The following is a 54,034-nucleotide window of genomic DNA, read 5'->3' on the forward strand; positions in this document are numbered from 1 at the left end:
CGATGTACTCCCCGCAGGAGTGTTCAAACTACTTTCAGGCTGCCGGCTATGCCTCAGGTTAAAGTAGAAATGCTCTAAGACAGCGAAATGGCGCGCCCCGGAAAACCGCGGCGCGCCATTGACTTATCCGATCCGGGCGGCGCTTCTGTCTGGATGGAACGCAAATCACATATTGACACATTCGGCGCTGTGGCGCTGGTGCTCTTCGCCCTGAACCTCGGCTTTAACCAAGTCGTCATCAAGGTCAGCACCGGCGGTTTCAACCCGGTCTTTCTGGCCGGTCTGCGCTCTCTCGGGGCGGTGTTTTTGCTGCTGATCTGGATGCGGCTTCGGGGCGTCAGCCTGTCGACCCCGCGCGCCGCCCTATGGGGCGGTCTGGCGGCGGGGCTCTTCTTTACGCTAGAGTTTGTCTGCCTGTTCCTCGCGCTCGATCTCACCACGGTCAGCCGCGCGTCCATCCTGCTTTATTCCATGCCGGTCTGGCTTGGAATCGCCGCGCATCTGTGGCTGCCGGGAGAGCGGCTGAGCGGGGCGCGGCTCGTTGGCATGGGGCTGGCCATGGGCGGGGTGGTTCTGGCGCTGAGCGATGGCGGGACCGAGGGCGCGCATTGGCTGGGCGATCTTCTGGCGCTTTTCGCAGCACTCTGCTGGGCGGGCATCGCGCTTTGCGTTCGTGTTACGCCGCTGGCCCAAGTACCGCCCGCGCAGCAACTGATGATGCAGCTGGTGATCTCCGCCCCGATCCTTCTGCTGCTCGCGCCGCTCTTTGGCCCGCTGCTGCGCGAGGTGGCTCCGGTGCATCTGGCGGGGCTTGCCTATCAGATCATCGCGGTGGCAAGCTTCGGTTTTCTGGCGTGGTTCTGGCTGCTGACGATCTATCCCGCAGCCTCCGTCGCCTCGTTTAGCTTCCTGTCGCCGGTTTTTGCCGTGCTTCTGGGCTGGCTGATCCTCTCGGAAGAGGTGGGGCTGAGCATCTGGTCCGCATTGCTGCTGGTGGCGGCCGGGATTTACCTGATTAACCGCAAACCCCGCGGCCACTAGGCTCAGGTGCCGCAGAAGGTCGCCGGGACGATCTCGTCATCGGTGGGCGGGCGCTGAAGCTCGGGGTCCGTCTCGACAAAGGGGGTGGCCAGCGCTTTCATCAGGCGCTCGAACGGGGCCATGTCGCCTGCGACGGCGGCCTCGATCATCTGCTCGATCCGGTGGTTGCGGGGGATCACGGCGGGGTTGGCCGCATTCATCACCGCTTGCGCATCGGGCTCCCCTTCAATCCGCGCGCGCCAGCCTTCGGCCCATCTGTCAAAAGCGTCGCGGTCGGTGAACTGGTCGCGGGCTTGATCTGTGGGAAGCGCGCGGAAGGCATTGGTGAAGTCGGCACCATCCTTTTGCATCAGCCCCAGCAATTCATTGATCAGATCGACATCTTCGGCCCGTGGCGTCGAGATACCAACCTTGGCCGCGAAACGGCGCAGCCATGCGGCTTCGATCAATTCGGGCATGTCATGGACGATCTCGGTGGCCTCTTCGACGGCGCTCTCCTTGTCCTCCATCTGCTGCAAAAGCGAGGTCGCGAGCTGCGCCATGTTCCAGACCACGATCTGCGGCTGGTTGCCATAGGCATAGCGCCCCTGCCGGTCGATGGAGCTGAAGACACGGCCCTGATGGAAGGCATCCATAAAGGCGCAGGGGCCATAGTCGATCGTTTCGCCCGAGATGCTGCAATTGTCGGTGTTCATCACACCGTGGATAAAGCCTAGGGCCATCCATTGCGCCACCAATTCCGCCTGCGCAGCACAGACCGCGCGCAGAAGGCCGAGCGGGCCATCGGCCTTGCGATAATGGCGCGCGATGGCATAGTCGGTGAGGGTTTTGAGCGCGTCAGTCTCCCCGCGATGGGCGAAGACCTGAAAGGTGCCGACGCGCAGATGGCTGGCCGCGACGCGGGTCACGATAGCACCGCGCAGAGGCCCGCTTTCGCGCAGGATCGGCTCACCAGCAGCCACTGCGGCCAAGGCGCGGGTGGTAGGCACGCCGAGGGCATGCATCGCCTCGCTCACCAGATATTCGCGCAGCACCGGCCCGACCCATGCGCGGCCATCGCCCATCCGCGAATAGGGCGTGGGGCCAGAGCCTTTCAACTGGATGTCGCGGCGCTGGCCGTCCCGATCGACGACTTCTCCCAGAAGGATCGCCCGGCCATCGCCAAGCTGCGGGTTGAAGTTTCCGAACTGATGCCCGGCGTAAAGCTGCGCCAGAGGATCGGCGCCCTCGGGCACTTCGTTCCCGGCAAAGACCTGCGTGATCTGCGCAGGCTCGGCCCCTTCGATACCCAGTGCCGCCGCCAATTCGGCGTTCCATGCCAAAAGCTGGGGCGCTTTGACCGGCGTGGGGTTCAGCCGGGTAAAGAACCCCTCGGGCAGGGCGGCATAGCTGTTATCGAAAGGAATACGCATCACAGGGTCCGGGACATAAGCATGTAATTCTCGCGCGGGCGAAAGCCCGCCCGGGTATAGAGTTTCATCGCCGCGGCATTGTCGCGATCCACCTCAAGATGGACGGCCCGCAGCCCGCCCGCCGCCAGCGCACGGGGCAACGCGATCAGCGCCTCCGAGGCGATGCCGCGGCCCCGCACGCCGGGGCGGACGTAGATTTCATCAATGATGGCGTCCAACCCGCCGAATTCAACCGACCAGCCGAAACAGATCACCACATAGCCAATAGGCGCGCGGGGCGGGCCAATCAGATAGGCGGCGCCATGGGGGATGCCGTCCAGCAGCGGGGCCAGCCCGCGGCGGCGCTGTTCATCGCTCATCTCGATGCCCGCTTCGGCATGGAATGCCGTCACCAGCGCGACAAGCTTGTCAAGATGCTCAGGCGCGCCGAGGGTGAGATGTGCGCTCATAGACGGGCCAGCCTTTCGGTGAGCAGGGCAAAGAACCCATCGGCATCAAGGTCGCCTACGAAAAGCGCATTGGGTGTGCGGTCGGTCACGCGCCACCAGTCGGCGACGGTCATGCCCATTGTCAGTTCCGACTGGGTCTCGATCTCGACATTGATATGACGGCCTTGGAAAAGATCGGGGTTGATCAGATAGGCGGTGACGCAAGGGTCATGCAGCGGCGCGCCTTCGGAGCCGTATTTCTCCTTGTCGAACCGCTCGAAGAAATCGGTCATTTCCGCCACGGCGACGCCGACCTTGGTGCCAAGCGCGCGGAAGGCATCGTTGCGCGGTTTGGTGACCAGCGCCTTATGGGTCACGTCAAGCGGCATCACGACGATCGGAATACCAGATTTGAAAACGATATCAGCGGCATGGGGATCGACGTAAATGTTGAATTCCGCCGTGGGCGTGATGTTGCCCCCTTCGAAATAGCCGCCGCCCATGAGCACGATCTCTTGCACCTTTTCGGCGATGTCGGGCGCTTTCTGCAGGGCGGTCGCGATATTGGTCAGCGGGCCCAAGAGGCAAAGTGTCACGCTGCCTGCAGGATGGGCACGGAGCTGCTCGATGATGAAATCCACCCCATGCCCCTCGGCCAGTGGCATGGTCGGGTCGGGCAGATCGGGGCCGTCGAGCCCGGTCTTGCCATGCACATGTTCCGCGGTCACCAGATCACGCCCCAGCGGTCGGTCGCAACCGGCAAAGACCTTCACATCACTCCGCCCCGCCAGCTCGCAAACGATGCGCGCGTTTTTCGAGGTCAGATCCAGCGGCACGTTGCCCGCGACACAGGTGATGCCCAGAACCTCGATCTCTTGCGGGCTGGCGAGGGCGAGGAGGATCGCCACGGCGTCGTCCTGTCCGGGGTCGGTGTCGATGATGATTTTACGCGGGGTCATGGGCTTACTTTCGTCAAATTGCTTGGGGCAGAGCCTTGCCGGAGGGGCAGGTCTTTGTCCAGCCGCAGACCCGGCGATTAGCCGCGTTCCGCCAGTTTCACCGTCTCCCACAGCGCGTCCATCTCGGCCAGATCACTGTCCTGCGGGGTTTTGCCCATGGCGGCGAGCCGGGCCTCGACGCCTTCGAACCGGCGGGTGAATTTGGCATTGGCGGCGCGCAAAGCGGCTTCCGGATCCAGCCCCAGATGGCGGCCCAGATTGGCCATGACGAAGAGCAGGTCGCCGTATTCTTCCTCGACCTCGGCTTGGCTCAACTGGTCCTTCGCCTCAACCAGTTCGGCAGCCTCTTCGGTGATCTTGTCGAGTACCTGCGTCGTCTCGGGCCAGTCGAAGCCCACACGCGCCGCGCGTTTCTGAAGCTTCATCGCCCGCAACAGCGCCGGCAGGCCGATCGCCACCCCGTCCAAGGTGCCCCCCTGCGCCTTGCCCGCGCGTTCGCGGGCTTTGATCTTCTCCCAATCGGCGGTTTGCTGTTCGGCGCTCTTGTCGCGGGATTCGCCGCCAAAGACATGCGGGTGCCGCGCCACCATCTTGTCGCTGATGTTGCGCACCACGGATTGAAAGGTGAAATGCCCCGCTTCTTCGCCCATCGCCGTGTGATAGACCGATTGCAGCAGCAGATCGCCCAATTCTCCCTCAAGCTCGCCCCAATCGCGCCGGGCGATGGCGTCGGCAACTTCGTAAGCCTCTTCAATGGTATAGGGGGCGATGCTGTCGAAATCCTGCTCGATATCCCAGGGGCAGCCCGTCTCAGGGTCGCGCAGGCGGCGCATGATTTCGAGCAACCGTTCGATCCCGGCATTTGAATCGTGAATGAGATCGGCTTTTGTGTTGTCCGGCATTGCAGGCCCCGTATGTCTGGTGTCAGATGCACCCTGACCAAACCAACCCCAAGGAGTCCAGCCCATGCCCGTGGTGAACCGCATCAACGCCTTTGCGGAGGATATGACAGCATGGCGGCGCCATCTGCACGGGATTCCCGAACTGGCGTTCGACTGCCATGAGACGGCAGCTTTCGTGGCCGAGCGCCTGCGGGAATTCGGTGTGGATGAGCTGCACGAGGGCATCGCGACAACCGGTATCGTGGCGATCATTGAAGGGCAGGGCGAAGGCCCGACCATCGGCCTGCGCGCCGATATGGATGCGCTGCCGATCCAAGAGGCGACGGGCAAGGACTATGCCAGCACGCGGGAGGGTAAGATGCATGCCTGTGGCCATGATGGGCATACCACCATGCTTCTAGGCGCGGCGCGGTATCTGGCCGAGACACGCAATTTCGCGGGCCGGGTGGCGCTGATCTTTCAACCCGCCGAAGAGACGGGCGGCGGCGCGGGCGTGATGGTCAACGAAGGCATCATGGAGCGGTTCGAGATCGCGCAGGTTTACGGCATCCACAACGCGCCCGGCTTTGACGAAGGCGCATTCTACACGACGCCGGGGCCGATCATGGCGGCGGTGGATGAATTCCACATTCATATCAAGGGCAAAGGCGGCCATGGCGCAATGCCCCATGAGAGCCGCGACCCGGTTGTGGCGGCCTGCGGCATCGCCACGGCGATCCAGACCATCGTGAGCCGCAACCATGTCGCGGCGCAGGATTTGGTGGTCTCGGTCACGCAGATTCACACCGGCACCGCCGATAACATCATCCCCGAGACGGCCTATATCAACGGCACCGTGCGCACCTTTGACCGTGAGGTGCAGGCGATGGTCATGCGCCGAATGCAGCAGATCGTGGACGGGCAGGCGGCAAGCTATGATGTCACCGCCGAATTGGTCTATGAGATCGGCTATCCGGCCACGGTCAACGACCCCGCAAAGACCGAAACCGCCATCGCGGCGGCGACCGAGGTGGTGGGCGCGGCCCAAGTGCACGGCGATTACGGGCGCGAGATGGGCGCGGAGGATTTCAGCTTCATGCTCGAAAAACGCCCCGGCGCCTATCTTTTCCTCGGGGCCGGGGAAGGTGCAGGGCTGCACCACCCGGAATACGACTTCAACGACGAGATCGCGCCCCTCGGCGCATCCTTTTTTGCCCGTATCGTTGAGCGGGCACAGCCAGCAGGAGGCAAATAATGGCATTGGAAGACGCGGCCAAGCAGATGGATATGGCCTTTACCCGCGAGGATCTCAAAGGGCCGAGCTATGAGTTAACCTTTGGCGGGGCGACCTCCTTCTTGCGACGGAAATACACCAAGGATCTGACCGGCGTCGACATCGCGGTGACGGGCGTGCCCTTTGATCAGGCGGTCACCAATCGCCCCGGCACCCGCCTTGGCCCCCGCGCCATCCGCGAGGCCAGCGCGCTGCAAGCACCCGACGCGCCCTATGGCTGGGATTTCGATGTGCTGAGCGAATTCGCCATCGCCGATTACGGCGATCTGGCCTTCGACTATGGCCATGTCAGCCAGTTCCCCGCCGCCCTGACCGCCCATATCAAGACCATTCTGGACGCCGGGGCGGCCTCTGTCGTGCTGGGCGGGGATCACTATATCTCATTTCCGATCCTCAAGGCCTATGCCGAAAAATACGGGCCCATCAGCCTGTTACAGTTCGATGCGCATACGGATACATGGGCCGACGACGACATGGACCGGATCGACCACGGGACGATGTTCTACAAGGCCGTGAAGTCCGGCATCGTCGACCCGTCGACCAGCGTGCAGGTCGGCATTCGCACCACCAATGAGGACACGATGGGCGTCAATATCATCGACGCGCGTGAGGTGCATGAGCAGGGGCCGCAGGCCACCGTTGCCAAGATCAAGGAAATCCTCGGTGATCGGCCGTGCTATCTGACCTTTGACATCGACGCGCTGGATCCAGCCTTTGCCCCCGGCACCGGCACCCCGGTTTGGGGCGGGCTGACCTCGGCGCAGGTGTCGATCATGCTGCGCGATCTGGCGGGGATCAACATCATGGGCGGTGACGTGGTCGAAGTCTCGCCCCCCTTCGACACCACCGGCGCCACCGCGGTGGCAGGCGCCCATGTCGCGACCGAGATCCTCTCGCTTTTGGGTCACCGCATGAGGACCGCGTGAGCGACAGCCACGACATCACGGGCCGGTCCGCTGAAAGGCGGGCTGGCTGGCCTGCCGCAACCTCCTTCGCCCCTGTCCGCCGAGCTTTGAAAGGTGATTAAAATGCTGTTCTGGATCATCGTGATCGCCCTCGTCGCCTTGGTGGCCTATATCCGCCTTGCGCCCATCGACCCCGCGCGTTGGCACGTGCAGGCCGAGGGGCAGAAGATGGGCAAGACCCAAGGCGCCAACAGCTATATCTGGCGCGCGCCGGCCGAGGGCGACGGGGTCGAGACCTTGGCCCAGCTTGACCGGGTGATCCAGCAAACCCCGCGCACCGAGGTCGTCGCCGGGACGCTCGCAGAGGGGCAGGTCACCTATGTCACCCGCACCAAATTGATGGGCTATCCCGATTTCACCACCATTGGCATCTATGGTGACAACCCGCGCTACGTCGAAGTCTATGGCCGCTCGCGCTTTGGCCGGTCAGATCTGGGGGTCAACGCCAAGCGGGTCAACGGATGGCTTGATCAGATCGAGGCGCGATGACAGGCAGCCCTGCTGCACCTCGCGCCACATCGGCACGTTGAGCGACATCTGGCACTGCGCCATGAACATGCGGCCATCTACTTGCAGGCAAATGGTCTCCCCCAGTTCCACCCGGGCGCCGCTGCTGTTGGTGCAATAGCAATCAATCGTCTTGCCGCCCGGCGCTTTGACATCCGCGAGGGCAGGGTGCGGGGCCGTCAGGCCCATAAGGCAGATGAGCGGCAGAATGCGTGTCATGGCTCATGATAGCACAAGCCGCCTCTTGACCAAAGCATTTGCATAGGCGACAGGAACCCCATGATCCCGATACACCGCCTCGCGCAAATCTCGCAACGTTTCCAGTTTCTGGAGGCCAGCATGTCTGCGGGCTCCGATGGGGCCGATTTTGCCGCCCTCGCGAAAGAATACAGCGATCTCAAGCCCGTGGTCGATCAGATCGACCTCTACCGGCAGCTTCAGCGCGACCTCGAAGAAGCCGAGTTGATGCTGAAAGACCCCGAAATGGCCGAGCTTGCGCGGGATGAACTGCCGCGCCTGCGCGCCCGTCTGCCGGAGGTCGAACAGGGGTTGCAACTGGCACTTCTGCCGCGCGACGCGGCAGACGCGAAACCCGCCATGCTGGAGATCCGCCCCGGCACGGGCGGCGATGAGGCAGCGCTTTTCGCAGGCGACCTGCTGCGCATGTATCAACGCTATGCCGAGGCACAGGGCTGGGGGTTCGACCTGATCGAAAGCCAGATGACCGAACTCGGCGGCGTGAAAGAGGTCGTGGCCCATATCACCGGGCAGAACGTCTTTGCCCGGCTCAAGTTCGAAAGCGGCGTGCACCGGGTGCAGCGCGTGCCCACCACCGAAAGCGGCGGGCGTATCCATACTTCGGCGGCGACCGTGGCGGTGCTGCCCGAGGCCGAAGATGTGGATATCGAGATTAGCGCAAATGACCTGCGGATCGACACGATGCGCTCTTCGGGCGCGGGGGGGCAGCACGTCAACACCACCGATTCCGCCGTGCGGATCACCCATATCCCGACCGGGATCGTCGTCACCTCGTCAGAGAAGTCCCAGCACCGCAACCGCGATAAGGCGATGCAGGTGCTCAAAGCACGGCTCTATGATATGGAGCGCAGCCGGATGGACAGCGAGCGCTCTGCCGACCGTGCAGCGCAAGTGGGATCCGGCGACCGCTCCGAGCGGATCCGCACCTATAATTTCCCCCAAGGGCGTATGACGGACCACCGCATCAACCTAACGCTATACCGGCTCGAAGCCGTGATGCAGGGCGATCTGGATGAGATCATCGACGCGCTGACCGCCGACGCCCAAGCCCGGCAATTGGCGGAGATGGAGGGGTGAGCCCCCAAACCGCCGCCCAAGCCATGGCCGCCGCCGCCGGACGGCTGCGTGCCGCTGGCGTGCCCGATCCGGCGCGGGACGCGCGACTGTTGCTGGCCCATGCCGCCGCCGTCGATGCCGCCCGCGTGACCCTCATCGCGCCCGAGGAAATCGCCCCCGAGGTCGCCGAACGCTTTGACCAGCTCATCGCCCTGCGCGCCGTGCGCGTGCCGGTCTCGCAATTGATCGGGCGGCGGGCCTTCTATGGCCGCGACTTTGCGATCAGCCGCGATGTGTTGGACCCGCGACCCGAGACGGAGACCCTGATCGATCTTGCCCTCGGCGAAGATTTCACCCGCATTCTGGACCTCGGCACCGGCTCGGGCTGTATCCTCGTTTCCCTGCTCGCCGAACGGGCCGCGGCGACGGGCTTGGGGGTGGACCTCTCGGAGGCCGCGTGTCTTCAGGCCAGCGCCAATGCAGTGCAGCACGGGGTGGCCGACCGCGCCGATATCCGGCAGTCCGATTGGTTCAGCGCCGTTGAGGGGCGGTTTGACCTGATCCTGTCGAACCCGCCCTATCTGGCCGCCGAGGAAATGGCCGAAGTCTCCCCCGAATTGCGCCAGCATGAGCCGGAAATGGCGCTGACCGACGGCCAAGACGGGCTGAGCATCTACCGCATCATCGCGGCCGAGGCGCAAGGCTACCTCACGGCTCAAGGCCGCGTCATGGTCGAAATCGGCTGGCAACAGGGCGAGGCGGTGCAGGAAATCTTTGCCGCAGCGGGCTGGGGCCGGGTCACCCTGGCGCATGATCTCGATGGGCGGCCAAGGGTCGTTTCGGCCGATAAACCGGCGTGAAATCGCGAAAAAACCGCCATTTGGCGGGCTAAGCGGCAGTTTCTTCTTGCCCAAGCCTTTCTGGCATGGTTAGTCAGGGGTGTTGCAGCGGTGGATGCCACAGGCGGTCCCGCGCGGCACTATGCCCAACATATCGCTTAGGCCGGGTTCAAGACGTGCTTTGCACCCCCGGTGAACGACACACAGCACACAAGGCTGACATCATTCCATGAATTCTCCCAGATCACGCTCCCGGTCGAAGAATAACCGCAAACGCTCGTCGCAAGGTGGCGGCGGCAATGTCGTCAACCGTGTTTTTGACAGCTCCGGCCCCGAGGGCAAGGTGCGCGGCACGCCGCAGCAGGTTATCGAGAAATACAACCAACTGGCCCGCGATGCCCAGTTGAGCAATGACCGTGTGGCCGCCGAGAACTTTCAGCAGCACGCCGAACACTACCTGCGCCTTTTGAGCGAGGCACAGCGCGAGGTCGATCAGCGCCGCGAGGAGCAGGAGCGCCAGAACCGGGAGCGTCAGGCCGAGCGGGACCGCGAGCGGGCCGAGCGGCAGGAGCGCGAGGCGCAGCAGGGCGGCCAGTCGCAGGGCGAGCAGCCGAAAGCGGACAAACAGCCCGAGCAGCAAGAGCCCGCGCAACAGCAGGCCGAGGCCGAGACGAACAGCGAAGAGAGCACGCTGGTCGACACGCCTGAGAGCAAGCCCAAGCCGAAACGCGCCCCGCGCCGCAAGCCCAAGCCGAAAGCGGCAGAGGCACAGCAGGACAGCGGCGATGGCAATAGCGATACCGCCAAGGCCGCAGAATAAGAAAAGCCCCGCAAATTGCGGGGCTTTTTTCTATGTGGTGAGGGTCGGGCGCGCGGAGCGGCGTTAGCCTTCCATCCCCGCCCGCACATATCTGATCCGCCCGTTGCGCCGCAGCACCTCTTCGCGCGGCGCCCAATCATAACGCGGATCGCTGGTGACCGGCGACCAGAAGAGTTCGCCCCCGCGCCGCCAAGGGTCGAGGACAAGCCCCGCCTGCATCGGTGCCCCGGCGGCCGAGATGATGGCGGTGGAATGATCGAGCAGGATCCGCGAGTCGCCATTGGCGATGGCGCGGTGCAGGTCGAGCGTGGCGAAACCCTCGGCCTTCAGCCGTTTCTCCAGATCCTCTGCCCAATGCCAACACAGGCCGCGTGGCTTGCTGCCGTTGTTGACCTTCACGTTATGGATCAGCGGCGGGTCGGTGATTTGATAGGCGATCGCCAGTTCATGGGTATGCCGGTAAGCGATCCGCGCGGCACGGGCGGCCTCTTCGGGGTTTACCTGCGGGGAGAGGTCTTCGATGGCGCGGGCGAGTTCCGCGATCTCGGCCTCCGTTCCCATAGGCGGTGGGCCGTTGCGCGGCAGGGCGCAGGCGGAGAGTCCCAGCAACAGGGCAAAGACGAGCAATAGTCGGTAGAACATGGTCACCCCTTGGCAATCTCGCGGGCGAGGGCGCAGAACCCCTCAAGCGGCACCTGCTCGGCGCGGTCGGTGGGTTTCAGCCCCGCGGCGGTCAGACGGTCCTCGATATCCGGCGCGGCGCCTTTCAGCGCCGAGCGCAGCATCTTGCGCCGCTGATTGAAGGCCATCGCGACCACATGGCTCAGCACCTTAGGATCGGCGGGGAAGCGCGGCTCGGGCAGGGCGGTCAGATGCACCACGCTCGACGAGACCTTGGGCGGCGGGGTGAAGGCGCCCGGCGGCAATTGCATCACGATCCGCGCATCGCTGCGCCACTGCGCCAGCACGGCCAGCCGCCCATAGGCTTTAGAGCCGGGCTGCGCCACGATCCGCTCTGCCACCTCGCGCTGGAACATCAGCGTGAGGCTTTGCCAAAACGGCGGCCATTCGGGCGGGGTGAGCCAGCGGACCAAGAGTTCGGTCCCGACGTTATAGGGTAGGTTGGCGGCCACGCGGATGGGCGGGGTCAGATGGCTCAGCGGGTCGATCTCAAGCGCATCGCCTTCGATCACCGTCAGGCGACCGGGGTAATGTTTCGCCACCTCTGCCAGCGCGGGCAGGCAGCGGCGGTCCTTCTCGATCGCCAGCACGTGCCGCGCGCCTTCGGCCAGGAGCCCACGCGTCAGGCCGCCGGGACCGGGGCCGATCTCCAACACGTCGCAATCGGCCATATCCCCGGCCTGCCGTGCGATCTTGGCCGTGAGGTTCAGGTCCAGCAGGAAGTTCTGGCCCAGCGATTTCCGCGCGGCCAACTCGTGGGTGTTGATCACCTCGCGCAGCGGCGGGAGATTGTCGATTGCACTCATGTCTTTTGGCCCATCTGCCATGCCAATTTGATCGCTTCGATCATGCTGGTCGGGTTGGCGCGCCCTTGGCCCGCGATGTCAAAGGCGGTGCCGTGATCGGGTGAGGTACGCACGAAGGGCAGCCCCAGCGTCACATTCACGCCCCGGTCGAAATCCAAGGTCTTGATCGGGATCAGCGCTTGGTCGTGATACATTGCCACCGCCGCGTCATAGCCCTCGCGGGCGCGGGCGTGGAACATCGTATCGGCAGGCAGCGGCCCGGTCAGCGCAAAGCCTTCGCCCTGCATTTCAAGGATCAGCGGCGCGATCCAGTCGATCTCTTGCCGGCCCATGCTGCCGCCTTCGCCCGCATGGGGGTTCAGCCCGGCGACGGCGATGCGGGGGCGGGGGATTCCGAAGCGGTTTTGCAATTCCTGCGCGGTGATCTCAATCGTGCGGCGCAGGCCCGCCGGGGACAGCGCCTGCGGCACCTGATCCAGCGCGATATGGATCGTGGCGGGCACGACGCGCAATTGGTCAGAGGCGAGCATCATCACAACGTCATCGACGCCTGCGAGGGCGGCGAGGTATTCGGTATGGCCCGGATAGGCAAAACCGGCCCCGTCTTGCAGCGCCTTTTTGTGGATCGGCGCGGTGCAGACGCCGCAGGCCGCACCCGCCTGCACCAGATCGACCGCGCGGGCGATCACGTCGATCACCCCCTGCGCATGGCCGGGCTGGGGCACGCCGGGCAGGGCAATGCTGTCGAAGGGATGGGGCAGCACCGGGAGCGCATCTGCACTGGGCGCGCTCACCTCATCCGGGCTGTCGATTATGCGATGTGAGACATCCTGCGGCAGATGGCGGGGGTCGCCGATCCAGACCATCGGGATATCATTCGAAAGCGCCGCCCAAGCGCGGGCGGCGATCTCGGGGCCGATGCCGGCGGGTTCACCGCAGGTGATGGCCACCGGCCGGGACGGGCGGCTCATTGGCGGGTGATACGGGCTTCGGCGCGGGCCTGTTCCAACAGCTGTGTGGCATAGCCTTCAAGCTTGCGCTGCCGGATCGAACTGACCACCGCCTCGCGGTTCGCATCGGCATTGGCCGCCGTGGTGCGGTTGCAAAGCATCAGGAAAACCAAAGTCTCACCATTGGCACGGGTCAGCGCGGTGGAGACTTCGCCGGGATCGAGTTTCGCCAGTTCAATGGCCACGTCCTGAGGTATCTCCGCCGGGGCCTTGGTGCCGCGGTCCAGCACGTTGGCGGGCTGGCCCTTGGCCACGCCATAGAGGTCGTCACATTGATCCACCTGACCGCGCAGCTGTGCTGCGCGCGACAGGGCAGCTTCGGAACGGCCACCGGGGATGTAATAGGCGGCATAGTCGATCTCGGAATACTCGACGCTCGGCTTGCCGGTCTCTTCGATGCCGCGCAGTTGGAACAGGGCCACGGCATTGGGGATCGGCAGCGGCGCCGTCACCTCACCCGGGGCAAGGGCCAAGAGGATGGGCCGCAGGCTGGCAGGCAGTTTTTCGAGCGGTGTCCAAGGCATCCGGCCCCCGCGCCCGCGCGAGGCGGTGGCGGAGTATTTGCTGGCATAGGACGAGAATTCGGCCTCAGAGCGGCTTTCCGAAATGCGTTCGGCCAGCGCGTTCACCTGATCGGCATTCTGCGGCGGGGCGGGGATGATGATCTCCGACAACAGCACACGCAGACCGTTGTTGCCCCGGCTGCTGCCAAGCGCGCGGTCGACCTCTTCGTCGGTGATGTTGACCCGGCCATTGTAGCGCGCTCGAATAAGGTCACGCCAGGCGGCGCTGATCACGATGAAATCGCGAAAGGTCTCTTCGGAAATCTGCGCTTGCCCTAGGACTTTCAGAAACTCCTCGGTCGTCAGATCCGCGCGGCTGGCAAATTCCGCCATGCCCGATTGAATGCCCTCGGGGGTGACTTCAAGCCCGGCTTGATCCAGAATTTGCCCGCGCAGGCGGTCGTCGATCAGACTGTCGATCACGCTGTCGGTATCGGCCCCGGGGGCGCCGATCAGCTGCATAAAGCGCTGGCGCTGCTGCACTTCGTAGCCGGTGATCACCTCGTCATTGACACGGGCCACGGGCGCAAAGAGGTTCTGCGCCGCTGCGGATTGGCCGATGACCAGAGCAAGGGCGAGTGCCGCAGTCCCACGGATCCCGGCGCGGACGGTCTGTTTCGTTACTTCCCACATGAGCGTACGTATCTTTCTGTTCCGGTGTTTGCGGCAAAGCCCCTGAGGCCGATGTTAAAACCGATATCCGTTGAGGGCTCAACACTTGTTGAGGATGAATAGCTGCGGTTCACGGAAAGGTCGACCTGCACGCATTCATTGTTGTAGCTCAGGCCAAGACCCGCCGTCGCCGCGCGTTCATCGGCAAGGTCGAACCGCCATTCGGCGGACGCCTGCCATTGGCTGTTGATCGAATAGCTGCCGTCAAAGGTGATCTCCGACACGTTTTCATTGCGGTCCTCGGCGGCGTCTTCGTGTAGCCAGACATAGCTGCCCGAGATCTGCCCGCGCTTGAAATCCCAGACCCCGCGCAGCTCGGCCTTGGCGACCTCGAAGTCATCATCGACCAGCCCGCGCCCGATGAGTGCCAAACCGTTGTCGCTGCGCAATTGTCCGGCCAGCAGGAAATCGGAATAGGTGCCTTGCAGGCCAGAGCTAAAGCTAAAGGCATCATCCGCGTCGGCCCGGATCACCTGACCGAAAGACAGGCTGGCATCCATGCCGTTGGGGTCAATCCGCGCCCAATTCACCCCGATGGCCGCCACAGCACCCCGTTCGCGCCGGTCGGGCCGGGGGAAGCGGCTGAGCGCCAGAAGATTGTCCTCGTCATATTCCACCAGCGTGCTTTCCTCATTCGGAATGTCGAGCCGATCACCGCCGGTCCAGCCCAATTGCACAAGCGGTTCAAGCTGTTGCACCACACCCGCGGCCTCGCGGCGCTGCATGGGGTAGCGCATGGTCACGGCGGCGTGGGGCACAAGGTCGGAGTAGTGCCCGTCAAAGACGGCATCCTGCGCGATGTTGAACAGGCCAAAGCTCGCCCCGGCCTCGACATCGGTCACCAGACCGTTGCCGAAGGTGAAGCGCCGCAGCCAAGCGGCCTCCCCGTTGAGCCGCGATACGTCGCGCCCATCGCCATTAATGCTGAGGTCCGACGCACGCCGATGGCTATGGGCCTCAAGCGTCAGGCGGAGTTCGCCGCCCAGAGAGGTCGGGAAATAACGCCGCTCAAACTCGCCATCCAAAACCAGATTGGGCAGCAGATCATTGTCCTCGCCATCGCGCAGAGATTGGTAGTTCAGCAGGCTCGCCCGCATATATTCATCGCGCCGCGCACGGCTGACGGTCAACTCACTGGTCAGACGGTCCTTGCCCGAATAGCCATAGTCGCTGAGATAGGATCTGTCGCTCGTGGTCTCGATATCGAAATACAGTTTGTAATCGCGCCGCAGATCGAAACTGCCGGTGCCAAAGAGGTAGCCACGGGTGTCGCCGGGGTCCAACTCATCATCGGTGATCGCCCCCTCGAACTCGATCCGACCCGAAACGAAAGCCTGACGGTAGCGGAACTCAAGCGTGCGGGTTTCGGCGGAGAGATAGGGGGTCAAGGTCAGATCGCGGTGATCGCCGATCTTGATGAAATAGGGCAGTTTCAGCCCCACGCCCAATTGCGAGGTTGAGCGGACCGTGGGGGCGAGAAAGCCCGTCGCGCGGTCCAACGTCGGGTCGGGCAGCCGTAGGCGGGGCAGATAGGCGATGGGCACGTTCTTGATGCGGAACTGCGCCTCGTCAAAGTAAAGCTGCTGCGCCACTTGGTCATGCACCACCCGTTTCGCGCGGATTTGCCAGAGCGGCGTTTCGCCATCTTCGCAAACTTTGCAAGAGGTTACGGCGGCTTTGTAAAGTTGGCTATAGCGCCCTTCGACGCGATTGATCTGCACGGCGGCAAGCTGCAACTGCTGTTCAAGGATCATCCGCGCGCCCCGCAAGAGCCCGGACTGCAAGCCCGCATCGAGTGAGGCCGCATCGGCAAGGATGGTGGTATTCTCACCCTCCGACAGCACGATCGGCCCTTCGATGCTGAGCGCGCCGGTGGCCTGATCATAGCGGATCGCCGTGGCGCGCAGCCGCGTCTCCCCTTGAAAGGCTTCGACATTGCCCTGCGCGACCAATACCTTATCACGGGTAATGAAGACCTGATCGGCCACCAGAACGGCGGGACGGTCGCCCAAAGGGGCGGTCTGGGCGGCAAGGCTCAGAGGCGCGAATGAAAGGGCAAGTCCAACAAGGGCCGCGCGCATGTCAGCCGTCCTCCGCATGCAGTAGCAGGCCTAGCGCCAGAAAGATCGCCGCCACGGGCGGCGCCCAAGCGGCAAGGGTCACCGGGATCTGGCCATTCTCGCCAAGGATTTGTGCGAAACTGCGAATGAAATACAAACCGAACCCCAGCAAAATCGAGGCCAGCACAGCGACGCCGGTCCCCCCAAAGCGGGTATGGCGCATGGTGAATGCGCTCGCAACCAGAACCATGGCCACCAGAAAGAAGGGCCGCGCCAGTTCGGCTTGCAACCAGACCTCATGCTGGCGGGTGCTGAACCCCGCCTGTTCCAACTGGCGGATGAACTCGGGCAACTCATAGATCGAGACGGCAGCCACCCGGCCAATGCTTTCGCGGATACGCTCGACGGTGAGCGAAGAGGGGATGGTCAGCGTCTCATGCACCTTTGCCGCGCCTTCGGCGTTCACCCCGGCCTCCAGCGGCCAAATCTTGGCGCCGGTCAATTCCCAGTCGCCGCCGCGAAGCTCTGCGCTATCGGCTTCGATGCGGCGGATCGGCCCCTTCTCGGCATCATAGCTGATGATCGTGACGTTATAGAGAACGGAGGCATCGGCATTGGTGCGCCAGGCGCGGATAACCGATTGGCCTTCCTCCGTGCCTTGCCGCAGCCACAGCCCCTCGTCACTGACCGAGAGCGCTGCGCGGCCATTGGAGCGGTATTCTTGGGTCAATTGCTCGGCCCGCTCACTGGTCGCCGCGACGATGGGGTTCAGCATGGCCACCGCCAGCGTGCCGATGATCAACGTCACCACCACCGGGGCCACCAGCGCGCGCAGGGCCGAGCGGCCGGCGGCGCGGGTCACCACCAGTTCTGAGGATCGGGCAAGGCCGATGAAAAGCGCCACCGTGGCAAGGATCATGATCAGCGGCAGGATCATGTTGATGGTCTGGGGCATATGCAGCAGCGTCATGCCCAGCACCTGATCCCAGCCCACATCGTCATCGGCGAAACGCCGGGCCTGGTCCACACCATCGACCAGCATCACCAGCGCGGCCAGCACCCCGGTGATGACAAGAAAGCTCATGAAGAAACGGCGGGCGAAATAGAAATGCAGGATCATGTGGCGGCCCTCTTGCCACGCAGGCGCCGCCTTATCCAGCGCGGATGTGCGGCTTGCCAAAGCATCGCCAGCGTCAGCACGGCCCCGATGAGCGAGGGCAGATAGACCAGTGGCCAGAGCGCCGCGGCCTCGCGGATTTGCACCACCATCATGCCCCGCAGCCCGTCGATGGCGATGAGCAGGCCAAAAGCGATCACTGCCTCGCGCCAGACGCCAAAGCGGGAAAACCCGCCGAGGATCAAAGTGGCGAAACCGATCATCGCGGCAACAAGGCAGAACAGCGGCTGCGCGAAGCGGCCATGCAGCTCTTCGGCCACCACGCCCGGCGAGGTGTCGGTCGCCGCCGCGACCCCGTCCCAATCCCAAAGCAGATCGGGCGTGACCATGGCGCTGACCGACAGGTCGATCGCGTCTTCACTGCTGACCAGCGGGGAGATATCGAAGGAAAAGTCGCGAAATTTGGCCGTGGCCAAACGGTTGGTCTCGGTGTCCAGCCGCTGCGCCATGCCGTTGAGCATGATCAGCGTCGTGTTGTCCCTGTTGCGGGCGAGATAGGCTTCGGCGGCGGTGTAGATCACGCCTTCATTGGCCTTGCGCCGATCCGACAGGAAAACATCGCGCAGCACGCCGTCATTGTCGATGGCGCGGGTATAGAAGGTGACATCGTCGGAGGGGTGCAGAAAAGTCCCCTCCGTCAGCAGCCTTGCCGTGAGGTTGCGCGAGATCTCGGCCTCGCGCTGTTTCAACTGCCCCTGCGCCATGGGGACCAGAAAGTGGCTGAGCACCGTCATCATCGCCGCCACGCAAAGTCCGAAAACGAAAACGGGCCGCGCCAGCCGCCACGGGCCGGAGCCTGCGGCCTGAAGCACCGTCAACTCGGATTCGCCCGACATGCGGTTGGTCACATAGACCGAGGCGGCAAAGGTCGCGATGGGCAGAACGGTAACGATGAGTTTCGGCAGGCCAAGGGCCGTGAACTCCAAAAACACCAGTGCGGATTGGCCATCGCCGATCAAACGGTCGAACAGGACAACCGCGCGGTTGATCCAAAACAGCGCCACCAGCACCAAAGCGAAAAAGCCGAACATAACCAGAAGTTGCGACAGCATGTAGCGGTCAATTCTTGCCACTCTGATCCCCCGAGATGCTCTGACGGCCTTTGCGCAAATCTTAAAGCAATTCTCGGGGCGGGAAAACTGCTATCTGGCCATGGGCGGCGCGGCGCGGTAGGTCTGGGGCAAAATCAACCATGAGGCATGCCATGACCGATCTGACCCCCATCACCTTCGCCGAGACCGACATCGACCGTATCGCGGGGCATTCCGGGCGGATCGCGCTGTTTTTGGAGCCTGAGGGCCGTCTGGATGCCGGGGCGCGGCGGGTGAACCGCCTCACCAAAGGCGCTTTGCAGCGGCTGGTAGAGAGTGAGCGTTTCGCCGCACTGAAACCCGGTGACATGCTTAGCATGGGCTATCCCGCCGGCATGGCGGCAGAGGCGGTGGATGTGATCCACATGCCACGCCGGGCGGAGGTGATGACAGCGCGCAAAGCCGGGGCCGCGCTGGCCAAGCGCCGGGGCGACAGCGATCTGCTGATGCTCGCCGCCGCAACGCGCCGGGTGGCCGATGTGGCCTTTGGTCTGGCAATGCGAGACTACGGCTTCGAAGATCACAAATCCGCGCCCAAGCCGCGCAGGGGCACGGTCGAGGTCATGTGTTCCAAACCGGAGGAAGCGCGGGAGGCCGCCGCACCGCTCATGGCCGTGGCGGAGGGCGCCTTCATGACCCGTGACCTGACCAACGCACCTGCCAATATCCTGACCACCACCAGTTTCGCCGAACGTCTGGCCGAGATGGAGAGCTTGGGCCTGAAAGTTGAAGTTCTGGATGAGGAAGAGCTCGCAAAGCTCGGAATGCGAACGCTTTTGTCTGTCGGCCAAGGGTCGGACAGCCCGTCGAAAGTGGTCGTCATGCGGTGGGAGGGCGGCGCGGATGACGCAGCCCCTCTGGCGCTGGTCGGCAAGGGCGTGGTCTTTGACACCGGCGGCATCAGCCTCAAACCCGGGGCTGGCATGGAGGACATGACCATGGACATGGGCGGCGCGGGCGTTGTCTCGGGCGTGATGCGCACACTTGCCTTGCGAAAAGCCAAGGCGAATGTCGTGGGGCTTGTGGGCATCGTGGAAAACATGCCCTCGGGCAATGCGACCCGTCCGGGCGATGTGATCACCACGATGAAGGGCGACACGGTTGAGGTGATCAACACCGACGCCGAGGGGCGTTTGGTGCTCTGCGATGTCATGTGGTACGCGCAAGACCGGTTCAAACCCGCGGCGATGATCGATCTGGCCACGCTGACCGGGGCGATCATCATCGGGCTGGGCCATGAGAACGCCGGGGTCTTTTCGAATGACGACGGGCTGTGCAACGATTTCCTCAAAGCCGCTGAGAGCGAAGGCGAAGGCGCGTGGCGGATGCCGCTGGGGCAGGGCTATGACGACCTGCTGAAAAGCCGCATCGCTGATATGAAGAATATCGGCGGGCGTCCGGCGGGGTCGATCACCGCAGCGCAGTTCCTCAAGCGGTTCGTCAAGGATGAGACACCTTGGATTCACCTCGATATTGCCGGCGTCGCCTCCTTGAAGTCGGAAAGCGCGCTTGCCCCTGCGGGCGCGACAGGCTGGGGCGTGGCGGCGTTGAACCGTCTTGTCGCCGACCGTTTCGAGAAGGGCTGAGCAACAGATGGGGGCGGCTTACTTCTATCACCTGACCCAGCGACCTCTGGTCGAGACGCTGACGATGCTGCTGGAAAAGTCGCTCGCCAATGGCTGGCGCGTGGCCCTGCGCGGGACGGACCGGGCGGGGCTACAGGCGCTTGATCGGGCGCTTTGGACCTATGCGGATGACAGCTTTCTGCCCCATGGCATGGCGGGCGGGCCGCAGGACGCGGATCAGCCCGTGCTGCTGACGTTGGAGGATGGCGCCCCCAATCGGGCGGATTGTCTGATGACGGTGCATGGGGCCGATGTCACGGCGACGGAAGTGGCCGCGCACGAGCGGGTCTGCGTGTTGTTCGACGGGCATGATCCCGTGGCGCTGGATCAGGCGCGCGGCCTGTGGAAGCGGCTGAAATCCGAAGGCGCATCGGCGCAGTATTGGTCGGAGGAAAGCGGTCGCTGGGAAAAGAAGGCCGAGACCTAAAGGGCGGCAGTGCAGGGGCAGGGGCCCAAAGCCCGCTGCCCCTGAACGCGGCTTAGGCCGCTTTGTCGAGCGCGGGTTTCGCGGCACCGGCGGCTTTGCCTGCTTCGGCCTCCGGCGCTGCAGGTTCGACCTTGCTCACATAGGATTTGGCCGCTTCGACCGCGCTGTTGTTCACCGGCGCGATCGCGTCCAGCAGGGCGCGGGTGCGCTGGCTGTCGACGCTGCGCTGTGCTGCGGCGCGGGCAAAGGCCGCGTCATCGGCGGTGCTGGCCTTCGGGGCCGTCTCAACCGGCTTGGCCTGCGCCACGGCTTGCACCGTTTCGGTCTTGGCAGGCGCTTGCACGGCTTGGGGTTTGGAGGCCTCCTGTGCCGCCGCGCTGTTTTGCGTGGTCGGCCCCTCACTGGCGGGTTTCGTTTGCGCCTGTGACGAGCTGTTGTTGCTCTTCTCGGCCTTTTCCGGCTTTTCGGCCTTCTCCGCCTTGGCGGGTTTGTTGCTTTGTTGGTAGGAGGATGACCCACCGATGATATTTGTCAGCATAGCAGCAGTTTCTCCAGAATTGGGTACAGTTGTGCTTTGCAAGTATCTGGGCAAAAAGGCGGAAACCTGTTCAATTCACGGCGAATGCGGCGTCATTTTGCGGCGAATTTGATCTTTTGCAGCGCAATTTGGGCAAGGTCTCGCCCCATTCGATCAGCGGCTCAGGCGCAGTTCGCCGCCGCTGATCTCGATCCGGCCCCAGCGTTGCAGGTAGCCCATGCCCAGCAGAGATTGCGACATGATCCCGTCATTCACCACTGCGGGGACATTGTGATCGACCGCATGGCCCACCACCACCTCGTCAAGGCGCACAAAGGCGGTGCGCGTCTCGCCATTGGCGGTGCCCGCGCGGCCAAGGTAGTCCAGCCCCTCAGGGTCGATGCCAATGCGCGCCGCATCGGATTTGGTCAGCACGATATCGGATGCGCCGGTATCCACGACAAAGCGCACCGGCGCGCCGTTGATCTGGGCCGTCAGGTAGTAATGCCCATCGCGCCCGCGGGGCAGGACGATGTCACCCTCCTCGCTGATGGTGAGATGTTGGCGCGCGCTGTCGCGGGTGATGTCTTGCCACAGGCCGACCCCCGCCGCGGCACCTGTAAAGATCAGCCCCCAGACCGCCGCCTGTTGCAGGGTCTTGTTCATATTGGGGCGGCTGTGCATGAAAAACCAGCCCGCCACCATCGCCAGTAGAACGATGAGATAGATCAGATGTGCTGTGTCGATACCGGCCATGAACGCCCCCCTTACATCTCATATAGGAAGGCCGCGTGAAAATGTCAGCCGGGCATAGGGCCGGGGCCAAAGCCAAAGGCCGCCAAGCCGTCGAGCACGAATTGCACCGAGAGCGCCGCCAGCAACATGCCGAGCAGGCGGGTCACGATGTTGATGCCCGTCTTGCCCATCGCCCGCTCCAGCGCGCCGCTGACCTGCATGGTCAGTGCCATGACCACCAGTGTCAGCGCGGTGATCACGATGATGGTCAACAGACCTTCGCCCCCCGGTTTTTCCCCCGTCAGCAGGATGACCGAGGCGATGGAGCCAGGCCCGGCGATGAGCGGGATGGCCATGGGGAAAACGGAAGGGTCGTCATGGTCATCCTCATCGGCGCGGTCCTCGCGCCGTTTGGTGCGGCGGTCGAAGAGCATGTCGAGCGCGGTGATGAACAACAAGATGCCGCCCGCGACGCGGAAGGCGGGCATGGAAATGCCGATGAAGCCCAGCACCGCCTCGCCGAAAGCGGCAAAGATCAACAGCACCAACCCGGCCACGCCCACCGCGCGCCATGCGATCTTGCGCCGCTCTGCATTGCTCATCCCACGGGTGAGCGCGAGGAACACCGGCGCGATGGCGATGGGGTCGATCACCACGAACATCGTGACGAGGGCGGTGATCATATAGGCGGTGTCGAGGGTCATGGGTCTTCCTTGGCGCGGGGCTTCTTGCCAGAATGCACGAGGGCCGCCCCTTAGGCGACCCCTGCGATGTAATAAACTGAACGCAACCGGGTCAGGCCGTGGCCTTTTCCAGCTTTTCCTGTGCGCCCATCCAAAGGCCCTCGGCGCGGTCCAGCGCCTCCATCACTTCGGCGTATTTCTTGTTCCAGACCTCAAGCTCGCCGGTTTTGGCGTCTTCGTAAAGCGCGGGATCGGCGAGTTTCTTGGCCAGCTTGTCGCGCATCTCGTTAATCTTTTCCATCCGCGCTTCGGCCTTGCGGACCTCGCTGCGCAGGGCCAGCACCTCGTCACGGCTGGCGCGTTTGGGCTTGGGCGCTTCTTTCGGCTTGGCGGGGTTCTTGCTGACCGGCTTTTCCGGGGTCAGCAGCATCTTGCGATAGGCTTCGAGATCTTCCTCATAGGGTTTGACCGTGCCGTTCGACACCAGCCACAGCCGGTCGGCCACGAGCGACAGCAGGTGCATGTCGTGGCTAACGAGGATCACCGCGCCCGAATAGCGCGTCAGCGCCTCCACCAGCGCCTCGCGGCTTTCGATGTCGAGGTGGTTGGTCGGCTCGTCGAGGATCAGCAGATGCGGGGCGTGCAGTGTTGCCAAGAGCAGCGACAGCCGCGCCTTCTGCCCGCCCGAAAGCCGCCCGACCTCGGTCTCGGCCTGTTCCGGGCCAAGGCCGAAGCCCGCGAGTTGGGCGCGCAGTTTCGATTGCAGCACGCCGGGGCGGGCCGCGATCATGTGCTGCAACGGGGTCTCTTCGACGATCAGCTCGTCGACCTGATGCTGGGCAAAGAAACCAACACGCAGTTTCGAGGAGTTGACCTGCCGCCCGGCCATCAGCGGCAAGCGGTCCGACAGCAGTTTCGCCAACGTCGACTTGCCCTGACCGTTCTTGCCCAGAAGGGCGATCCGGTCGTCCTGATCGATGCGCAGGTTCAGCCGCGTCAGCACCGGGTTGTCGTCGCTGTAGCCGACCGACCCGTTTTCGATGTTGATGATCGGGGGCGAAAGCTCCTCGGGTTCGGGGAAGGTGAAGACCTTGCGGGCCACGTCCTCGGGCGCGGTGATCATATCCATCTTCTCGATCATCTTCAGGCGCGATTGCGCCTGTTTGGCCTTGCTCGCCTTGGCTTTGAAACGGTCGACGAAAGCCTGCATGTGATCGCGCCGGGCCTGTTGCTTCTTGGCCATCGCCGCCTGCAGCGCGCGTTTCTCGGCGCGCTGGCGGGCGAATTGATCGTAGGAACCCTGGTAGTAGGTGAGCTTGCGGTCTTCGAGATGCAGGATGCCGCCGACGGCGCGGTTCAACAGGCCGCGGTCGTGGCTGATGATCAGCACCGTATGGGGGTATTTCGCCAGATAGCTTTCCAGCCAGAGCGCGCCTTCGAGGTCGAGGTAGTTGGTCGGCTCATCGAGCAGCAGCAGATCGGGCTGGGCAAAGAGCACGGCGGCCAGCGCCACGCGCATCCGCCAGCCGCCCGAGAAGGCGGAGCAAGGCAGCTGCTGTTCGTCGTCGTCGAAGCCAAGCCCCTTGAGGATCGAGGCCGCGCGGCCTTCGGCGGACCATGCGTCGATATCCGCAAGCCGGGTCTGGATATCGGCGATGCGGGCGGGATCCTCGGCGGTTTCGCTCTCTTTCATCAACCGCGCGCGTTCGATGTCGGCTTCGAGCACCGTGTCGATCAGCGAGGTCTCGGACGAGGGCACCTCTTGCGCCACGCCGCCGATCTTGGCGCGGGACGGCAAAGAGATATCGCCGCTGTCGAGTGACAGCTCGCCACGGATGATCTTGAACAGCGTCGTCTTGCCCGCGCCGTTGCGTCCGACGATGCCGACCTTATGCCCCTCGGGGATCACGGCGGAGGCTTCCTCGAACAGAGGGCGGCCTTCGACGGAGTAGTTGATTTCTGAAATGCGTAACATGAAAGCCGTTTGGCGCAAGCGAGGCGGAAGGTCAATCACGGCTTTTCATGGGCCAGACCCCATGCTAGGGAGCGCGCAAATCAACACCCGCTATGGAGTACAGCCAATGGCCCTCGAACGCACCTTCTCGATCATCAAGCCCGACGCAACCCGCCGCAACCTGACCGGTGCCATCGTCAAGAAATTCGAAGACGCCGGCCTGCGCGTTGTCGCACAAAAGCGCATCCACCTGACAAAGGCGCAGGCGGGCGAGTTCTACAAGGTGCACGCCGAACGTCCCTTCTACGACGAACTGTGCGAATTCATGGCCTCCGCACCGATCGTGGCTCAGGTTCTGGAAGGTGAAAACGCCATCGCGAAAAACCGCGAAGTGATGGGCGCGACCAACCCCGCCGATGCGGCAGAGGGCACCATCCGCGCCGAGTTCGCTGAAAGCGTTGGCGAAAACTCCGTCCACGGTTCCGACGCGCCGGAAACCGCAGCGGTTGAGATCGCATACTTCTTCTCCGGTCTGGAACTGGTCGGCTAATCCGGCCGTTCATCAGAAAGACTGAAGGGGTCGCCTCGGGGCGGCCCTTTTTCTTTGGCGATCAGTTGTTGAGCGTCGGGTGGTGTGAGGACATGCGCCCTTCGACATCGCCCATTGGCGGCGCATTGGCGGCTTGATCCTTCAGGTGACGCTCCAGCAGATCGACATTGCGCAGCTTTGACTTCAAACCGATATCGAAAAGGTCACCGACCAGCGGGACGGAGCCGATGACATAGTCGATCCCGGTGTTCACCAGCATTTTCGCCAGCACGCTGTTGGGCGCGCCCATGCGGTACGATTCTTTCAGGATATACGCCGAGGGTAGAAGGGCGAGCGTATCGCCCACCACCGGCACGAGGCCCAGTATCGAATCCCACCCCATCCGCACGCCGACGATCGGCAGCTTATAGGCGCTGTCCATGCTGACGGCCAATCGGCGCAGACGGGCGAGGTCAGCTTCGTGAGAGGGGGTATGGGGTGTCATATCGGACCTTGCGTGTTGCTCTGATCGGCAAACGCGTGGTTCGGCCCCAAAGTTCCCCCCCTCCGCCGGCCCCATCCGGCTTGTGGGGAGTGCCGCTTAAAGGCTAGCGTAATCGGTGATCAGTGGCGTGGGACGCCGTGGCGGCTGGGCCGAGGTGCCGTTTGGCTTCGGCGCGGGCTTTGGTTTTTGCGGTTGCGGCGTTCTGTCAAGTCGGGCCATCGGGTAGCTCCTTTGCTGCTCGCTGGGGTTTGATGTCTCTCACCCCCGCAACCAGCTTGGGCGCGGTTCGGGTCCATAAAGGGGCCAGATTGCGCCCAGAATGGGGCAATTGTTGCGATTTTGCGACGGAACGCCCGGTATTTCCCTATGGGTTGAGGATGAAACGCGCCTCTGCCTGCAGGGTGCCCTCTGGGGCGACACGCCCACGGCCTGTCAGATCGACCAGATGTGCCAGCACGTTTCGGGTGGCCGCCCCCAAGAGCGCGGCAGGTGTTTCGGTATAGATGGCGCGGGCGAGATCTTCCGCCGTGGCGGGCCCGTCGCCCAAAGCGTCGAGGATCGACACCTCCCGCGCGCGGCGATGCGCGACCAACCAGTCGAGCCGCGCGTTGGGCTCGCTGACCGGCGCGCCGTGACCGGGGTAGAAGACCCGCCACTGCCGCGCGCCCAGCTTCTCGCAGGAGGCCATGAAATCGGTCAGATCCCCATCGGGGGGCGAGACAAGCGAGGTGGCCCATCCCATGACGTGATCCGCCGTCAGGCAGGCGTCCCCCCAAGCAAGGCTGACATGATTGCCGATGTGGCCCGGCGTGTGCAGCACTTCCAGCGTCCAGCCGTCCCCCTCCAGCAGGTCACCATCGGCTAGGGTGTGATCGGGGCGAAAGCCGTGGTCGACACCTTCACCGCCGCCCATCAGCCCCGCCTCGGCCAGCCCCTGCATCACCACCGACCGGCCCGCCGTGGCATCCCCAAAGGCCCAGACCTCAGCCCCCGTGCGCGCGGCCAGCGGGCGGGCCAGCGGCGCGTGATCCAGATGCGTATGGGTCACGATGATATGGCTGATCTGCTGCCCGGGCTGGATCGCGGCGAGGATCGCCTCAAGATGCGCGGGGCTGTCGGGTCCGGGGTCGATCACTGCCACATCGGTCTCGCCCAAGAGATAGGTATTGGTGCCGCGATAGGTCATCGGCGAGGGGTTGGGCGCCACGATCCGCCGCAGCCCGGGTTCCAAGGGTTCGGCAATGCCAATCTCGGGGTCGAAGTTGTCGGGCGGCAGCATGGTTTCACCTTTCGCTGGGGCAGGGGGCTGGCTAAGGTCTAGCCATGAACTTTGCCTGGCTCAAACGATATGTGCCGCGTGGCATCTACGGACGCGCCGCGCTGATCCTTCTGTTACCAGTGGTGTTTTTGCAATTGGTCGTGGTGGTGATCTTTGCGCAGAGGCATTTCGAAGGTGTCACCGGCCAGATGACCGATACGGTCCTGCGGGAACTGGAACTGGTCATGCTGGCGGTTGGCACGGCCCCCGATGCGCAATCCGTGCCCATGGCGGTTGAGGCGCGGGCGGGCCCGCTTGATTTCGTGGTAACGCCCGCCAACCGTCCGCTGCCTAAAAAGGACAGCATGCTGTGGTACGACTATTCGGGCCGCGTGCTGATCCCGCGCTTGCGCAGTAAGATGGACGGGATCGAAGCGGTGGACCTCAGCGATGACGATTTCGTCGTGCTCTATATCGAGAGCGTGCACGGGCCGCTGCGCATCCAGTTCGAGCGGCGGCGCATCTCGGCCTCGAACCCGCATCAGCTTTTCGTCTACACCGTGTTTTTCGGCGTGCTCTTGAGCTATATCGCCACGATTTACCTGCGCAATCAGCTGCGCCCCATCAAACGGCTGGCCCGCGCGGCGGAAGCCTTTGGCCGGGGGCGGCATGAGCCCTATACACCCACCGGCGCCATCGAGGTCCGCGCGGCGGGCAACGCTTTCGTCGACATGCGCGCCCGGATCGAGCGGCAGATCGAGCAGCGCACGCTGATGCTCTCGGGGGTCAGCCACGACCTGCGCACGCCGCTGACCCGGATGCGTCTTGGCCTGTCGATGATCGACGATGAGGATGCCGCACCGCTACTGGCCGATGTCGATGACATGCAGCGGATGCTGGACGAATTCCTGAACTTCGCCAAGGGCGCCGCTGAGGGTGAACCCGAAGAGGTGGCCCCGCATGGGTTCGTCAGCGCCATTGTCGAAGACGCGCAGCGGGCCGGGCGCAGGGTCACGCTGCTGCCGCCCGAAGGCGCGGGTGAGGGGATCGTAAAACTGCGCAGGGTCGCGATGCGCCGGGCGGTGGACAACCTGATTTCAAACGCCGTGCGCTATGGCACGCAGGCCGAAGTCTCGGTCATGCTCAGCGATCGCACCCTGCGCATCCGGGTCGAAGACGACGGCCCCGGCATCCCAGAAGCGCGGCGGGACGAGGCGACGCGGCCTTTCTCGCGGCTTGATCCTGCGCGCAATCAGGATAAGGGCGGCGGCGTGGGGCTGGGCCTTGCCATCGCATCCGACATCGCGCGCGCCCATGGCGGGGTGCTGCGGCTTGGGGAATCGGACCGCCTTGGCGGGCTGCGCGCCGATATCGTCATCGCGCGGTGACCCGGCGGCATGATTGTGCCGCGGGCCCGGCTTTGCCACAGTGAGGTGACCCTGATACGGAGCGCAGCGATGACCCCCTATGACATGATCAAAGCCCATCTCGACACGGCCGTACCCTTTGCCGCCCACGTCGGGGTGAAACTGCTGGAGATCGCAGATGGCACCGCCAGCGCCGAATTGGTGCAGCGGCATGAGACCTCGAACCACATCGGCACGCAGCACGCGGGCGCGATGTTTACCTTGGGCGAGGCGGCCTCGGGTGCCGCAATGGCCGGGGCGATCGCGCCGGTGATCATGGACATGCGCCCCGTCGCGGCCATGGGGCAGATCACCTTCAAAAAGATTGCCGAAGGCACGCTGACCGCCCATGCCCAAACCTCGCGCCCCGGGGCCGAGCTGCTAAGCGCGCTGCAAGAAGACGGAAAAGTCGCCTTTGAGGTGGCTGTCGACATCCAGAACGAAGCGGGTGAGACGGTGGTCGAGATGCAGGTGACCTGGCACGTCAGCGCCAAACGGTGAAGGCCGCGAAAGGCGGGGGCGGAAGTATGGTAGGCCCGGCAGGACTTGAACCCGCAACCAAAGCGTTATGAGCGCTCTGCTCTAACCAATTGAGCTACAGGCCCGCCATGGGCGTTTGGGTATGACGCCGCAGGCCGAGCGTCAAGACATTAGCTGCACCAAATGATTGCAGTGGGCGGCGCAATACTCTAACTCCGCGCGCAAGGGAAAATGCGCGCCGGGGGCCATGACCATGACGAAATCCGACAACGGAATCACCTATGCCGAAGCAGGCGTGGATATTGACGCAGGCAATGCGCTTGTAGAGCGGATCAAACCGGCGGCGAAATCCACCGCACGGCCCGGCGTCATGTCCGGCCTCGGCGGCTTTGGCGCGCTGTTCGATCTGAAGGGCGCAGGCTTCACCGACCCGGTGCTGGTCGCGGCGACCGATGGCGTGGGCACCAAGCTGCGCATCGCGATTGACACCGGCAATGTCGACAGCATCGGCATTGATCTGGTCGCCATGTGCGTCAACGATCTGGTTTGCCAAGGGGCCGAGCCGCTGTTCTTCCTCGACTATTTTGCGACCGGAAAGCTGGAACTCGACAGCGCCGCCCGGATCATCGAAGGCATCGCCAAGGGCTGCGCCGATTCCGGTTGTGCCTTGATCGGGGGCGAGACGGCTGAAATGCCGGGCATGTATCACGCGGGCGACTTCGACCTCGCCGGTTTCTCGGTTGGCGCGATGGAGCGCGGGACCGAGCTGCCGCGCGATGTGAAAGAGGGCGACGTGCTTTTGGGCCTGCCGAGCGACGGGGTGCATTCCAACGGCTACAGCCTCGTGCGCAAGATTGTCGAACGGAGCGGTCTGGGCTGGGGTGACGGTTGCCCCTGGGGCGATGGTGATCTGGGCAGTGCGCTGCTCACACCCACGAAACTCTACGTCAAAGGCGCCGTGGCGGCCCTGCGCGCCGATGCCGTCTCGGCGCTGGCGCATATCACCGGCGGTGGCCTGACAGAGAACCTGCCGCGTGTGCTGCCCGTGGGCCTCGCCGCTGAGATCGACCTCAACGCATGGGAATTGCCGCCGGTCTTCAAATGGCTGGCCGCCGAAGGGGGCATGGCCGAGGTCGAGATGCTCAAGACCTTTAACGCCGGGATTGGCATGGTCGCCGTGGTCTCCGCCGACAAGGTCGAGGCCGCCAAGGCCGCCTTTGCCGAGGATGGTCATAGCGCCATTGAGATCGGGCGCATCACCACCGGCAATGGCGTCACCTATTCCGGCGCGCTGCTTTGACCAAGCGGGTTGCGATTTTCGTCTCGGGCGGCGGCTCCAACATGCGGGCGCTGGTCGAGGATATGACCGGCGACCATGCAGGCCGCCCCTGTCTGGTGCTGTCGAACAACGCGGATGCGGGCGGGATCGCTTGGGCGCAGGGGCAGGGGATCGCGACCGAAGTGGTCGATCACCGCCCCTTCGGCAAGGACCGCCCGGCCTTTGAGGCGGCGCTCAGCGCCGCGCTTGAGGCCCATGCACCCGACATCATTTGCCTTGCCGGTTTCATGCGCAAACTGACCGAAGGATTTACCGATGCCTGGGCCGGGCGGATGATCAACATCCACCCCTCGCTATTGCCGAAATATCGCGGTTTGCACACCCATGCCCGCGCGTTGGAAGCTGGCGATACCGAGCATGGCTGCACCGTGCATGAGGTGACCGCCGCACTCGATGACGGTCCGATCCTTGGTCAGGCGCGCATCCCCGTTCTGCCCGGCGACACGGCCGAGAGTCTGGCCGAGCGGGTACTGGTGCAGGAACACCGCCTTTACCCCGCCGTGCTTCGCCGTTTCGCCGCCGGTGAGCGGGAGCCGGTGATGCTCACGGGCTGACGCTGGTCAAACCTTCCTGCGTGATGTACCTCTTTGGCAAAGCCCGATGACCGGGCGTGCAACATGTCAAAGAGCATATATGAAAACCATCACCACGACCGCCGACCTCGCGCAATTCTGTGAAGAGGCTGCGCGCCATGATTACGTGACCGTCGACACGGAATTCCTGCGTGAGCGGACCTATTATTCCAAACTCTGCCTTGTTCAGCTTGCCATGCCCGGCACCGATGACAGCAACGCCGTGTTGGTCGACCCCTTGGCCGATGGCATCTCGCTAGAGCCGCTGTACGACCTGTTCCGCGATACATCGGTGGTCAAGGTCTTCCACGCCGCACGGCAGGATCTTGAGATCTTCTATGTTGACGCCAAGGTCTTTCCCAAGCCGCTGTTCGACACGCAGGTCGCCGCGATGGTCTGCGGCTTTGGGGAACAGGTGGGTTATGAGACTTTGGTGCGCAAGATCGCGCATCAGTCGCTCGACAAAACCTCGCGTTTCACCGATTGGTCGCGCCGCCCGCTGACCGAGGCGCAGAAGACCTATGCCTTGGCCGACGTGACCCATCTGCGCCAAATCTACGAGTTTCTGGCCCGCAAGCTTGAACAGACCGGGCGGGCGCGGTGGGTCGCCGAAGAGCTTGAGACGTTGCTCAGCCCCGACACCTATGTGACCCAACCGCAAAACGCATGGAAACGGGTCAAGACCCGGACCAATTCGCCCAAGTTTCTGGCGATCGTCCGTGAGTTGGCCGCTTTCCGTGAGGATTACGCCCGCAGCCGCAACATCCCGCGCAACCGGGTGTTCAAGGATGACGCGCTGGTCGAATTGGCGAGCCTCAAGCCCTCGAATGGCGATGAGTTGAACCGCGCCCGGCTGCTGCTGCGCGAGGCCCGCAAGGGCGAAATCGCCGAAGGCATTCTGAAAGCCGTGGCCGCAGGCGTGGCCTGCAAGCCTGCCGACATGCCCCAGCCCGACCGCAAGCGCGACAAGCTGCAGGTGAACCCGGCGCTGGCCGATCTTCTGCGGGTGCTGCTCAAGGCCAAGACCGAAAGCGCGGGCGTCGCGGCCAAGCTCATCGCCTCGGCCAGCGATCTTGACATGCTGTCGGCAGGGGAGCGTGACGTGCAGGCGCTGCGCGGCTGGCGGCATGAGGTCTTCGGTGCCGATGCACTGCTGCTCTGCGAAGGCAAGATCGCCTTGGCCGCTGACGGGAACGACGTGAAGGCGGTCAAAGTCTGAAACGAAAAGAGCCGCCCGATCCGGGGCGGCTCTTTCTCAAAAAAGGGTCGCGCGGCGTCTTAGCGGCGAGAGACCAAAGCATTCAACTGCCCTTCGACGCGAATCTCACGCACCCCGGCCAGCATCTGATCGGTCAGGCGACGCCCGGCAATCACTTCGCGGGTGGGCCGGCTGCCCTGCGGGGTGGCCTTGTCGGGGCGCACCCCTTCCAAACGATAGGTCAGAACACCGTTGACGGGTGTCTCATCCGGCGTCGCCGGGGTCAAGCGCACCTTGTAGATGCCTTGACGCGCGGCGAGCCCGGTGGCGCGCAGGATCGCACCGCCCGGCACCGGCTCGATGGTCAGATCGGTAATCTGCTCGAAGGGGCGGCCTTCATAGGTGGCAACCTCGACCGCACGCCGCGCGAACAGCCCACTGCGCTGCGGGATCAGGGGATTTGTGCTCTCTGCCGGGGCGGCCGCAACCGAACGGGCGGGGCCGAACCAATTCAGCGGATTGATGCGGCTGTCACGGACCGTGCCGCAGGCGGATACCAAAAGGGTCGAAGCCAAAAGAGCGAGGATTGTCTTGCGCATGGGAACCGCCGTTAAGTTTACTTGCCTTGTGCTACCCCATCCCGCCAGCCTTGGGAAGGGGGTGGACCTTTGCCCAAGGGCATCCTACCTGTCAGGCAATGGAATTCACCCGAAGAGAGTGCACAGATGGCCACGCCCGCCTTTGAAGAACTGGTCGAGGATTTCGAGTTTCTGGACGATTGGGAAGACCGCTATCGCCATGTGATCGACCTTGGCAAAGCGATGGAACCGCTGCCTGAGCCGCTGCGCGTCCCCGCGACCAAGGTCGATGGCTGCGCCTCTCAGGTCTGGCTGCATGCACAGTTCGAGGGTGGAAAACTGCATTTCGACGGCGCCAGCGATGCGATGATCGTCTCGGGGTTGATCGCAGTTTTACGCAAGCTTTACAATGGCTTGACAGCCAGTGAGGTGGGCGGCGTCGATGCCAAGGCGGAACTGGCCCGGCTGGGGTTGAACGACCACCTTTCGGCGCAGCGCTCGAACGGGTTGCGCGCGATGATCGAGCGGGTGCGCGAGACGGCAGCGCAGGAAGCCTAACGCTCAGAGGGCGCGCAATGCGCGCGCCAAATCCCCGTAGCCCGTGAAGCGCCGCTCGAAGGCAAGGCCGAGCCGCGCCGCGCAGTCTTGGGCCTTTTCGGTCAGCGCCGGGTCATCCGTCTGCGCCTGATAGACCAATTTCTCGTAATTGCCGAAATACATGTCGCGCAGCTCGGGATGCCGGTCGAGGCCCATGGGCTTGATGATGAAGGCCTCAAACTGCCGGACCAGAAAATCGGTCAAATAGAAGGTGGTAATTTCATCTTCGGCGGTTTTGGCAAAACTCTCGTTGCCTTGGAAAAAGCTGTAGCAATGCGGCCCCGCCACCATTTGCACGCCCAATTCGGCACAGGCGCGTTCCAATCCGCCCCCCGTGCCGCAATCGGCGTAGACGACGAAGAAGTCGTCATAGTCCGCACGGTGTTTGGTGACCGTGTCGCGCACCGCCTGCGTGATCTTCTCCGGGTAGAGGTGAAATTTCGCGGGCAGGCAGGTCAGGTCCAGATGGGTCCAACCGTTGGCTGCTTTCAGATCCAGAATCTCACGCGCCAGCGCCCCGCAGGCAATCAGGAGAATACGGCCCGCGCGCGTGGGCGCGAGCCCGTCTTGGGTCAGGGTCCGGTCATCTGGCAGCGGGGTGTCATTCATGCCAATACCATCGCATGTCACCGCGCCCCACGCCAAGCGGGCAGGGGCGAAACGCTCAGGCGTTGGCCGAATTATGTCGACGGCCCATCCAATCCTTCGCGGTTTCCACGGCCACGGCAGCGTCGCGGCAATAGGCATCGGCCCCGATGGCCTTGCCAAATTCCTCGTTTAGCGGCGCGCCGCCGACCAGCACGATATAGTCGTCGCGCTTGCCCTGTTCGACCAGCGTGTCGATCACCACCTTCATATAGGGCATGGTCGTGGTCAGCAGGGCGGACATGCCAAGGATATCGGCCTGTTCCGCTTCGAGCGCTTCAAGATAGGCTTCGACCGCGTTGTTGATGCCCAGATCGACGACCTCGAACCCCGCGCCTTCCATCATCATGCCAACAAGGTTCTTGCCGATGTCGTGAATGTCGCCTTTGACGGTGCCGATGACCATCTTGCCGACGCGCGGCGCGCCGGTTTCAGCAAGCAACGGCTTGAGGATGGCCATGCCGCCCTTCATCGCATTGGCAGCCAGCAACACCTCGGGCACAAAGAGGATCCCGTCGCGGAAATCGGCCCCCACAATGGTCATGCCGCCGACAAGCGCCTTGGTCAGGATCTCATAGGGCTCCCACCCCCGGTCGAGCAGGATTTGCACCCCTTCCTCGATCTCTTCCTTGAGACCGTCATAGAGGTCATCGAACATCTGCTGGACAAGTTCTTCGTCGTCCAACTCGGCCAGGATGATATCGTCTTCTTCCGACATGGTGTTTCCTTCTGCTGGGCGTGCAGGTGCATGACACTTGAGCCCTTGTCTCACGGAATGTTAGCGCCGGGGTCGCGGTTTGCGACATCGGCCGCGCCTTGCGCGACGCCTTGAGGGCAAACTACTGCTTTTTGCGGTGTAAGGACAAGGGTTTGCGCGAGGTTACTTGCCGATGTTCGCGAAATGTTCTAGCCTTCTTTCATGGATAGGGAAGACCAGCGATTCCGCGTGCTTGGCCGCGCGGCAGCCAGCAATGATGCGGGCCGGTTCGAGCGCCATAGTCGCGTGGCCGAAGATGACGGTTGGGCGCGTGACGAGGTGCTTCCGGTGCTGCGCACCCAGACCAGTATCGAGGTGCCGCGCCGGGTGATCACCTACAACCGCTCGCCGGATTTGCCTTTTGACCGCTCGATCAACCCCTATCGGGGCTGCGAACATGGCTGCGTCTACTGTTTCGCGCGGCCCAGCCATGCCTACCTCGGCCTATCGCCGGGCTTGGATTTCGAAACCCAGTTGATCGCCCGCCCCGAAGCGCCGGAGGTTCTGGCGCGGGAACTGCGGTCGAAGCGGTATCAGGTCGCGCCCATCGCCATCGGCACCAACACCGACCCCTATCAGCCGATCGAAAAGACCCATGGCATCATGCGAGAATGTCTTGAGGTGTTAGCCGCGTTCAATCACCCGGTGGCGATCGTCACAAAGGGCAGCCTGATCGAACGCGACATCGACATCTTGGGCGACATGGCAGGGCGCGGATTGGCGGCGGTCGGCATTTCGGTGACCACGCTGGACCCGAAGCTCAGCCGTTTGATGGAGCCGCGCGCGCCCGCGCCGCAGCGGCGGTTGCAGGTAATCCGAAAGCTGTCGGAGGCAGGCATGCCGGTGCGGATCATGGCATCGCCGATGATCCCGGCGCTGACCGACCCGGAGTTGGAGGCGATCCTCACCGCCGGACGCGAGGCTGGCGCGCGGCATGCAAGCTGGATCATGCTGCGCCTGCCGAGAGAGGTGTCGCCGCTGGTGCAGGACTGGCTCGCCACCCATTACCCCGACCGGGCCGAGCGGATCATGGCGCGCTTGCGCGATATGCATGGGGGCAAGGACTATGACGCAGGCTGGCACAAACGGATGCGGGGCGAGGGGCCATATGCGCAGATGGTGGCGCAACGCTTTGATTTGGCGGTGAAGCGTCTGGGGCTGGCCCGTTCCGGCGTGCCGCTGCGCCGTGATCTGTTTCGACCGCCCTTCGAAAAGGGCGATCAATTGAGCTTGTTCTGAGCCTCAGCCCCGGCGGCGCCCGCGGCGCGGGCCTCGGGTTGGGCCTTGGCCATCGGTGCCATCGCTTTCGGAAGAGAAATCGCCAATCTCTTCGCGGATTTGCTCCAGCGTGGGGGCCGGGCCTTTTTCGGTGCTGTCGAGCGCCTCGCGCATGGCGACCAGATGCTCGGGCAGGGTGCCGCAGCAGCCGCCGATGATGCTTGCGCCTGCGTTGCGGGCCATCACCGCATAGCGCGCCATCAATTCGGGCGTGCCGTCATAGTGGATGTGGCCTTCGACGTATTTCGGGATGCCTGCGTTGCCTTTGGAGATGATCGGCAGCGTGCCGTTCTTCGCGGCAAAGCCAAGCACGGTGCGCAGCAGGTCAGAGGCGCCGGTGCCGCAGTTGGCGCCATAGGCCAGCGGCATGTTGTCCAGCTCGTGCACCAGATCGACCATCCCTTCGGAGGTCAGCCCCATCATCGTGCGGCCCGCGGTGTCAAAGCTCATCGTGCCGCACCACGGCAGACCGGCCAGTTGGAAGCCCTCGGCGGCGGCGCGGTATTCTTCGGGGGCGCTGATCGTCTCCAACCAGCCGATATCGGCACCGCCTGCTTTGAGGCCATCGGCGGTCTCGTGGAACATCTCGACGGCGAGGGAATGCGACAGGGTGCCCACAGGCTCCATGATCTCACCCGTGGGGCCGACGGAGCCTGCGACGATCACCTTGCGCTCGGCGGTATCGGCCACTTCGCGCGCCAATTCGGCCGAGACGCGGCTCAACTCATGCACGCGGTTCTGCGCATCGTGCAGCTTGAGACGGGCGGCATTGGCGCCGAAGGAATTGGTCAGGAACAGATCACTGCCCGAATCCACCGCGAAACGGTAAAGCTTGGTGATCTTGGCGGGCTCGTCGGTGTTCCACAATTCAGGCGCGTCGCCCGACATCAGCCCCATGTTAAACAGATTGGTGCCCGTGGCCCCATCGGCGAGCAATGTGCCCTTTTCAGCGAGAAGATCGGTGAATGCGTTGCTCATGGGGGCTCCTGTTGGGTCTTGGAATTTTGCCTGATGTCACGCTGGCCACTTGGGGGCAATCTCATAATATTCATCTTCATTATGAGGGCAGGCGGGAAGGCTGCGCCCCGGCGCCGGGACCGGGACGCAGGGGGTCAGTTGGTCTCGCTCAGCAGTTGCGCCTTGGCCTCGGCCATCAGGCTTTGCATCTTGCCGCGGATCGTCGCCTCATCCGCGCGGTTGCCCAGATCGCCCGAGACTTTGCGATAAACGTCTTCGTCGCCCGCCTCTTCGAAATCGGATTTCACGACCTCTTTGGCATAGTCTTCGGCGTCGCTGCCAGATTTGCCCAAAAGTTCAGCAGCCCAGAGGCCCAGAAGCTTGTTGCGCCGCGCCTCGGCGCGGAATTGCATGTCCGCGTCGTGGGCGAACTTGCTTTCAAAGGCATTTGCGCGGTCGTCAAAGTTGCTCATGGCAGGTCTCCGATTGCTGTTGTTACCCGTTTGATATGCGAACGCCTGCCCGTTCTCGCAAGTGGCGGGGCAAAGGTGGCGGGCCATGCTTGCAGCAGCGGGGTGCTTGCACTAAGAGAAGCGCAAGCGGCGGGGATGTTCCCGGCCCCCTGTTGGAAAGGATGCCCATGGCCCGGCGCAACAAGATCTACGAAGGCAAGGCAAAGATCCTCTATGAAGGTCCCGAGCCCGGTACGATCGTTCAATATTTCAAAGACGATGCCACGGCCTTCAACGCCGAGAAGAAAGCCACGATCGAAGGCAAGGGCGTGTTGAACAACCGCCTGTCCGAGTTCTTTATGACTGGCCTGAACAGCATCGGCGTGCCGACGCATTTCATCAAACGCCTGAACATGCGCGAACAACTCGTGCGTCAGGTCGAGATCATTCCGCTGGAAGTGATCGTGCGCAACTATGCCGCCGGTTCCATGTCCAAGCGCCTTGGCATCGAAGAGGGCACGCAATTGCCGCGCCCGATTGTCGAATATTGCTACAAGGACGACTCGCTCGGCGATCCGCTGGTCACCGAAGAGCATATCGCCGCCTTCGGCTGGGCCAGCCAGCAAGACATGGACGATATCCTAAGCCTTGCGCTGCGGGTCAATGACTTCATGTCGGGCGTGATGATGGCCGTGGGCATCAAGCTGGTGGACTTCAAGATCGAGATTGGCCGCGTTTACGACGGTGATTTCCAGCGTCTGATCGTCGCCGATGAGATCAGCCCCGACAGCTGCCGCCTGTGGGACATCGAAACGGGCCAGAAGCTCGATAAGGACGTGTTCCGCCGCGATCTCGGCTCGCTCACCGATGCCTATACCGAAGTGGCCAAACGCCTTGGCGTCATGCCCAAGAACAACGCGCCGGTGACCAAGCCGACGCTGATCAATTAACGCGGCTTCGCCGTTCAATTTGCAGATGTTACAAAGGGGTGTCGCGCCATGAAAGCACGGGTGCATGTGATGCTGAAGAACGGGGTGCTCGACCCTCAGGGCGAAGCGGTTCGCCACGCGCTCGGAGCCTTGGGCTTTGACGGGGTGAACGGTGTGCGTCAGGGCAAGGTGATCGAGCTTGACCTCGCCGAGGGCACCTCCGAGGCCGATGTGACCGCCATGTGCGAAAAGCTCTTGGCCAATACGGTGATCGAATCCTATTCGGTGGAGCTGGCCTGATGCACGCAGCGGTGGTTGTCTTTCCCGGGTCCAATTGCGACCGCGACCTTGCCGTGGCTTTCAGAGCCGCGGGCGCCAAGGTCTCCATGGTCTGGCACAAGGACAGCGAACTGCCGCAAGGCGTTGATATCGTGGGGATCCCCGGCGGGTTCTCCTATGGCGATTACCTGCGCTGCGGGGCCATCGCCGCGAATTCGCCGATCTGCCGCACCGTGGCGGCCCATGCGGAGCGTGGCGGCTATGTGCTGGGCATCTGCAACGGTTTTCAGGTGCTGACCGAAACCGGCCTGCTGCCGGGCGCGCTGCTGCGGAACGCAGGGCTAAAGTACATCTGCAAGACCGTGGGTCTGAAGGTCGAGACCACGGCGAGCGATTACACCAGCGGCTACAGTGCCGGTCAGGTCATCGACATTCCGATCGCCCACCACGACGGCAACTATTTCGCGGATGACGAGACGATTGCGAAACTGCGCGGCGAAGATCGCGTGGCCTTCAGCTATGCGGAGAACCCGAATGGCGCGCGCGATGACATCGCGGGCATCCTGTCGGAGAACCGCCGCGTGCTGGGCATGATGCCACACCCTGAACGGGCGGCGGAGGCTGCGCATGGCAATACGGATGGGGCGGCGCTCTTCCGCGCATTGACCGGTGCTTTGCAAACCGCCTGACTTGAGTGCGGCGCGCGGAGCGCGTAAGTTGCCGCGATGAGTGATACATCCGGTTCCGAAGGCAATAGCATGGCCGTATCCTGGCGGGTGCGGTTTGCCATCGCGTCGCTGATGATCCTCGCCGTGGTGACGATTTCGATCACCAACAAGCTGCTGACCGACCGTTTTACCGAAAGCACCCGCAACCGCGCCGAACTGCGCATCGCGCTTTATAGCGGCAACCTGCTGGCGGAACTGCGCCAGAATGCCATCGTGCCGCAGCTTTTGGCCCGCGACCCAACCTTGATCGGGGCGCTGCAAACGGCGGATTATTCCCTGTCGACGCAGCGGCTTATCTCCTTCGTGGAAGAGATTGGCGCGGCCTCTTTGATGCTTTACGACATCGACGGGCGCACGGTGGCGGCGACCGACCGCAACCGCTTGGGCTCTGCGCATAAATCCGCGCCCTATTTCGTCGACGCCATCCGCTCTAACGCGACGATCTTTTCGACCATCGAGCGGGAGCAGGGCGGCTATCGTTTCCTTTATTCGCGGCGGATGCAGTCTGGCGGCACGACCCTTGGCGTGATCGCGGTCGAGGTCGACTTGCAAAAATTCGAACGCGCATGGGCCGGGATTTCCGACGCGGTGATTGTCATGGACAGCACCGGGCAGATCATTCTCGCCACCGAGCCGCGCTGGCGCGGGCTGACCGAACCCGAAGCCTTGGCCAACCACACGCCGCAAAGCGCCATCGAGCGCGCCATCCAAGCCACCACGGATTGGACCGCGCTGCCGCCTGATGCCTACCTGCAAGGCGAAGCGGTGATGCGGCTGGAGAACCGCATCCCGTTCCGCGGCTGGCGGATGAGCAGTTACACCACCTATGCCTCCGTGCGTGAAAAGGTGAACGGCGTGCTGGCGCTTGAGGTCATGGGCTTTGCGATCCTGCTGGCCTTGGCGTTCTACTTCCTCAGCCGTCGCACCGCCGGCAGGCTGGCGATTTTCCAACGGGAATCGGCCAAGCTCAGGGCGCTGAACCTCGCTCTCCAACGTGAGATTGCTGAGCGCAAGCGGGTGCAACAGACCCTCGCCGTGGCCGAGCAAACCCTTGAACAGTCATCGAAACTTGCCGCCTTGGGTGAGATGTCCGCCGCCGTGAGCCATGAGTTGAACCAACCGCTTGCCGCGATGAAGACCTATCTGGCGGGCGCGCGGCTGTTGCTCAATCGCAACCGGCAGGATGAGGCCCTGTCGTCCTTTGGCCGCATCGACGATCTGATCGAACGGATGGGCGCGATTACCCGGCAATTGAAATCCTATGCCCGCAAGGGGCAAGAGGCCTTCTCTCCGGTCGACATGGGGGCGGCCTTGGCCTCATCCCTGTCGATGATGGAGCCGCAATTGCGCCAACGGCAGGTCCAGATCAGCCGGATTCTGCCCGATAATCCCGTCATGGTGATGGGAGACCGTATGCGGATCGAACAAGTTATGGTAAACCTGTTAAGAAATGCATTGGACGCAACAAAATCGGAACGAAACCCTCAGGTGGACATTATACTATCAGCGGGGGAGACGGCGACATTGACCGTGCGCGACAATGGCCCGGGAATCGAAGATTTGGACGCGCTGTTCGAACCTTTCTACACGACCAAACAGCCCGGCGATGGCGTGGGGCTGGGTCTTGCCATTTCATCGGGGATCGTCAACGACCTCGGCGGGAGGCTGACGGCGCGCAACGGACAGAACGGTGGCGCTGTATTTGAAATGCAACTGCCCATATTGGCAGATGAAACGAAGATAGAAGCGGCGGAGTAAACGCATGGCTCAGGCAATGAAAATCGCGATTGTAGATGACGAACAGGACATGCGGCAGTCGATCAGCCAGTGGCTGGCCCTCTCGGGCTATGACACGGAAACTTTCGGCAGCGCCGAAGATGCGCTCAAGACATTGGGGCCGGACTATCCGGGCATCGTCATCTCCGACATCAAGATGCCGGGCATGGATGGGATGCAATTTCTGAAAAAGCTCATGGGCAGCGACTCGGCCCTGCCGGTCATTATGATCACCGGCCATGGCGACGTGCCGATGGCGGTGGAGGCGATGCGGGTGGGCGCGTTTGACTTCCTCGAAAAACCCTTCAACCCCGACCGGATGAGCGAGTTGGCCAAGAAGGCCACCAACGCGCGGCGGCTGGTGATGGACAACCGCGCCCTGCGGCGTGAATTGTCGGATGGCGGTCAGTTGATGAAAAAGCTGATCGGCCAATCCCCGGTGATGGAGCGCCTGCGCGAGGATATTCTGGACCTGGGGCAGGCTGATGGCCATGTGCTGATTGACGGGGAAACCGGGACGGGCAAGACTTTGGTTGCCCATGCGTTGCATGCCGTTGGCTCGCGGGCGGGCAAGAAATTCGTGCTCGTCTCCTGCGGTGCCTTGGAGGAAGAGGCGCTGGCCAAACGGCTATTCGGCCCGATGCAGCCCGAAGATGCGCAGCTGCCCGCCATCGAAGAGGCCCGCGGGGGCACCTTGGTTTTGGAGGATATCGAGGCGCTGTCCGAGCAGCTTCAAGCCCGCCTGTTGAGCGCGATCAACGAGCAGGGCACCCCGGCGGAGACACGGATCGTCGCCATCTCGAACCTGCAAGAGGCAGAGCGTACCTCGGAAGACGCGCTGCGCTCGGACCTGTTTTACCGTCTGGCGGCCCTGCGCATCACCGTGCCCCCCCTGCGCCAGCGCGGCGAGGATATTCTGACGCTCTTCACCCGATTGAGCGATCAGTTTGCGGATGAGTACGGTTGCGAAGCGCCGCAAGTCTCGGCGCAAGAGGCGGCGCAACTGTTACAAGCACCTTGGCCCGGTAACGTGCGCCAACTCATCAATGTGGCTGAACGCGCCGTGCTGCAATCGCGCCGCGGCTCGGGCACCATCGCCTCGCTGTTGATGAGCGACCATGACGAGATGCAGCCGGTGATGACCACCGAAGGCAAACCGCTGAAGGAGTATGTCGAAGCCTTTGAGCGCATGTTGATCGACAACACCATGCGCCGCCACAAGGGCTCGATCGCCAGCGTGATGGACGAGCTTTGTCTGCCGCGCCGGACCTTGAACGAAAAGATGGCGAAATACGGGTTGCAGCGGTCAGATTACCTCTGACCGCGCCCTACAAGCAGCGCGGCTTAACCGCTGCGCTGCTCTGCGATCTCAACCGCTTTGCCATTCGGATCGGTGATGCAAGACCAGCTCGCCGCGCCGGGCACATCGACGATGTGGCGGTAAAGCTCAACGATCGGGCGGGTGGTGTTGATCGCAACCCCCGCCGCTCCGGTTTGCTGGGCCACCGCAGAGACGCAGCTTTTCTGCCCGCGCAATTCCGCCAGCGCCGCGGGGTCGTCGGCCACGGCGATCTCGTCACAGGCGGCGAGGCCCAGAAGGGTCAGGCAAAGCGCGGGGCGCAGGAATTTAGGCATGAGAGCGGTCCTTTGAAACTCTGGGCCGCAGCGGCGGCAAGGCAATTCTATGGCGTCGCCCGGCGGTAGCCGCCGCGACAGTCTGAATGTTTCCAAGCCCATGCGCCTTGTCAACCGACCCGGGGTAAAGCGCATTTGACTGTTGCTCATTCGATTGACCATTGTGTTTCACCCCGTAAAGCCCTTAACTAGCCGGATAAGTCCCGTAACGCCCGACCGGCGTGGGGTGACTTTTGACAGTTTCGCTGCCGTGCCCGCCCGACACCGGGGGGCCAGCAGACCGATTGGGCCGGAAACGGCCGAAGAACCGCTGATATTCGTGAGGGTTAGCCCGACCGAAGCACAGCTAATTAATGGATGGGAGAGGCCGTAGAGCCCTCGCATCGGAGAAGAACCGCGATGACGCGCGCAGATGCTCAGAGCAGACAGTCGGGGGCCCTTGGTGGCCCTGCTGTTGCCGCGTCCTCCATCGCCCTGACAAGTCACACCTCCCAGCCCGAAGCCCCGCCAGGGGCCTTTTGTGCGCGGGTGCTGTGCATAATGGATCTATGTCTAAGAAAATGCTTATCGATGCCACCCACGCCGAGGAAACTCGGGTCGTGGTCGTGGACGGAAACAAGGTCGAAGAATTCGATTTTGAATCGGAAAACAAACGCCAACTTGCTGGCAATATCTATCTAGCCAAGGTTACACGGGTCGAACCGTCGCTTCAGGCGGCCTTTGTCGACTATGGCGGCAACCGTCACGGTTTCCTCGCTTTTTCGGAAATCCACCCCGATTACTATCAGATTCCCGTGGCCGACCGTCAGGCGCTGTTGGAAGAAGAGCGCGCCTATGCCGAAGCGCAGGCCGCCAAGGACGACGAGGAAGAAAAACCCAAGCGGACCCGCTCGCGCTCGCGCAGCCGGTCGAAGAGCCAAGCCGCCGAGACCAACAGCGACGATGCCGTAGCCACCGCCGAGGTTGCCGAGGACAGCAGCGATCAGATCGCGGGCATGGAAACGGTCGATCTCGACAGCGAAGAGGGCAGCTCGCCCATGGAGCGGGTCGCGGAGACGCCGGTTGAAGAGCCCGAGAGCGACGCGAACGACGACGCGGCCAAGGCCGCTGACCCAGCCCCCGCGGATGCCGATGATGCGGCGAAAGCGGGCGAGGCTGACGCCAAGGATGACGCCCAAACCGACGGCGAAGAGGCCGATGGCGAAGACGACAAAGGCAGCGATGCCGCCGCCAAGGACGATTCCATCGAATCCGTCGCCGATGAGGACGACAGCGAAGACATTCGCCCCGTGCGCAAACCGCGCCCGCGCCGCTACAAGATTCAAGAGGTCATCAAGGTCCGCCAGATTCTGCTGGTGCAGGTCGTCAAGGAAGAGCGCGGCAACAAGGGTGCGGCGCTGACCACCTACCTCAGCCTCGCCGGTCGTTACTGCGTGCTGATGCCCAACACTGCCCGTGGCGGTGGCATCAGCCGCAAAATCACCAACGCCGCCGACCGCAAGAAGCTCAAGGAAATCGCGACCGAGATCGAGGTGCCGAAAGGTGCGGGCCTCATCGTGCGCACCGCCGGGGCGAAACGCACCAAGGCCGAGATCAAGCGCGACTACGAATACCTCCAGCGCCTCTGGGAGCAGATTCGCGAGTTGACGCTGAAGTCAATCGCGCCTGCCAAAATCTACGAGGAAGGCGACCTGATCAAACGGTCGATCCGCGACCTCTACAACCGCGAGATCGACGAGATTCACGTCGAAGGCGAGCGCGGCTACCGCATCGCCAAGGACTTCATGAAGATGATCATGCCGTCCCACGCCAAGAACGTGAAACTCTACAACGAAAGCCTGCCGCTCTTTGCCCGCTATCAGGTCGAGAGCTACCTCTCGGGCATGTTCAACCCCACGGTGCAACTGCCCTCGGGCGGCTATATCGTGATCGGCGTGACCGAAGCGCTGGTGGCGATCGACGTGAACTCGGGCCGGGCCACCAAGGAAGGCTCGATCGAACAGACCGCGCTTAAGACCAACCTTGAGGCCGCCGATGAGGTCGCACGCCAGCTGCGTTTGCGTGACCTTGCCGGGCTCATCGTGATTGATTTCATCGACATGGACGAGCGCAAGAACAACGCCGCCGTCGAAAAGCGCATGAAGGACCGGCTCAAGACCGACCGGGCGCGGATTCAAGTGGGCCGCATCTCGGGCTTCGGCCTGATGGAAATGTCGCGCCAACGTCTGCGTCCGGGCATGATCGAGGCGACGACCCAGCCTTGCCACGCCTGCCACGGCACCGGCCTCGTGCGCTCGGACGACAACCTCGCCCTGTCGATCATTCGTCAGATCGAAGAAGAAGGCACCCGCCGCCGCTCGCGCGAGGTGCTGGTGCGCGCGCCCGTGGGCATCGCCAACTTCCTGATGAACCAAAAACGCGAGCATATCGCCCATATCGAAATGCGCTACGGCATGTCGGTGCGAATTGAGGGCGATCCGTCGCTGGTGAGCCCCGACTTCCACATCGAGAAGTTCAAGACGGCCACGCGCACCGTGCCGCCGGTCTCGGATCACGTCGTCTCGGTCGATACCTCCCTGATGGATCAAATCGACGAGGATGAGAGCGCCGCCGAGGCCGAGGAGGCCCCAGCCGCACAGGATGCCAGCCCCTCCGACAACGGGAACGGCAATGGCAATGGTGAAGAGGGTGAGGGCAAATCCAAGCGCCGCCGCCGCCGTCGCCGCAGCCGGGGTGGCCGTGGCCGCAACGGCAATGGCGATCAGCAGAACGGTGCAGAGGATCAAAACGGTGCTCAGCAGCAGGACGAGGCGAAATCGGACGAGGGCGAGAAAACCGCGCCGGTAGAAGCGGAAGCCCCGCAGGCCGAAGCGGAAGCCGCGTCTGCCGAGGAGAAGCCCAAGCCGAAATCCCGCGGCCGCTCGCGCAAGCCCAAGGCCGAAGTCGCCCCCGAAGCGGAACCCGCGCCCGAAGCTCTTGCCGCCGCAGAAGGCGAAGCACCGAAAGTCAGCGCCGAAGCCGAAGGGAAGGAGACGCCCAAGCCCAAGGCCAAGCGCAGCCGTCGGACCAAGAAACCCGCAGCCGACGCAGCGGAAGAGACCGTAAGCGCAGACGCCGTGGCAACCGAGGAAGAGCCCGCGCCGAAGCCTAAGCGCCGCAGCCGCGCCAAGGCCAAGCCGGTCGAGCCGGTCGCCGAAGCCACGCCCGACGCGATGGCCGAAGCCCTGCCGGACGAGGCGCCCATCGCGGCCCCGTCGCCAGAGACGGCGACGCCCGTCGCGGAAGCGCCTCAGCCTGAGCCGCAGCCTGAACCCGCGCCTCAACCAGTCGAGGCCGAGGCTCCCGCTGCCGAAGCCGCTCCTGAGCCGGTCGCGGAAAAGGTCGAAGAGCAGCCCACTGAAAAGCCCAAGCCCAAACGGCGCGGCTGGTGGTCACTGGGCAGCTAAGACGCTTTAGACAAAGAGAACGGCGGGCTTTCAGGCCCGCCGTTTTCAGTTTTTGCATAGGGTAAGAAAGACGGCGCGAATGCGCCCGTTCAGCCGCCCTTGGTGATGATGTAAAACTCTGCCGCGCCCTCGGTCCGGGTTTCGGTCAGCTGATGGCCAGCCTCGGCACAGAAATGCGGCACGTCGATCACGGCGGCGGGGTCATCCGCCGTCATGTGAAGCTGATCGCCCGGCGCAAGCGCCGCCAGTCGTTTGCGTGCCTTCAGCACGGGCAGGGGGCAGAGAAGCCCCGTGGCATCCAGTTTTTCGATCTTCATAAGCTCAGTTAAGCCAAGCCGGTCCCGAGGTCCACGATCTTGTGACAATATGACAGGTGACGCCGGGGCCATGTCGGTCTAGGAGTTGGTCATGTTTGAAGTAAGCCTCATCGACGCCGGGATCCTGCCGGCCATGACCATCGCCCTTGTCGCCGGGATTTTCAGTTTCCTGTCGCCCTGCGTACTGCCCATTGTGCCGCCCTATCTGGCCTATATGGGGGGCGTGTCGATCAATGACATGTCCAGTCAATCCAGCGCGCGGCGCCGCGCCGTGGTGGCGGCGCTGTTTTTCGTGCTGGGGCTGAGCACCGTCTTCGTGCTCTTGGGTTTCACCGCCTCGGCTTTCGGGATGTTCTTTCTCCAGAATCAGGCGCTTTTCGCCAAGATTTCCGGCCTGGTGATCATCATCTTCGGCCTGCATTTCATCGGCCTTTTTCGCATTCCCTTTCTGGATCAAGAAGCGCGGTTGGATGCGGGCGACAAGGGCGGTTCCAGCTTCGGCGCCTATGTTCTGGGTCTGGCCTTCGCCTTTGGCTGGACGCCCTGCATCGGCCCGCAGCTCGGCGCGATCCTGTCGCTCGCGGCGAGTGAGGCTTCCGTCTCGCGCGGGACGCTCTTGCTGGGCGTCTATGCGGCAGGGCTGGGGATTCCGTTCCTGCTGGCTGCGATGTTCATCACCCGCGCGATGACGCTGATGAACCGCATCAAACCGCATATGAAGCTGATCGAGCGGATTATGGGGGGGCTTCTCGTGCTCGTCGGGCTGGCCTTGCTTACCGGTGCCTTCACCGCCTTCTCCTTCTGGCTGCTCGAAACCTTCCCGATCCTCGCAACCGTGGGTTAAGCCTTATTCTCGCCCCGAATGACGGCTAGACTGTGCCGAAGAAGAGGGCGGGCATGGCAAACACAGCGCAGGCAAAGACGGTGAAAAGGCGCCGGGTGTTCTACATCCCCGGCTACGATCCGATTCACCCGCGCCGCTACCGAGAGCTTTACCGCAAGGAGGGCGCTGCGCAGGCAGCAATCTCGGGCTATGAGATCGGGCTGAAGCCGAAGGCGGGCCGCGGCAATTACGGCTGGCAGGTGGATGCTGAGATCGACGGGCAGCGGGTGACCGCGCAAGTCGAGGTGCTGGTCTGGTCCGACATCGTGCGCCAAAGCATGAGCAGTTCGATCCCCGCGACCTATTGGCAATTGCTGCGCACCGCGGGGGTCTACATCGGGTCGGGCGCGCTTTGGCGGCTGATGCGGCTGCGCAAGGGGCCGGTGATCGCCGCACTTTACCCCGTTGGCATGTTGATCGCGCAGGCGCTGCTGGCGGTGGCCCTTGGCCTGTTGGTCTATGCCGCGCTTGCGGTGCTCAGCGATCATTGGGCCGCACGGCTGGCCTTCGCGGCTTTGGGCATGGGGTTGGGCGTTGCCCTGCTGCGCTGGTTCAAAAGGAAGGACGGCAAGTTTTTCGCCTATTACCTGATGCATGACTACGCCTATTCCGCCGCCACCAAGGGCGCGAATCCGCCGCAGCTTGAGGCCCGAATGGCCACGTTTGGCGATGCCATCGCCGCTGCGCTGACTGATGATGTCGACGAGGTCTTGGTCGTCGGCCATTCCTCGGGCGCGCATCTGGGGGTTTCGGTACTGGCCGATCTGATCCGGTCGGGCAGGGTGGCCGAAGGCGGACCTGCTCTGGGTTTCCTCACGCTGGGGCAGGTGGTGCCAATGGTGTCTTTCCTGCCCCGGGCCGAGCGGTTGCGCGGCGATCTGCGCTATCTCTCGGCACGTGATGAATTGGCTTGGGTCGATGTCACCGCCCCGGGCGATGGCTGCGCCTTTGCGCTTTGCGATCCGGTGTCGGTCTCCGGCGTGGCGCCCGAAGGGAAACGCTGGCCGCTGGTCTTCTCCGCCGCCTTTACGCAAACCCTCAGCCCCGCGCGGTGGAAGGCGCTCCGCTGGCGCTTCTTCCGGCTGCATTTCCAGTATCTCTGCGCCTTTGACCGACCGCGCGACTACGATTATTTCCAGATCACCGCCGGGCCGCGCACACTCGCCGCGCGCTATGACGGGCGGCCGGCGTCGAAATCGCGCATCGACTACGCCGTCAGCAAATACACCTCTGTCGCCGCATGAGCCATCCGCCCAAACCCCCCGCGCGGCCCGACCGCGTGTCGCTCTGGCGCTATGCCAAACTGTTTCGCGCCGACATCCTCTCGGCCCAGCCCGCGCGGCTCTACCGGGCGTGGATGGCAGAGTTTAAAACGCCCTTCTTTCGCAGCTACCTGATGAACCAGCCCGAGCTGGTCAAAACCGTGTTGAAGGACCGACCCGAAGATTTCCCCAAGTCCGACCGCATCGGCGAGGGGCTGCGCCCCCTCTTGGGCAACTCTGTCTTTCTGACCAATGGCGAGACATGGAAACGCCAGCGCCGCATCATCGACCCGGCCTTCGAGGGCGGGCGCCTGCGAGAGACTTTTCCGGCCATGTGGGACGCGGCTGAAGCCGCTGCGGCGAGGCTGGCGCCCAAGGCAGGGCAGGTCATCGAGATCGAAGCCGAAACCAGCCACGCCGCCGCCGATGTGATTTTTCGCACGCTGTTTTCCCTGCCGATCGAACATGAAGTCGCCCGGGCGGTCTTTGACGAGTTTCGCAATTATCAACGCAGCCAGCCGATCCTGAACCTCGGGGCGCTCTTGCCGCTGCCGCGCTGGATGCCGCGCCTGTTTCGCCGCGACACGCGGGCCAGTGCGGCGCGGATCAGGACGTTGATCACCGATCTGACCCGCGCGCGCATGGCGCAGATCGAGGCCGGCACCGCGCCCGACGATCTTGCGACCAAGATCATGACCCAAGCCGATCCCGAAACCTCAGAGAGTTTCGACACCGAAGAGATGGTCGATCAGGTCGCGATTTTCTTTCTTGCGGGGCATGAGACCAGCGCCTCGGCCCTTGCTTGGGCGCTGTATTTGATGGCGACCCATCCCGCGTGGCAAGAGCGTCTGGCGGAAGAGGCGCAGTCGCTTGAGACCTGCGACTTCGCGGTGATGTCGAAACTCAAGCTCAGCCGCGATGTCTTTCGCGAAACGCTGCGCCTCTACCCGCCGGTCCCGATGATGGTGCGGGAGAACCGCTGCCCCGAACGCTTCCGTGACCGAGAGGTGAAACAGGGCGCGCAACTGGTGCTCAGCCCGTGGCATCTGCACCGCCACGAACGGCTGTGGGACAACCCCGACGGCTTTGACCCGACCCGCTGGCAGACCGAGAATGGCAAACAGTGCCAACGCGAGGCTTTCATCCCATTCTCAGCCGGGCCGCGGGTCTGCACGGGGGCGGGCTTTGCCATGGTCGAGGGGCCGCTGATCCTGTCGCGCATCCTGCGCGACTTCCGCGTGACGGCCCAGCCGGGCCGGGTGCCGGTGCCTGTCGCACATTTGACCGTCCGATCAGATAAGGGCATTTGGTTAGCGCTATCAAGACGCTAGCTGCTATCATCGGCTTTGCGTTTCAATTAGAAACGCAGCGAACGGAATCAAAATAGGATCTGGGTGATATGGGCTACGACAAGGCGCAACTTGAGCAAATGAACAGCGGCAAGGGCTTCATCGCGGCGCTTGATCAATCGGGTGGCTCCACCCCCAAGGCGCTGAGCCTCTATGGCGTGGAACCGTCGGATTACAACGGCGACGAAGAGATGTTCAAAGCTGTCCACGACATGCGCGCGCGGATCATTCTGGCCGATGATTTCACCTCTGAGAAAGTGATCGGCGCGATCCTTTTCGAGCGCACGATGGATGACACGATCAACGGCAAACCGGTCGCGCAGCTGCTCTGGGAAGACCGGGGCGTGGTGCCTTTCCTGAAGATCGACAAGGGCCTGGAAGAGACCAACAACGGCGTGCAGATGATGAAGCCGATCATGGAGATCGACGATCTGCTGGCCCGCGCGGTGAAGAATGGCATCTTCGGCACCAAGGAGCGCTCAGTCATCCACGAGGCCAACGAGAGCGGCATCGCCGCCGTGGTGGCACAGCAGTTCGAACTGGCCAAACAGGTCTGCGCCGCCGGCCTCGTGCCGATCATCGAGCCTGAGGTGAACATCAATTCCGAGAGCAAGGCCGAGGCCGAAGAGATTCTGCACAGAGAGATCGCGAAACACCTGAAGGCGCTGCCCGAAGGCGAGATGGTGATGCTGAAACTGACGATCCCCGAAAAGGCCGGTCTCTATGACGATCTGGCCGAACATGCCAATGTGCTGCGCGTCGTGGCGCTGTCGGGCGGCTATTCCACGGCGGAAGCCTGCGAACGGCTGGGCAAGAACCGGACCATGATCGCCAGCTTCTCCCGCGCTTTGACCGAAGGGCTGAACGTCAAGATGACGGACGCGGAGTTCAACACGGCGCTAGGGCAGAACATCGACAAAATTTACCAAGCGTCGATCTGTTAGATCGGAATTTTTTGAAAATTCCGAAGCCGTTTTCTTGAAAAGAAAACGGCTAGGCAATCCGCCGGATAGGTTCTCTATTGCAAAATATGATGACCTGTCCGGCGTTCTCAACCGCTTGATAGCCGCGGCGTTGCAATTCCGCTTCGAATGCCCGGCGTCCGACGAATTTCTCGATATCTCGCGCTTTGCGCCGGATCACTTGACCGTTGATCGCGGCGCGCGAGGCAAAGAGGCTGTGAAGCCACGCCTGTGGCGAAAGGGGAGAGGCCAAAGTCATGGCCCGACGCTAATCCGCTTTTGGTAAACGTTCCTTTAACGACCGCAGCACAAACACGCGGATCGCCCCGGCCAGCCCGATGTCCAGCCCACGGGCCGCGTCGATCTCGGCCACCAGCGCGTTGATCGGCAGCCCACGCGCCGCGGCAATGGCGCGGAACTCTTCCCAAAAGTCGTCTTCGAGGGAGATTGATGTCCGGTGGCCCCTTAGGGTCACCGAATGTTTGCGGGGCCGGGTGCTCATGTCTCGCGCTTATGCGCGTCGAGCGTGGCCTTGGCTTGGGCGGCGCTTTTGCGCGCCGCCTCTTTCTCGGCTTTGCTGCGGCCAAAGCGCAGCACATTCTCATCCGCCTGAGCGCGGCGGGCCGCAAGATCGCGTGCCTTTCTCGCCTTGTTCAGGTTGATGGGCTGGCTCATTTCGGGCCGATCATCTTCTCAGGGCGCACCACACGCTCGAATGTCTCGGCATCGACAAAGCCCAAGGCAATCGCCTCCTCCTTCAGAGTGGTGCCGTTCTTATGCGCGGTCTTGGCGACCTTGGTGGCATTGTCATAACCGATCTCAGGGGCCAGCGCGGTCACCAGCATCAGCGACTCGCGCATCAGCTTCTCGATCCGGTCCGCATCGGCCTTGAGGCCATTCACCAGGTTGTCGGTAAAGGCCGAGGCCGCATCGCCCAAAAGCTGCATGGATTGCAGCACGTTATAGGCCATCATCGGCTTGTAGACATTAAGCTCGAAATGCCCCTGCGATCCGGCGAAACCCACAGCGGCATCATTGCCCATGACATGGATACAGACCTGCGTCAGCGCCTCACACTGGGTCGGGTTCACCTTGCCCGGCATGATCGAAGAGCCCGGCTCATTCTCGGGCAGGATCAATTCGCCCAGACCGCAGCGCGGGCCGGAGCCCAGAAGGCGGATGTCATTCGCAATTTTGAACAGTGACGCCGACACGGTCTTCAGCGCGCCGGAAATCTCGACCATCGCGTCATGGGCGGCAAGTGCTTCGAATTTGTTGGGCGCGGTGACGAAGGGCAGGCCGGTGATCTCGGCCATGTTATGCGCCACGGTCTCGGCCCAGCCCTGTTTGGTGTTCAGCCCGGTGCCCACGGCAGTGCCGCCCTGTGCCAGCTCATAGATACGACCAAGCGCGTCGCGGACGCGGGCGATGCCCATGGCGACCTGATGGGTGTAGCCGGAAAACTCCTGAGACAGCGTCAGCGGGGTCGCGTCCTGCGTATGGGTGCGGCCAATCTTGATGATGCCGTCGAACTCCTCGACCTTCTTTTGAAGCGCGCCGTGCAGCTTCTCCAGCCCCGGCAGCAGCACGTCACGCGCGGTCATCGCGGTGGCGATATGCATGGCGGTGGGGAAGGTGTCGTTCGACGACTGGCCCATGTTGCAGTGATCGTTCGGGTGCACCGGGTCTTTTGAGCCGATGGTGCCGCCCATGATCTCGATCGCGCGGTTGGCGATGACCTCATTGGCGTTCATGTTCGATTGGGTGCCGGAACCGGTCTGCCAAACGACCAGCGGGAAATTGTCGTCGAACTTGCCCTCAAACACTTCACCAGCGGCCTGGATGATTGCGCGACCGCGTTCCTCGTCCAGCGAGCCCTGCGCCACATTCGCCTGCGCGCAGGCTTTCTTGATTACGCCGAGCGCGCGCACGATGGCGATGGGCTGCTTTTCCCAGCCAATCGGGAAGTTCATGATCGAACGCTGCGTCTGCGCGCCCCAGTATTTATCGGCGGGGACTTCGAGCGGACCAAAGCTGTCGGTTTCGGTGCGGGTATCGGCCATTCTGCGGCTCCTGCTGTGACTTATCGTTGTCCAGCGGTGTACCTGCGCCTTACGCGCTGCGCAATGCGGGGATGGCGCTAACGGCCATTCCGCCGCTACTTCCGAAAGGAATCGAGCGAGACAATCTCGGCATCTTTGACCGGCTCTTCCGCGACTTCCAACTCTGCCTCATCCGTCTGGTCGAGCGTGGCCTCGTCTTCCGCCGCGTCATCCTCTTCGGTCTCTTGCTGTTCGAACCGTAGGCCGAACTCAACCGAAGGGTCCACGAAGGTGCGGATCGCGTCGTAAGGGATATAAAGCGGCTCTGGCGCATCGCCGAAATTCAGCGTGATGGCGAAACCGTCTTCACCCACATCAAGGCCGTCGTACCAATGCTGCATCACCACGGTCATCTCATCGGGATAGCGGTCGGATAGCCAATCGGCCAATTCCGCGTCCGGATGGGAGGTGTCGAAGGTGATGAAGAAATGGTGATTCCCCGGCAGACCCTTGTCCGATACGTCTTGCAAAACCCTGCGGATCAGGCCCCGCATGGCTTCGTGCATCAGGTTGCCGTAATCAATGCTGCGGCTCATTCTTCTCTCCGGTCCGGGCGATGGGCAGGGGTAAGCATACCCCATTCAGGGGCGAGTGAAAGGGGGTGCCGCGCTAAATCGCGTGAAGGATCAGCGCCAGCGTGGCGAGCAGGACCATCGTGATGACAAAACCACGCTTGAGCGCCAGCATCAGCACAGCAGCCAAGAGGGTGAGCGCGGCGGCCATGGGATTAAAACTGTCCCAGACGGGCAGGGGCAGGGCGAGCGGGCCGTCAGCGCCGACCCGGTCAAACAGCACATGCAGCGCGAACCAGACCGAGAGATTGGCGATAACACCCACCACTGCCGCCGTGATCGCCCGCAGCGCGCCCGCAATGCGCGGCTGTTGAGAGAGCGCCTCAAGATACGGGCCAGCAAGGAAAATCCACAGGAAACAGGGCGTGAAAGTGACCCAGAGCGCCAGCAGCCCGGCGGCCATCGCCCCCGCGGGGCCGCTTTGCGCAAAGCCCGCCAGCATGCCTACGAATTGCGTCACAAGGATCAGCGGGCCGGGCGTCGTCTCGGCCAGGCCAAGCGCGTCGATCATCTGATCCGTTTCGATCCAGCCGAAATCCTGCACCACGGTCTGGGTCATATAGGCCAGCACCGCATAGGCCCCGCCAAAGGTCACGACGGCCAGCTTGGAGAAGAACAGCCCCAGTTGCAGCAGGAAATCGTCGCCGATCAGCGCAATAAACAGCAGTGGCGCGGCCCAGAGACCACCCCAGATAAGCAGGGTGCGCAGGCTATGCGCTGGCGGCAGGTCGGCGACTTCGGTCTCGGGCGTTGGGCTTCGGCTCAGCATCCCAATGACCCCG

The 54,034-nt window shown here is 63.2% G+C and carries 57 protein-coding genes and 1 tRNA gene (1 of these 58 cut by a window edge); 27 read left to right on the top strand and 31 right to left on the bottom strand.

Annotation, left to right across the window (positions count from 1 at the left end):
- The first annotated feature begins 153 nt into the window (after nt 1–153).
- Nucleotides 154–1,041 carry a DMT family transporter gene (locus ACGYK7_RS13885; RefSeq protein ID WP_394403003.1) on the top strand — a complete coding sequence of 296 codons (888 nt, stop codon included), beginning with the start codon at nt 154–156 and terminating at the stop codon, nt 1,039–1,041.
- A gap of 2 nt (nt 1,042–1,043) precedes the next feature.
- On the opposite strand, the gene ACGYK7_RS13890 is transcribed toward ACGYK7_RS13885, so the two are convergent.
- The 4 genes from ACGYK7_RS13890 to mazG form a co-directional block, all read right to left on the bottom strand.
- Complete coding sequence (locus tag ACGYK7_RS13890) at nt 1,044–2,453, bottom strand: YdiU family protein (RefSeq protein ID WP_394403005.1); 1,410 nt, start codon at nt 2,451–2,453, stop codon at nt 1,044–1,046.
- Nucleotides 2,453–2,902 (bottom strand): GNAT family N-acetyltransferase, encoded by a 450-nt coding sequence (locus tag ACGYK7_RS13895; protein ID WP_394403007.1) that lies wholly within the window; start codon nt 2,900–2,902, stop codon nt 2,453–2,455. Before ACGYK7_RS13895 ends, ACGYK7_RS13890 begins: the two co-directional genes overlap by 1 nt.
- Nucleotides 2,899–3,840, bottom strand: coding sequence for a nucleoside hydrolase (locus ACGYK7_RS13900; protein ID WP_394403009.1), 942 nt, complete (start codon nt 3,838–3,840; stop codon nt 2,899–2,901). Before ACGYK7_RS13900 ends, ACGYK7_RS13895 begins: the two co-directional genes overlap by 4 nt.
- Before the next feature lie 77 nt (nt 3,841–3,917).
- Nucleotides 3,918–4,742 (bottom strand): nucleoside triphosphate pyrophosphohydrolase, encoded by an 825-nt coding sequence (gene mazG, locus ACGYK7_RS13905; protein WP_394403011.1) that lies wholly within the window; start codon nt 4,740–4,742, stop codon nt 3,918–3,920.
- A 64-nt stretch (nt 4,743–4,806) separates the two neighbouring features.
- On the opposite strand from mazG, the gene ACGYK7_RS13910 reads away from it, so the two are divergent.
- From ACGYK7_RS13910 to ACGYK7_RS13920, 3 genes are all read left to right on the top strand, one after another.
- Nucleotides 4,807–5,976: a M20 aminoacylase family protein gene (locus ACGYK7_RS13910; protein ID WP_394403013.1), complete on the top strand. Its 1,170-nt coding sequence runs from the start codon at nt 4,807–4,809 to the stop codon at nt 5,974–5,976.
- A complete protein-coding gene (gene speB / locus ACGYK7_RS13915) occupies nt 5,976–6,941 on the top strand; it encodes an agmatinase (protein ID WP_394403015.1) in 966 nt (321 codons plus the stop codon). The genes ACGYK7_RS13910 and speB overlap by 1 nt, the downstream gene beginning before the upstream one ends.
- Nucleotides 6,942–7,043: 102 nt before the next feature.
- Nucleotides 7,044–7,469 (top strand): DUF1499 domain-containing protein, encoded by a 426-nt coding sequence (locus ACGYK7_RS13920; protein WP_394403016.1) that lies wholly within the window; start codon nt 7,044–7,046, stop codon nt 7,467–7,469.
- Here ACGYK7_RS13920 and ACGYK7_RS13925 read toward each other — a convergent pair.
- Nucleotides 7,407–7,706 (bottom strand): hypothetical protein, encoded by a 300-nt coding sequence (locus tag ACGYK7_RS13925; protein WP_394403018.1) that lies wholly within the window; start codon nt 7,704–7,706, stop codon nt 7,407–7,409. The two genes, ACGYK7_RS13920 and ACGYK7_RS13925, sit on opposite strands and share 63 nt — an antisense overlap.
- A 60-nt stretch (nt 7,707–7,766) precedes the next feature.
- Between ACGYK7_RS13925 and prfA the strand changes: the two genes are divergently transcribed.
- The 3 genes from prfA to ACGYK7_RS13940 all read left to right on the top strand — a co-directional run bounded on the left by prfA (nt 7,767) and on the right by ACGYK7_RS13940 (nt 10,460).
- On the top strand, nt 7,767–8,822 hold the full coding sequence (prfA, locus tag ACGYK7_RS13930) for a peptide chain release factor 1 (protein WP_394403020.1): 1,056 nt from the start codon (nt 7,767–7,769) through the stop codon (nt 8,820–8,822).
- Nucleotides 8,819–9,661: a peptide chain release factor N(5)-glutamine methyltransferase gene (gene prmC, locus ACGYK7_RS13935; RefSeq protein WP_394403022.1), complete on the top strand. Its 843-nt coding sequence runs from the start codon at nt 8,819–8,821 to the stop codon at nt 9,659–9,661. The genes prfA and prmC overlap by 4 nt, the downstream gene beginning before the upstream one ends.
- A 208-nt stretch (nt 9,662–9,869) precedes the next feature.
- Complete coding sequence (locus tag ACGYK7_RS13940; protein WP_394403025.1) at nt 9,870–10,460, top strand: DUF4167 domain-containing protein; 591 nt, start codon at nt 9,870–9,872, stop codon at nt 10,458–10,460.
- A 63-nt stretch (nt 10,461–10,523) separates the two neighbouring features.
- On the opposite strand, the gene ACGYK7_RS13945 is transcribed toward ACGYK7_RS13940, so the two are convergent.
- From ACGYK7_RS13945 to lptF, 7 genes are read right to left on the bottom strand one after another with little or no spacing between them, the layout of a single operon-like run.
- On the bottom strand, nt 10,524–11,102 hold the full coding sequence (locus tag ACGYK7_RS13945; protein WP_394403027.1) for a hypothetical protein: 579 nt from the start codon (nt 11,100–11,102) through the stop codon (nt 10,524–10,526).
- A gap of 2 nt (nt 11,103–11,104) precedes the next feature.
- A complete protein-coding gene (rsmA, locus tag ACGYK7_RS13950; protein WP_394403029.1) occupies nt 11,105–11,947 on the bottom strand; it encodes a 16S rRNA (adenine(1518)-N(6)/adenine(1519)-N(6))-dimethyltransferase RsmA in 843 nt (280 codons plus the stop codon).
- Complete coding sequence (gene pdxA, locus ACGYK7_RS13955; protein WP_394403031.1) at nt 11,944–12,918, bottom strand: 4-hydroxythreonine-4-phosphate dehydrogenase PdxA; 975 nt, start codon at nt 12,916–12,918, stop codon at nt 11,944–11,946. The genes rsmA and pdxA overlap by 4 nt, the downstream gene beginning before the upstream one ends.
- Nucleotides 12,915–14,153: a peptidylprolyl isomerase gene (locus ACGYK7_RS13960; RefSeq protein ID WP_394403033.1), complete on the bottom strand. Its 1,239-nt coding sequence runs from the start codon at nt 14,151–14,153 to the stop codon at nt 12,915–12,917. The genes pdxA and ACGYK7_RS13960 overlap by 4 nt, the downstream gene beginning before the upstream one ends.
- Nucleotides 14,141–16,273, bottom strand: a complete 2,133-nt coding sequence (locus ACGYK7_RS13965) for an LPS-assembly protein LptD (RefSeq protein WP_394403035.1) — start codon at nt 16,271–16,273, stop codon at nt 14,141–14,143. The genes ACGYK7_RS13960 and ACGYK7_RS13965 overlap by 13 nt, the downstream gene beginning before the upstream one ends.
- Nucleotide 16,274: 1 nt before the next feature.
- Nucleotides 16,275–17,372 (bottom strand): LPS export ABC transporter permease LptG, encoded by a 1,098-nt coding sequence (gene lptG / locus ACGYK7_RS13970; protein WP_394403037.1) that lies wholly within the window; start codon nt 17,370–17,372, stop codon nt 16,275–16,277.
- Nucleotides 17,369–18,502 (bottom strand): LPS export ABC transporter permease LptF, encoded by a 1,134-nt coding sequence (gene lptF / locus ACGYK7_RS13975; protein ID WP_394403039.1) that lies wholly within the window; start codon nt 18,500–18,502, stop codon nt 17,369–17,371. Before lptF ends, lptG begins: the two co-directional genes overlap by 4 nt.
- Before the next feature lie 131 nt (nt 18,503–18,633).
- Here lptF and ACGYK7_RS13980 point away from each other — a divergent pair, with 131 nt between their 5' ends.
- Both ACGYK7_RS13980 and ACGYK7_RS13985 read left to right on the top strand, forming a co-directional pair.
- Nucleotides 18,634–20,106, top strand: coding sequence for a leucyl aminopeptidase (locus ACGYK7_RS13980; RefSeq protein WP_394403041.1), 1,473 nt, complete (start codon nt 18,634–18,636; stop codon nt 20,104–20,106).
- A gap of 7 nt (nt 20,107–20,113) precedes the next feature.
- Nucleotides 20,114–20,572, top strand: coding sequence for a DNA polymerase III subunit chi (locus ACGYK7_RS13985; protein WP_394403043.1), 459 nt, complete (start codon nt 20,114–20,116; stop codon nt 20,570–20,572).
- 52 nt (nt 20,573–20,624) lie between these two features.
- On the opposite strand, the gene ACGYK7_RS13990 is transcribed toward ACGYK7_RS13985, so the two are convergent.
- The 4 genes from ACGYK7_RS13990 to ACGYK7_RS14005 form a co-directional block, all read right to left on the bottom strand.
- Complete coding sequence (locus ACGYK7_RS13990; RefSeq protein WP_394403045.1) at nt 20,625–21,110, bottom strand: hypothetical protein; 486 nt, start codon at nt 21,108–21,110, stop codon at nt 20,625–20,627.
- A 153-nt stretch (nt 21,111–21,263) separates the two neighbouring features.
- Nucleotides 21,264–21,845 (bottom strand): TIGR02281 family clan AA aspartic protease, encoded by a 582-nt coding sequence (locus ACGYK7_RS13995; protein WP_394403047.1) that lies wholly within the window; start codon nt 21,843–21,845, stop codon nt 21,264–21,266.
- Between the two features lie 44 nt (nt 21,846–21,889).
- Nucleotides 21,890–22,528, bottom strand: a complete 639-nt coding sequence (locus tag ACGYK7_RS14000; protein WP_394403049.1) for a MarC family protein — start codon at nt 22,526–22,528, stop codon at nt 21,890–21,892.
- Between the two features lie 91 nt (nt 22,529–22,619).
- Nucleotides 22,620–24,482 (bottom strand): ABC-F family ATP-binding cassette domain-containing protein, encoded by a 1,863-nt coding sequence (locus tag ACGYK7_RS14005; protein WP_394403051.1) that lies wholly within the window; start codon nt 24,480–24,482, stop codon nt 22,620–22,622.
- A 106-nt stretch (nt 24,483–24,588) separates the two neighbouring features.
- On the opposite strand from ACGYK7_RS14005, the gene ndk reads away from it, so the two are divergent.
- Nucleotides 24,589–25,011, top strand: coding sequence for a nucleoside-diphosphate kinase (ndk, locus tag ACGYK7_RS14010; protein ID WP_067266630.1), 423 nt, complete (start codon nt 24,589–24,591; stop codon nt 25,009–25,011).
- Nucleotides 25,012–25,072: 61 nt separating this feature from the next.
- Here ndk and ACGYK7_RS14015 read toward each other — a convergent pair whose 3' ends face one another.
- On the bottom strand, nt 25,073–25,495 hold the full coding sequence (locus ACGYK7_RS14015; RefSeq protein WP_394403053.1) for a DUF4112 domain-containing protein: 423 nt from the start codon (nt 25,493–25,495) through the stop codon (nt 25,073–25,075).
- A gap of 364 nt (nt 25,496–25,859) precedes the next feature.
- Nucleotides 25,860–26,774 (bottom strand): MBL fold metallo-hydrolase, encoded by a 915-nt coding sequence (locus ACGYK7_RS14020; RefSeq protein WP_394403054.1) that lies wholly within the window; start codon nt 26,772–26,774, stop codon nt 25,860–25,862.
- Between the two features lie 44 nt (nt 26,775–26,818).
- On the opposite strand from ACGYK7_RS14020, the gene ACGYK7_RS14025 reads away from it, so the two are divergent.
- Together ACGYK7_RS14025 and ACGYK7_RS14030 are read left to right on the top strand one after the other, a co-directional pair.
- Nucleotides 26,819–28,141, top strand: coding sequence for an ATP-binding protein (locus ACGYK7_RS14025; protein ID WP_394403056.1), 1,323 nt, complete (start codon nt 26,819–26,821; stop codon nt 28,139–28,141).
- A 69-nt stretch (nt 28,142–28,210) separates the two neighbouring features.
- Nucleotides 28,211–28,660 carry a DUF4442 domain-containing protein gene (locus tag ACGYK7_RS14030; protein WP_394403057.1) on the top strand — a complete coding sequence of 150 codons (450 nt, stop codon included), beginning with the start codon at nt 28,211–28,213 and terminating at the stop codon, nt 28,658–28,660.
- Between the two features lie 27 nt (nt 28,661–28,687).
- Here the strand turns inward: ACGYK7_RS14030 and ACGYK7_RS14035 are convergent.
- Nucleotides 28,688–28,764, bottom strand: a tRNA-Ile gene (locus tag ACGYK7_RS14035).
- A gap of 128 nt (nt 28,765–28,892) precedes the next feature.
- Between ACGYK7_RS14035 and purM the strand changes: the two genes are divergently transcribed.
- From purM to rnd, 3 genes are all read left to right on the top strand, one after another.
- Nucleotides 28,893–29,939, top strand: a complete 1,047-nt coding sequence (purM, locus tag ACGYK7_RS14040) for a phosphoribosylformylglycinamidine cyclo-ligase (RefSeq protein ID WP_394403114.1) — start codon at nt 28,893–28,895, stop codon at nt 29,937–29,939.
- On the top strand, nt 29,936–30,532 hold the full coding sequence (purN, locus tag ACGYK7_RS14045; protein ID WP_394403058.1) for a phosphoribosylglycinamide formyltransferase: 597 nt from the start codon (nt 29,936–29,938) through the stop codon (nt 30,530–30,532). The genes purM and purN overlap by 4 nt, the downstream gene beginning before the upstream one ends.
- 79 nt (nt 30,533–30,611) lie before the next feature.
- On the top strand, nt 30,612–31,769 hold the full coding sequence (gene rnd / locus ACGYK7_RS14050; RefSeq protein ID WP_394403060.1) for a ribonuclease D: 1,158 nt from the start codon (nt 30,612–30,614) through the stop codon (nt 31,767–31,769).
- A 59-nt stretch (nt 31,770–31,828) separates the two neighbouring features.
- Here the strand turns inward: rnd and ACGYK7_RS14055 are convergent, their stop codons facing one another.
- Nucleotides 31,829–32,347, bottom strand: coding sequence for a hypothetical protein (locus ACGYK7_RS14055; RefSeq protein WP_394403062.1), 519 nt, complete (start codon nt 32,345–32,347; stop codon nt 31,829–31,831).
- 126 nt (nt 32,348–32,473) lie between these two features.
- Here ACGYK7_RS14055 and ACGYK7_RS14060 point away from each other — a divergent pair, with 126 nt between their 5' ends.
- Nucleotides 32,474–32,884: a SufE family protein gene (locus tag ACGYK7_RS14060; protein WP_394403064.1), complete on the top strand. Its 411-nt coding sequence runs from the start codon at nt 32,474–32,476 to the stop codon at nt 32,882–32,884.
- 3 nt (nt 32,885–32,887) lie between these two features.
- Here the strand turns inward: ACGYK7_RS14060 and ACGYK7_RS14065 are convergent, their stop codons facing one another.
- Together ACGYK7_RS14065 and ACGYK7_RS14070 are read right to left on the bottom strand one after the other, a co-directional pair.
- Nucleotides 32,888–33,532, bottom strand: a complete 645-nt coding sequence (locus ACGYK7_RS14065) for a DUF1638 domain-containing protein (protein ID WP_394403066.1) — start codon at nt 33,530–33,532, stop codon at nt 32,888–32,890.
- Nucleotides 33,533–33,587: 55 nt separating this feature from the next.
- A complete protein-coding gene (locus ACGYK7_RS14070) occupies nt 33,588–34,286 on the bottom strand; it encodes a corrinoid protein (protein WP_394403068.1) in 699 nt (232 codons plus the stop codon).
- A 201-nt stretch (nt 34,287–34,487) separates the two neighbouring features.
- Here ACGYK7_RS14070 and ACGYK7_RS14075 point away from each other — a divergent pair, with 201 nt between their 5' ends.
- A complete protein-coding gene (locus ACGYK7_RS14075; protein WP_394403070.1) occupies nt 34,488–35,564 on the top strand; it encodes a PA0069 family radical SAM protein in 1,077 nt (358 codons plus the stop codon).
- 3 nt (nt 35,565–35,567) lie between these two features.
- Here ACGYK7_RS14075 and bmt read toward each other — a convergent pair whose 3' ends face one another.
- Together bmt and ACGYK7_RS14085 are read right to left on the bottom strand one after the other, a co-directional pair.
- Nucleotides 35,568–36,581, bottom strand: coding sequence for a betaine--homocysteine S-methyltransferase (bmt, locus tag ACGYK7_RS14080; RefSeq protein WP_394403072.1), 1,014 nt, complete (start codon nt 36,579–36,581; stop codon nt 35,568–35,570).
- Between the two features lie 134 nt (nt 36,582–36,715).
- The gene (locus ACGYK7_RS14085) at nt 36,716–37,033 is read right to left on the bottom strand and encodes a DUF1476 domain-containing protein (RefSeq protein WP_394403074.1); all 318 of its coding nucleotides are present in this window, start codon (nt 37,031–37,033) and stop codon (nt 36,716–36,718) included.
- Between the two features lie 167 nt (nt 37,034–37,200).
- Here ACGYK7_RS14085 and purC point away from each other — a divergent pair, with 167 nt between their 5' ends.
- From purC to ACGYK7_RS14110, 5 genes are all read left to right on the top strand, one after another.
- The gene (gene purC, locus ACGYK7_RS14090) at nt 37,201–37,962 is read left to right on the top strand and encodes a phosphoribosylaminoimidazolesuccinocarboxamide synthase (RefSeq protein ID WP_067266657.1); all 762 of its coding nucleotides are present in this window, start codon (nt 37,201–37,203) and stop codon (nt 37,960–37,962) included.
- A 48-nt stretch (nt 37,963–38,010) separates the two neighbouring features.
- Nucleotides 38,011–38,241, top strand: coding sequence for a phosphoribosylformylglycinamidine synthase subunit PurS (gene purS, locus ACGYK7_RS14095; protein ID WP_339638769.1), 231 nt, complete (start codon nt 38,011–38,013; stop codon nt 38,239–38,241).
- The gene (gene purQ / locus ACGYK7_RS14100) at nt 38,241–38,909 is read left to right on the top strand and encodes a phosphoribosylformylglycinamidine synthase subunit PurQ (RefSeq protein ID WP_394403077.1); all 669 of its coding nucleotides are present in this window, start codon (nt 38,241–38,243) and stop codon (nt 38,907–38,909) included. The genes purS and purQ overlap by 1 nt, the downstream gene beginning before the upstream one ends.
- A gap of 69 nt (nt 38,910–38,978) precedes the next feature.
- Nucleotides 38,979–40,706 carry an ATP-binding protein gene (locus ACGYK7_RS14105; protein WP_394403079.1) on the top strand — a complete coding sequence of 576 codons (1,728 nt, stop codon included), beginning with the start codon at nt 38,979–38,981 and terminating at the stop codon, nt 40,704–40,706.
- Between the two features lie 4 nt (nt 40,707–40,710).
- Nucleotides 40,711–42,045 carry a sigma-54-dependent transcriptional regulator gene (locus ACGYK7_RS14110; RefSeq protein WP_394403081.1) on the top strand — a complete coding sequence of 445 codons (1,335 nt, stop codon included), beginning with the start codon at nt 40,711–40,713 and terminating at the stop codon, nt 42,043–42,045.
- Between the two features lie 23 nt (nt 42,046–42,068).
- Here the strand turns inward: ACGYK7_RS14110 and ACGYK7_RS14115 are convergent, their stop codons facing one another.
- Nucleotides 42,069–42,359 carry a hypothetical protein gene (locus tag ACGYK7_RS14115; protein ID WP_394403083.1) on the bottom strand — a complete coding sequence of 97 codons (291 nt, stop codon included), beginning with the start codon at nt 42,357–42,359 and terminating at the stop codon, nt 42,069–42,071.
- A gap of 560 nt (nt 42,360–42,919) precedes the next feature.
- Here ACGYK7_RS14115 and ACGYK7_RS14120 point away from each other — a divergent pair.
- A complete protein-coding gene (locus ACGYK7_RS14120; protein WP_394403084.1) occupies nt 42,920–45,805 on the top strand; it encodes an Rne/Rng family ribonuclease in 2,886 nt (961 codons plus the stop codon).
- Nucleotides 45,806–45,894: 89 nt separating this feature from the next.
- Here ACGYK7_RS14120 and ACGYK7_RS14125 read toward each other — a convergent pair whose 3' ends face one another.
- The gene (locus tag ACGYK7_RS14125; protein WP_394403085.1) at nt 45,895–46,122 is read right to left on the bottom strand and encodes a sulfurtransferase TusA family protein; all 228 of its coding nucleotides are present in this window, start codon (nt 46,120–46,122) and stop codon (nt 45,895–45,897) included.
- Nucleotides 46,123–46,213: 91 nt separating this feature from the next.
- Between ACGYK7_RS14125 and ACGYK7_RS14130 the strand changes: the two genes are divergently transcribed.
- From ACGYK7_RS14130 to ACGYK7_RS14145, 4 genes are all read left to right on the top strand, one after another.
- Nucleotides 46,214–46,966, top strand: coding sequence for a cytochrome c biogenesis CcdA family protein (locus ACGYK7_RS14130; protein ID WP_394403087.1), 753 nt, complete (start codon nt 46,214–46,216; stop codon nt 46,964–46,966).
- 53 nt (nt 46,967–47,019) lie between these two features.
- On the top strand, nt 47,020–48,249 hold the full coding sequence (locus tag ACGYK7_RS14135; protein WP_394403089.1) for a hypothetical protein: 1,230 nt from the start codon (nt 47,020–47,022) through the stop codon (nt 48,247–48,249).
- Complete coding sequence (locus tag ACGYK7_RS14140) at nt 48,246–49,598, top strand: cytochrome P450 (RefSeq protein WP_394403091.1); 1,353 nt, start codon at nt 48,246–48,248, stop codon at nt 49,596–49,598. Before ACGYK7_RS14135 ends, ACGYK7_RS14140 begins: the two co-directional genes overlap by 4 nt.
- A gap of 68 nt (nt 49,599–49,666) precedes the next feature.
- Entirely contained in the window at nt 49,667–50,560 is an 894-nt protein-coding gene (locus tag ACGYK7_RS14145; protein ID WP_394403092.1) for a fructose bisphosphate aldolase, read from the top strand.
- Nucleotides 50,561–50,846: 286 nt separating this feature from the next.
- On the opposite strand, the gene ACGYK7_RS14150 is transcribed toward ACGYK7_RS14145, so the two are convergent.
- From ACGYK7_RS14150 to chrA, 5 genes are all read right to left on the bottom strand, one after another.
- Nucleotides 50,847–51,080 carry a ribbon-helix-helix domain-containing protein gene (locus ACGYK7_RS14150; RefSeq protein WP_394403093.1) on the bottom strand — a complete coding sequence of 78 codons (234 nt, stop codon included), beginning with the start codon at nt 51,078–51,080 and terminating at the stop codon, nt 50,847–50,849.
- Nucleotides 51,077–51,253: a DUF4169 family protein gene (locus tag ACGYK7_RS14155; protein WP_394403094.1), complete on the bottom strand. Its 177-nt coding sequence runs from the start codon at nt 51,251–51,253 to the stop codon at nt 51,077–51,079. The genes ACGYK7_RS14150 and ACGYK7_RS14155 overlap by 4 nt, the downstream gene beginning before the upstream one ends.
- Nucleotides 51,250–52,641, bottom strand: coding sequence for a class II fumarate hydratase (fumC, locus tag ACGYK7_RS14160; protein WP_394403096.1), 1,392 nt, complete (start codon nt 52,639–52,641; stop codon nt 51,250–51,252). Before fumC ends, ACGYK7_RS14155 begins: the two co-directional genes overlap by 4 nt.
- Nucleotides 52,642–52,736: 95 nt before the next feature.
- The gene (locus tag ACGYK7_RS14165) at nt 52,737–53,216 is read right to left on the bottom strand and encodes an SspB family protein (RefSeq protein ID WP_394403098.1); all 480 of its coding nucleotides are present in this window, start codon (nt 53,214–53,216) and stop codon (nt 52,737–52,739) included.
- 73 nt (nt 53,217–53,289) lie between these two features.
- On the bottom strand, nt 53,290–54,034 hold the 3' portion of the coding sequence (gene chrA / locus ACGYK7_RS14170) for a chromate efflux transporter (RefSeq protein ID WP_394403100.1). It continues 500 nt past the right edge of the window; the window shows 745 of its 1,245 coding nt (coding positions 501–1,245); the start codon falls outside the window, past its right edge; the stop codon is at nt 53,290–53,292.

Origin of the sequence: Sulfitobacter sp. 1A15299 (genome assembly GCF_043556915.1) — a bacterium.
Classification (GTDB): Bacteria; Pseudomonadota; Alphaproteobacteria; order Rhodobacterales; family Rhodobacteraceae; genus Sulfitobacter.

Excerpts from the sequence above, each read along its gene's own strand:
- ACGYK7_RS14075 (WP_394403070.1), top strand. The coding sequence starts at position 34,488 with ATGGATAGGGAAGACCAGCGATTCCGCGTGCTTGGCCGCGCGGCAGCC.
- ACGYK7_RS14060 (WP_394403064.1), top strand. The coding sequence starts at position 32,474 with ATGGCCACGCCCGCCTTTGAAGAACTGGTCGAGGATTTCGAGTTTCTG.
- ACGYK7_RS14000 (WP_394403049.1), bottom strand. The coding sequence starts at position 22,528 with ATGACCCTCGACACCGCCTATATGATCACCGCCCTCGTCACGATGTTC.
- ACGYK7_RS14110 (WP_394403081.1), top strand. The coding sequence starts at position 40,711 with ATGGCTCAGGCAATGAAAATCGCGATTGTAGATGACGAACAGGACATG.
- purM (WP_394403114.1), top strand. The coding sequence starts at position 28,893 with ATGACGAAATCCGACAACGGAATCACCTATGCCGAAGCAGGCGTGGAT.
- ACGYK7_RS13980 (WP_394403041.1), top strand. The coding sequence starts at position 18,634 with ATGACCGATCTGACCCCCATCACCTTCGCCGAGACCGACATCGACCGT.
- ACGYK7_RS13995 (WP_394403047.1), bottom strand. The coding sequence starts at position 21,845 with ATGGCCGGTATCGACACAGCACATCTGATCTATCTCATCGTTCTACTG.
- ACGYK7_RS14125 (WP_394403085.1), bottom strand. The coding sequence starts at position 46,122 with ATGAAGATCGAAAAACTGGATGCCACGGGGCTTCTCTGCCCCCTGCCC.
- ACGYK7_RS13900 (WP_394403009.1), bottom strand. The coding sequence starts at position 3,840 with ATGACCCCGCGTAAAATCATCATCGACACCGACCCCGGACAGGACGAC.
- ACGYK7_RS13890 (WP_394403005.1), bottom strand. The coding sequence starts at position 2,453 with ATGCGTATTCCTTTCGATAACAGCTATGCCGCCCTGCCCGAGGGGTTC.
- ACGYK7_RS14130 (WP_394403087.1), top strand. The coding sequence starts at position 46,214 with ATGTTTGAAGTAAGCCTCATCGACGCCGGGATCCTGCCGGCCATGACC.
- ACGYK7_RS13895 (WP_394403007.1), bottom strand. The coding sequence starts at position 2,902 with ATGAGCGCACATCTCACCCTCGGCGCGCCTGAGCATCTTGACAAGCTT.
- ACGYK7_RS13925 (WP_394403018.1), bottom strand. The coding sequence starts at position 7,706 with ATGACACGCATTCTGCCGCTCATCTGCCTTATGGGCCTGACGGCCCCG.
- ndk (WP_067266630.1), top strand. The coding sequence starts at position 24,589 with ATGGCCCTCGAACGCACCTTCTCGATCATCAAGCCCGACGCAACCCGC.
- ACGYK7_RS14135 (WP_394403089.1), top strand. The coding sequence starts at position 47,020 with ATGGCAAACACAGCGCAGGCAAAGACGGTGAAAAGGCGCCGGGTGTTC.
- purQ (WP_394403077.1), top strand. The coding sequence starts at position 38,241 with ATGCACGCAGCGGTGGTTGTCTTTCCCGGGTCCAATTGCGACCGCGAC.
- purC (WP_067266657.1), top strand. The coding sequence starts at position 37,201 with ATGGCCCGGCGCAACAAGATCTACGAAGGCAAGGCAAAGATCCTCTAT.
- speB (WP_394403015.1), top strand. The coding sequence starts at position 5,976 with ATGGCATTGGAAGACGCGGCCAAGCAGATGGATATGGCCTTTACCCGC.
- ACGYK7_RS14055 (WP_394403062.1), bottom strand. The coding sequence starts at position 32,347 with ATGCGCAAGACAATCCTCGCTCTTTTGGCTTCGACCCTTTTGGTATCC.
- bmt (WP_394403072.1), bottom strand. The coding sequence starts at position 36,581 with ATGAGCAACGCATTCACCGATCTTCTCGCTGAAAAGGGCACATTGCTC.
- ACGYK7_RS14005 (WP_394403051.1), bottom strand. The coding sequence starts at position 24,482 with ATGTTACGCATTTCAGAAATCAACTACTCCGTCGAAGGCCGCCCTCTG.
- pdxA (WP_394403031.1), bottom strand. The coding sequence starts at position 12,918 with ATGAGCCGCCCGTCCCGGCCGGTGGCCATCACCTGCGGTGAACCCGCC.
- ACGYK7_RS13985 (WP_394403043.1), top strand. The coding sequence starts at position 20,114 with ATGGGGGCGGCTTACTTCTATCACCTGACCCAGCGACCTCTGGTCGAG.
- prfA (WP_394403020.1), top strand. The coding sequence starts at position 7,767 with ATGATCCCGATACACCGCCTCGCGCAAATCTCGCAACGTTTCCAGTTT.
- rnd (WP_394403060.1), top strand. The coding sequence starts at position 30,612 with ATGAAAACCATCACCACGACCGCCGACCTCGCGCAATTCTGTGAAGAG.
- rsmA (WP_394403029.1), bottom strand. The coding sequence starts at position 11,947 with ATGAGTGCAATCGACAATCTCCCGCCGCTGCGCGAGGTGATCAACACC.
- ACGYK7_RS14155 (WP_394403094.1), bottom strand. The coding sequence starts at position 51,253 with ATGAGCCAGCCCATCAACCTGAACAAGGCGAGAAAGGCACGCGATCTT.
- purS (WP_339638769.1), top strand. The coding sequence starts at position 38,011 with ATGAAAGCACGGGTGCATGTGATGCTGAAGAACGGGGTGCTCGACCCT.
- ACGYK7_RS14065 (WP_394403066.1), bottom strand. The coding sequence starts at position 33,532 with ATGAATGACACCCCGCTGCCAGATGACCGGACCCTGACCCAAGACGGG.
- ACGYK7_RS14140 (WP_394403091.1), top strand. The coding sequence starts at position 48,246 with ATGAGCCATCCGCCCAAACCCCCCGCGCGGCCCGACCGCGTGTCGCTC.
- ACGYK7_RS14115 (WP_394403083.1), bottom strand. The coding sequence starts at position 42,359 with ATGCCTAAATTCCTGCGCCCCGCGCTTTGCCTGACCCTTCTGGGCCTC.
- ACGYK7_RS14020 (WP_394403054.1), bottom strand. The coding sequence starts at position 26,774 with ATGCTGCCGCCCGACAACTTCGACCCCGAGATTGGCATTGCCGAACCC.
- ACGYK7_RS14105 (WP_394403079.1), top strand. The coding sequence starts at position 38,979 with ATGGCCGTATCCTGGCGGGTGCGGTTTGCCATCGCGTCGCTGATGATC.
- ACGYK7_RS13920 (WP_394403016.1), top strand. The coding sequence starts at position 7,044 with ATGCTGTTCTGGATCATCGTGATCGCCCTCGTCGCCTTGGTGGCCTAT.
- ACGYK7_RS13960 (WP_394403033.1), bottom strand. The coding sequence starts at position 14,153 with ATGTGGGAAGTAACGAAACAGACCGTCCGCGCCGGGATCCGTGGGACT.
- ACGYK7_RS14085 (WP_394403074.1), bottom strand. The coding sequence starts at position 37,033 with ATGAGCAACTTTGACGACCGCGCAAATGCCTTTGAAAGCAAGTTCGCC.
- ACGYK7_RS13965 (WP_394403035.1), bottom strand. The coding sequence starts at position 16,273 with ATGCGCGCGGCCCTTGTTGGACTTGCCCTTTCATTCGCGCCTCTGAGC.
- ACGYK7_RS14145 (WP_394403092.1), top strand. The coding sequence starts at position 49,667 with ATGGGCTACGACAAGGCGCAACTTGAGCAAATGAACAGCGGCAAGGGC.
- ACGYK7_RS14030 (WP_394403057.1), top strand. The coding sequence starts at position 28,211 with ATGACCCCCTATGACATGATCAAAGCCCATCTCGACACGGCCGTACCC.
- ACGYK7_RS14150 (WP_394403093.1), bottom strand. The coding sequence starts at position 51,080 with ATGAGCACCCGGCCCCGCAAACATTCGGTGACCCTAAGGGGCCACCGG.
- ACGYK7_RS14015 (WP_394403053.1), bottom strand. The coding sequence starts at position 25,495 with ATGACACCCCATACCCCCTCTCACGAAGCTGACCTCGCCCGTCTGCGC.
- ACGYK7_RS13990 (WP_394403045.1), bottom strand. The coding sequence starts at position 21,110 with ATGCTGACAAATATCATCGGTGGGTCATCCTCCTACCAACAAAGCAAC.
- ACGYK7_RS14165 (WP_394403098.1), bottom strand. The coding sequence starts at position 53,216 with ATGAGCCGCAGCATTGATTACGGCAACCTGATGCACGAAGCCATGCGG.
- ACGYK7_RS13910 (WP_394403013.1), top strand. The coding sequence starts at position 4,807 with ATGCCCGTGGTGAACCGCATCAACGCCTTTGCGGAGGATATGACAGCA.
- lptG (WP_394403037.1), bottom strand. The coding sequence starts at position 17,372 with ATGATCCTGCATTTCTATTTCGCCCGCCGTTTCTTCATGAGCTTTCTT.
- mazG (WP_394403011.1), bottom strand. The coding sequence starts at position 4,742 with ATGCCGGACAACACAAAAGCCGATCTCATTCACGATTCAAATGCCGGG.
- ACGYK7_RS14120 (WP_394403084.1), top strand. The coding sequence starts at position 42,920 with ATGCTTATCGATGCCACCCACGCCGAGGAAACTCGGGTCGTGGTCGTG.
- ACGYK7_RS14025 (WP_394403056.1), top strand. The coding sequence starts at position 26,819 with ATGAACTTTGCCTGGCTCAAACGATATGTGCCGCGTGGCATCTACGGA.
- fumC (WP_394403096.1), bottom strand. The coding sequence starts at position 52,641 with ATGGCCGATACCCGCACCGAAACCGACAGCTTTGGTCCGCTCGAAGTC.
- ACGYK7_RS13885 (WP_394403003.1), top strand. The coding sequence starts at position 154 with ATGGAACGCAAATCACATATTGACACATTCGGCGCTGTGGCGCTGGTG.
- ACGYK7_RS14070 (WP_394403068.1), bottom strand. The coding sequence starts at position 34,286 with ATGTCGGAAGAAGACGATATCATCCTGGCCGAGTTGGACGACGAAGAA.
- ACGYK7_RS13945 (WP_394403027.1), bottom strand. The coding sequence starts at position 11,102 with ATGTTCTACCGACTATTGCTCGTCTTTGCCCTGTTGCTGGGACTCTCC.
- ACGYK7_RS13940 (WP_394403025.1), top strand. The coding sequence starts at position 9,870 with ATGAATTCTCCCAGATCACGCTCCCGGTCGAAGAATAACCGCAAACGC.